Annotated in this window: 59 protein-coding genes and 1 tRNA gene (2 of these 60 cut by a window edge); 17 read left to right on the plus strand and 43 right to left on the minus strand. The window is 62.3% G+C overall.

Features of this window, described 5'->3' with window-relative positions:
* The 6 genes from ACVWVP_RS20605 to ACVWVP_RS20630 all read left to right on the plus strand — a co-directional run.
* A protein-coding gene (locus ACVWVP_RS20605; RefSeq protein WP_457407730.1) for a rhodanese-related sulfurtransferase crosses the window boundary here: on the plus strand, positions 1 to 330 show its 3' end. It extends 1,254 nt beyond the left edge of the window; the window shows 330 of its 1,584 coding nt (coding positions 1,255-1,584); its start codon lies beyond the left edge, outside the window; the stop codon is at positions 328 to 330.
* Between the two features lie 288 nt (positions 331 to 618).
* Complete coding sequence (locus tag ACVWVP_RS20610; RefSeq protein WP_259174866.1) at positions 619 to 1,593, plus strand: ABC transporter substrate-binding protein; 975 nt, start codon at positions 619 to 621, stop codon at positions 1,591 to 1,593.
* Between the two features lie 15 nt (positions 1,594 to 1,608).
* Positions 1,609 to 2,958: an LLM class flavin-dependent oxidoreductase gene (locus ACVWVP_RS20615; protein ID WP_457407731.1), complete on the plus strand. Its 1,350-nt coding sequence runs from the start codon at positions 1,609 to 1,611 to the stop codon at positions 2,956 to 2,958.
* Positions 2,955 to 3,638 (plus strand): peroxiredoxin-like family protein, encoded by a 684-nt coding sequence (locus ACVWVP_RS20620; protein WP_178922504.1) that lies wholly within the window; start codon positions 2,955 to 2,957, stop codon positions 3,636 to 3,638. Before ACVWVP_RS20615 ends, ACVWVP_RS20620 begins: the two co-directional genes overlap by 4 nt.
* A 129-nt stretch (positions 3,639 to 3,767) precedes the next feature.
* Positions 3,768 to 4,946, plus strand: a complete 1,179-nt coding sequence (locus ACVWVP_RS20625; RefSeq protein WP_259174868.1) for an acyl-CoA dehydrogenase family protein — start codon at positions 3,768 to 3,770, stop codon at positions 4,944 to 4,946.
* The gene (locus ACVWVP_RS20630) at positions 4,943 to 5,890 is read left to right on the plus strand and encodes a D-isomer specific 2-hydroxyacid dehydrogenase family protein (protein WP_457407732.1); all 948 of its coding nucleotides are present in this window, start codon (positions 4,943 to 4,945) and stop codon (positions 5,888 to 5,890) included. Before ACVWVP_RS20625 ends, ACVWVP_RS20630 begins: the two co-directional genes overlap by 4 nt.
* An 11-nt stretch (positions 5,891 to 5,901) precedes the next feature.
* Here ACVWVP_RS20630 and ACVWVP_RS20635 read toward each other — a convergent pair whose 3' ends face one another.
* The 11 genes from ACVWVP_RS20635 to ACVWVP_RS20685 all read right to left on the minus strand — a co-directional run bounded on the left by ACVWVP_RS20635 (position 5,902) and on the right by ACVWVP_RS20685 (position 16,680).
* Positions 5,902 to 6,783: a LysR family transcriptional regulator gene (locus ACVWVP_RS20635; RefSeq protein WP_457407734.1), complete on the minus strand. Its 882-nt coding sequence runs from the start codon at positions 6,781 to 6,783 to the stop codon at positions 5,902 to 5,904.
* Positions 6,784 to 6,965: 182 nt separating this feature from the next.
* Positions 6,966 to 7,580, minus strand: coding sequence for an isochorismate family cysteine hydrolase YcaC (ycaC, locus tag ACVWVP_RS20640; protein ID WP_178922512.1), 615 nt, complete (start codon positions 7,578 to 7,580; stop codon positions 6,966 to 6,968).
* Positions 7,581 to 7,611: 31 nt separating this feature from the next.
* Positions 7,612 to 9,450: an amidohydrolase gene (locus tag ACVWVP_RS20645; protein WP_457407736.1), complete on the minus strand. Its 1,839-nt coding sequence runs from the start codon at positions 9,448 to 9,450 to the stop codon at positions 7,612 to 7,614.
* Positions 9,447 to 10,037, minus strand: a complete 591-nt coding sequence (locus tag ACVWVP_RS20650) for an antibiotic biosynthesis monooxygenase (protein WP_259174873.1) — start codon at positions 10,035 to 10,037, stop codon at positions 9,447 to 9,449. The genes ACVWVP_RS20645 and ACVWVP_RS20650 overlap by 4 nt, the downstream gene beginning before the upstream one ends.
* Before the next feature lie 97 nt (positions 10,038 to 10,134).
* Positions 10,135 to 11,370, minus strand: coding sequence for a Zn-dependent hydrolase (locus ACVWVP_RS20655; protein WP_457407737.1), 1,236 nt, complete (start codon positions 11,368 to 11,370; stop codon positions 10,135 to 10,137).
* Complete coding sequence (locus ACVWVP_RS20660) at positions 11,363 to 11,845, minus strand: L-2-amino-thiazoline-4-carboxylic acid hydrolase (RefSeq protein ID WP_178922520.1); 483 nt, start codon at positions 11,843 to 11,845, stop codon at positions 11,363 to 11,365. Before ACVWVP_RS20660 ends, ACVWVP_RS20655 begins: the two co-directional genes overlap by 8 nt.
* 120 nt (positions 11,846 to 11,965) lie before the next feature.
* Entirely contained in the window at positions 11,966 to 13,105 is a 1,140-nt protein-coding gene (locus tag ACVWVP_RS20665) for a branched-chain amino acid ABC transporter substrate-binding protein (RefSeq protein WP_259174875.1), read from the minus strand.
* 66 nt (positions 13,106 to 13,171) lie between these two features.
* Positions 13,172 to 13,888, minus strand: a complete 717-nt coding sequence (locus tag ACVWVP_RS20670) for an ABC transporter ATP-binding protein (RefSeq protein WP_178922524.1) — start codon at positions 13,886 to 13,888, stop codon at positions 13,172 to 13,174.
* On the minus strand, positions 13,881 to 14,654 hold the full coding sequence (locus ACVWVP_RS20675) for an ABC transporter ATP-binding protein (protein WP_178922526.1): 774 nt from the start codon (positions 14,652 to 14,654) through the stop codon (positions 13,881 to 13,883). Before ACVWVP_RS20675 ends, ACVWVP_RS20670 begins: the two co-directional genes overlap by 8 nt.
* Complete coding sequence (locus tag ACVWVP_RS20680; protein WP_178922528.1) at positions 14,651 to 15,736, minus strand: branched-chain amino acid ABC transporter permease; 1,086 nt, start codon at positions 15,734 to 15,736, stop codon at positions 14,651 to 14,653. Before ACVWVP_RS20680 ends, ACVWVP_RS20675 begins: the two co-directional genes overlap by 4 nt.
* Positions 15,733 to 16,680 carry a branched-chain amino acid ABC transporter permease gene (locus tag ACVWVP_RS20685; protein WP_259174878.1) on the minus strand — a complete coding sequence of 316 codons (948 nt, stop codon included), beginning with the start codon at positions 16,678 to 16,680 and terminating at the stop codon, positions 15,733 to 15,735. Before ACVWVP_RS20685 ends, ACVWVP_RS20680 begins: the two co-directional genes overlap by 4 nt.
* 172 nt (positions 16,681 to 16,852) lie before the next feature.
* Between ACVWVP_RS20685 and ACVWVP_RS20690 the strand changes: the two genes are divergently transcribed.
* Positions 16,853 to 17,749 (plus strand): LysR substrate-binding domain-containing protein, encoded by an 897-nt coding sequence (locus ACVWVP_RS20690; protein WP_176995596.1) that lies wholly within the window; start codon positions 16,853 to 16,855, stop codon positions 17,747 to 17,749.
* A 140-nt stretch (positions 17,750 to 17,889) separates the two neighbouring features.
* On the opposite strand, the gene ACVWVP_RS20695 is transcribed toward ACVWVP_RS20690, so the two are convergent.
* Positions 17,890 to 18,903 carry an ABC transporter substrate-binding protein gene (locus ACVWVP_RS20695; RefSeq protein ID WP_176995595.1) on the minus strand — a complete coding sequence of 338 codons (1,014 nt, stop codon included), beginning with the start codon at positions 18,901 to 18,903 and terminating at the stop codon, positions 17,890 to 17,892.
* Positions 18,904 to 19,069: 166 nt separating this feature from the next.
* On the opposite strand from ACVWVP_RS20695, the gene ACVWVP_RS20700 reads away from it, so the two are divergent.
* Positions 19,070 to 19,498 carry a hypothetical protein gene (locus ACVWVP_RS20700; protein WP_178922536.1) on the plus strand — a complete coding sequence of 143 codons (429 nt, stop codon included), beginning with the start codon at positions 19,070 to 19,072 and terminating at the stop codon, positions 19,496 to 19,498.
* 48 nt (positions 19,499 to 19,546) lie between these two features.
* Here ACVWVP_RS20700 and ACVWVP_RS20705 read toward each other — a convergent pair whose 3' ends face one another.
* From ACVWVP_RS20705 to ACVWVP_RS20720, 4 genes are read right to left on the minus strand one after another with little or no spacing between them, the layout of a single operon-like run.
* Positions 19,547 to 20,011, minus strand: coding sequence for a nuclear transport factor 2 family protein (locus ACVWVP_RS20705; protein WP_457407738.1), 465 nt, complete (start codon positions 20,009 to 20,011; stop codon positions 19,547 to 19,549).
* A 19-nt stretch (positions 20,012 to 20,030) separates the two neighbouring features.
* A complete protein-coding gene (locus ACVWVP_RS20710) occupies positions 20,031 to 20,990 on the minus strand; it encodes a saccharopine dehydrogenase family protein (RefSeq protein ID WP_178922540.1) in 960 nt (319 codons plus the stop codon).
* On the minus strand, positions 20,987 to 21,388 hold the full coding sequence (locus ACVWVP_RS20715) for a VOC family protein (protein WP_178922541.1): 402 nt from the start codon (positions 21,386 to 21,388) through the stop codon (positions 20,987 to 20,989). Before ACVWVP_RS20715 ends, ACVWVP_RS20710 begins: the two co-directional genes overlap by 4 nt.
* 15 nt (positions 21,389 to 21,403) lie before the next feature.
* On the minus strand, positions 21,404 to 22,147 hold the full coding sequence (locus tag ACVWVP_RS20720) for an SDR family NAD(P)-dependent oxidoreductase (RefSeq protein ID WP_457407739.1): 744 nt from the start codon (positions 22,145 to 22,147) through the stop codon (positions 21,404 to 21,406).
* Between the two features lie 138 nt (positions 22,148 to 22,285).
* Here ACVWVP_RS20720 and ACVWVP_RS20725 point away from each other — a divergent pair, with 138 nt between their 5' ends.
* Positions 22,286 to 23,173, plus strand: a complete 888-nt coding sequence (locus tag ACVWVP_RS20725) for an AraC family transcriptional regulator (RefSeq protein WP_259175042.1) — start codon at positions 22,286 to 22,288, stop codon at positions 23,171 to 23,173.
* 63 nt (positions 23,174 to 23,236) lie between these two features.
* Here the strand turns inward: ACVWVP_RS20725 and ACVWVP_RS20730 are convergent, their stop codons facing one another.
* The 6 genes from ACVWVP_RS20730 to ACVWVP_RS20755 form a co-directional block, all read right to left on the minus strand.
* The gene (locus ACVWVP_RS20730; protein WP_178922545.1) at positions 23,237 to 24,979 is read right to left on the minus strand and encodes an ABC transporter substrate-binding protein; all 1,743 of its coding nucleotides are present in this window, start codon (positions 24,977 to 24,979) and stop codon (positions 23,237 to 23,239) included.
* 72 nt (positions 24,980 to 25,051) lie between these two features.
* The gene (locus ACVWVP_RS20735) at positions 25,052 to 25,324 is read right to left on the minus strand and encodes a DUF2160 domain-containing protein (protein ID WP_176995587.1); all 273 of its coding nucleotides are present in this window, start codon (positions 25,322 to 25,324) and stop codon (positions 25,052 to 25,054) included.
* Positions 25,325 to 25,334: 10 nt separating this feature from the next.
* A complete protein-coding gene (locus tag ACVWVP_RS20740; RefSeq protein ID WP_003174634.1) occupies positions 25,335 to 26,135 on the minus strand; it encodes a carbohydrate ABC transporter permease in 801 nt (266 codons plus the stop codon).
* 10 nt (positions 26,136 to 26,145) lie between these two features.
* Complete coding sequence (locus ACVWVP_RS20745; protein WP_176995586.1) at positions 26,146 to 27,012, minus strand: carbohydrate ABC transporter permease; 867 nt, start codon at positions 27,010 to 27,012, stop codon at positions 26,146 to 26,148.
* Positions 27,009 to 28,106, minus strand: a complete 1,098-nt coding sequence (locus tag ACVWVP_RS20750; RefSeq protein ID WP_457407742.1) for an ABC transporter ATP-binding protein — start codon at positions 28,104 to 28,106, stop codon at positions 27,009 to 27,011. The genes ACVWVP_RS20745 and ACVWVP_RS20750 overlap by 4 nt, the downstream gene beginning before the upstream one ends.
* Positions 28,106 to 29,200, minus strand: coding sequence for an ABC transporter ATP-binding protein (locus ACVWVP_RS20755; protein ID WP_176995584.1), 1,095 nt, complete (start codon positions 29,198 to 29,200; stop codon positions 28,106 to 28,108). Before ACVWVP_RS20755 ends, ACVWVP_RS20750 begins: the two co-directional genes overlap by 1 nt.
* Positions 29,201 to 29,490: 290 nt before the next feature.
* Here ACVWVP_RS20755 and ACVWVP_RS20760 point away from each other — a divergent pair, with 290 nt between their 5' ends.
* Positions 29,491 to 31,317, plus strand: a complete 1,827-nt coding sequence (locus ACVWVP_RS20760) for a sigma-54-dependent Fis family transcriptional regulator (RefSeq protein WP_457407744.1) — start codon at positions 29,491 to 29,493, stop codon at positions 31,315 to 31,317.
* On the opposite strand, the gene ACVWVP_RS20765 is transcribed toward ACVWVP_RS20760, so the two are convergent.
* From ACVWVP_RS20765 to ACVWVP_RS20775, 3 genes are all read right to left on the minus strand, one after another.
* Complete coding sequence (locus ACVWVP_RS20765) at positions 31,314 to 32,246, minus strand: FecR family protein (RefSeq protein WP_457407745.1); 933 nt, start codon at positions 32,244 to 32,246, stop codon at positions 31,314 to 31,316. The two genes, ACVWVP_RS20760 and ACVWVP_RS20765, sit on opposite strands and share 4 nt — an antisense overlap.
* On the minus strand, positions 32,243 to 32,785 hold the full coding sequence (locus ACVWVP_RS20770) for a sigma-70 family RNA polymerase sigma factor (protein WP_178922554.1): 543 nt from the start codon (positions 32,783 to 32,785) through the stop codon (positions 32,243 to 32,245). Before ACVWVP_RS20770 ends, ACVWVP_RS20765 begins: the two co-directional genes overlap by 4 nt.
* A 175-nt stretch (positions 32,786 to 32,960) precedes the next feature.
* Positions 32,961 to 35,078, minus strand: coding sequence for a TonB-dependent receptor family protein (locus tag ACVWVP_RS20775; RefSeq protein ID WP_457407746.1), 2,118 nt, complete (start codon positions 35,076 to 35,078; stop codon positions 32,961 to 32,963).
* Between the two features lie 223 nt (positions 35,079 to 35,301).
* Here ACVWVP_RS20775 and ACVWVP_RS20780 point away from each other — a divergent pair, with 223 nt between their 5' ends.
* Together ACVWVP_RS20780 and ACVWVP_RS20785 are read left to right on the plus strand one after the other, a co-directional pair.
* Positions 35,302 to 35,460: a hypothetical protein gene (locus tag ACVWVP_RS20780; protein WP_178922558.1), complete on the plus strand. Its 159-nt coding sequence runs from the start codon at positions 35,302 to 35,304 to the stop codon at positions 35,458 to 35,460.
* Positions 35,461 to 35,465: 5 nt separating this feature from the next.
* Positions 35,466 to 36,092 (plus strand): helix-turn-helix domain-containing protein, encoded by a 627-nt coding sequence (locus ACVWVP_RS20785; RefSeq protein WP_178922560.1) that lies wholly within the window; start codon positions 35,466 to 35,468, stop codon positions 36,090 to 36,092.
* Between the two features lie 56 nt (positions 36,093 to 36,148).
* Here the strand turns inward: ACVWVP_RS20785 and ACVWVP_RS20790 are convergent, their stop codons facing one another.
* From ACVWVP_RS20790 to ACVWVP_RS20820, 7 genes are all read right to left on the minus strand, one after another.
* The gene (locus ACVWVP_RS20790) at positions 36,149 to 36,658 is read right to left on the minus strand and encodes a hypothetical protein (RefSeq protein WP_178922562.1); all 510 of its coding nucleotides are present in this window, start codon (positions 36,656 to 36,658) and stop codon (positions 36,149 to 36,151) included.
* Positions 36,659 to 36,950: 292 nt separating this feature from the next.
* Entirely contained in the window at positions 36,951 to 37,205 is a 255-nt protein-coding gene (locus ACVWVP_RS20795) for a hypothetical protein (RefSeq protein ID WP_259174892.1), read from the minus strand.
* 146 nt (positions 37,206 to 37,351) lie between these two features.
* The gene (locus tag ACVWVP_RS20800) at positions 37,352 to 38,101 is read right to left on the minus strand and encodes a hypothetical protein (protein WP_178922566.1); all 750 of its coding nucleotides are present in this window, start codon (positions 38,099 to 38,101) and stop codon (positions 37,352 to 37,354) included.
* A gap of 152 nt (positions 38,102 to 38,253) precedes the next feature.
* A complete protein-coding gene (locus tag ACVWVP_RS20805) occupies positions 38,254 to 38,793 on the minus strand; it encodes a GNAT family N-acetyltransferase (protein ID WP_259174894.1) in 540 nt (179 codons plus the stop codon).
* 32 nt (positions 38,794 to 38,825) lie between these two features.
* Positions 38,826 to 39,032 (minus strand): hypothetical protein, encoded by a 207-nt coding sequence (locus ACVWVP_RS20810; protein WP_457407747.1) that lies wholly within the window; start codon positions 39,030 to 39,032, stop codon positions 38,826 to 38,828.
* A 64-nt stretch (positions 39,033 to 39,096) separates the two neighbouring features.
* Positions 39,097 to 39,351, minus strand: a complete 255-nt coding sequence (locus ACVWVP_RS20815) for a hypothetical protein (protein ID WP_457407749.1) — start codon at positions 39,349 to 39,351, stop codon at positions 39,097 to 39,099.
* A gap of 158 nt (positions 39,352 to 39,509) precedes the next feature.
* The gene (locus ACVWVP_RS20820) at positions 39,510 to 40,073 is read right to left on the minus strand and encodes a hypothetical protein (RefSeq protein WP_259174897.1); all 564 of its coding nucleotides are present in this window, start codon (positions 40,071 to 40,073) and stop codon (positions 39,510 to 39,512) included.
* 176 nt (positions 40,074 to 40,249) lie between these two features.
* On the opposite strand from ACVWVP_RS20820, the gene ACVWVP_RS20825 reads away from it, so the two are divergent.
* Positions 40,250 to 40,942: a YoaK family protein gene (locus tag ACVWVP_RS20825; protein ID WP_218647104.1), complete on the plus strand. Its 693-nt coding sequence runs from the start codon at positions 40,250 to 40,252 to the stop codon at positions 40,940 to 40,942.
* Between the two features lie 114 nt (positions 40,943 to 41,056).
* Here ACVWVP_RS20825 and ACVWVP_RS20830 read toward each other — a convergent pair.
* Positions 41,057 to 41,147: transfer RNA gene (locus tag ACVWVP_RS20830), tRNA-Ser, on the minus strand.
* Positions 41,148 to 41,299: 152 nt separating this feature from the next.
* Between ACVWVP_RS20830 and ACVWVP_RS20835 the strand changes: the two genes are divergently transcribed.
* The gene (locus tag ACVWVP_RS20835; RefSeq protein ID WP_003192030.1) at positions 41,300 to 41,971 is read left to right on the plus strand and encodes a Bax inhibitor-1/YccA family protein; all 672 of its coding nucleotides are present in this window, start codon (positions 41,300 to 41,302) and stop codon (positions 41,969 to 41,971) included.
* A 62-nt stretch (positions 41,972 to 42,033) separates the two neighbouring features.
* Here the strand turns inward: ACVWVP_RS20835 and murB are convergent, their stop codons facing one another.
* The 8 genes from murB to ACVWVP_RS20875 form a co-directional block, all read right to left on the minus strand.
* Positions 42,034 to 43,053 carry a UDP-N-acetylmuramate dehydrogenase gene (gene murB / locus ACVWVP_RS20840; protein ID WP_457407751.1) on the minus strand — a complete coding sequence of 340 codons (1,020 nt, stop codon included), beginning with the start codon at positions 43,051 to 43,053 and terminating at the stop codon, positions 42,034 to 42,036.
* Positions 43,050 to 43,514, minus strand: coding sequence for a low molecular weight protein-tyrosine-phosphatase (locus tag ACVWVP_RS20845; protein WP_176995518.1), 465 nt, complete (start codon positions 43,512 to 43,514; stop codon positions 43,050 to 43,052). Before ACVWVP_RS20845 ends, murB begins: the two co-directional genes overlap by 4 nt.
* Positions 43,514 to 44,278, minus strand: a complete 765-nt coding sequence (gene kdsB, locus ACVWVP_RS20850; protein WP_457407752.1) for a 3-deoxy-manno-octulosonate cytidylyltransferase — start codon at positions 44,276 to 44,278, stop codon at positions 43,514 to 43,516. Before kdsB ends, ACVWVP_RS20845 begins: the two co-directional genes overlap by 1 nt.
* Positions 44,275 to 44,460 carry a Trm112 family protein gene (locus tag ACVWVP_RS20855; RefSeq protein ID WP_003174668.1) on the minus strand — a complete coding sequence of 62 codons (186 nt, stop codon included), beginning with the start codon at positions 44,458 to 44,460 and terminating at the stop codon, positions 44,275 to 44,277. Before ACVWVP_RS20855 ends, kdsB begins: the two co-directional genes overlap by 4 nt.
* A 23-nt stretch (positions 44,461 to 44,483) precedes the next feature.
* Positions 44,484 to 45,494 carry a tetraacyldisaccharide 4'-kinase gene (lpxK, locus tag ACVWVP_RS20860; RefSeq protein WP_457407753.1) on the minus strand — a complete coding sequence of 337 codons (1,011 nt, stop codon included), beginning with the start codon at positions 45,492 to 45,494 and terminating at the stop codon, positions 44,484 to 44,486.
* Positions 45,494 to 45,922 carry an ExbD/TolR family protein gene (locus ACVWVP_RS20865; protein ID WP_178918766.1) on the minus strand — a complete coding sequence of 143 codons (429 nt, stop codon included), beginning with the start codon at positions 45,920 to 45,922 and terminating at the stop codon, positions 45,494 to 45,496. The genes lpxK and ACVWVP_RS20865 overlap by 1 nt, the downstream gene beginning before the upstream one ends.
* Complete coding sequence (locus ACVWVP_RS20870) at positions 45,919 to 46,554, minus strand: MotA/TolQ/ExbB proton channel family protein (RefSeq protein ID WP_176995514.1); 636 nt, start codon at positions 46,552 to 46,554, stop codon at positions 45,919 to 45,921. Before ACVWVP_RS20870 ends, ACVWVP_RS20865 begins: the two co-directional genes overlap by 4 nt.
* A gap of 109 nt (positions 46,555 to 46,663) precedes the next feature.
* Positions 46,664 to 48,889: a ComEC/Rec2 family competence protein gene (locus ACVWVP_RS20875; protein ID WP_457407755.1), complete on the minus strand. Its 2,226-nt coding sequence runs from the start codon at positions 48,887 to 48,889 to the stop codon at positions 46,664 to 46,666.
* A gap of 135 nt (positions 48,890 to 49,024) precedes the next feature.
* On the opposite strand from ACVWVP_RS20875, the gene ACVWVP_RS20880 reads away from it, so the two are divergent.
* On the plus strand, positions 49,025 to 49,540 hold the full coding sequence (locus tag ACVWVP_RS20880; protein ID WP_178918768.1) for a DUF2062 domain-containing protein: 516 nt from the start codon (positions 49,025 to 49,027) through the stop codon (positions 49,538 to 49,540).
* Positions 49,541 to 49,544: 4 nt separating this feature from the next.
* On the opposite strand, the gene ACVWVP_RS20885 is transcribed toward ACVWVP_RS20880, so the two are convergent.
* Both ACVWVP_RS20885 and ACVWVP_RS20890 read right to left on the minus strand, forming a co-directional pair.
* On the minus strand, positions 49,545 to 50,915 hold the full coding sequence (locus ACVWVP_RS20885) for a sensor histidine kinase (protein ID WP_178918769.1): 1,371 nt from the start codon (positions 50,913 to 50,915) through the stop codon (positions 49,545 to 49,547).
* Positions 50,902 to 51,630 carry a response regulator transcription factor gene (locus ACVWVP_RS20890; RefSeq protein WP_457407756.1) on the minus strand — a complete coding sequence of 243 codons (729 nt, stop codon included), beginning with the start codon at positions 51,628 to 51,630 and terminating at the stop codon, positions 50,902 to 50,904. The genes ACVWVP_RS20885 and ACVWVP_RS20890 overlap by 14 nt, the downstream gene beginning before the upstream one ends.
* A gap of 205 nt (positions 51,631 to 51,835) precedes the next feature.
* Between ACVWVP_RS20890 and ACVWVP_RS20895 the strand changes: the two genes are divergently transcribed.
* Together ACVWVP_RS20895 and ACVWVP_RS20900 are read left to right on the plus strand one after the other, a co-directional pair.
* A complete protein-coding gene (locus tag ACVWVP_RS20895) occupies positions 51,836 to 54,589 on the plus strand; it encodes a response regulator (protein WP_178918771.1) in 2,754 nt (917 codons plus the stop codon).
* A 156-nt stretch (positions 54,590 to 54,745) separates the two neighbouring features.
* Positions 54,746 to 54,751, plus strand: the 5' end (the start) of a protein-coding gene (locus ACVWVP_RS20900; protein ID WP_457407757.1) for a 2-hydroxyacid dehydrogenase. The gene runs 984 nt beyond the window's last position; only the first 6 of its 990 coding nucleotides appear in the window; it begins with the start codon at positions 54,746 to 54,748; its stop codon lies off the right edge, out of view.

Consider the following 54,751-nt stretch of genomic DNA (forward strand, 5'->3'; position numbering starts at 1 on the left):
ACGCAAGCCCTGGCAAAGGTGCCGCCCGCCGAGCGTTATGTGCTGACCTGCGGCAGCAGCCAACTGGCGCGCCTGGCCGTGGCAGACGTCGAAGCCCTCACCGGCAAGCCGGTGTTCCTGCTGCAAGGCGGCACCACCCAGTGGATCGCCGAAAAGCTGCCGCTGGAAGAAGGCGAGACCCGCCTGGCTTCACCGCGCATCGACCGTTACCGCCGCCCGTACGAAGGCACCGACAACCCCAAGGAAGCCATGCAGGCATACCTGGATTGGGAGTTCGGCCTGGTCGCGCAACTGGCCCGCGACGGCACCCACGGTTTCTACGTGATCTGACCGTCAACTTGTAGTGAGCGGGCTTGCCCCGCGCGGCGGTGTGTCAGGTGTGTATCAGGTGCCTGGGAGACCGCGGCGCGGGGCGAGCCCGCTCACTACAGGCCGCACTCAAAATCATGCAAAACAGGAATAATTAAATAAATCATAATCAGATATTTTAATGATTAACTTATAACCAAAAAGAACTTCACAGGGAGTTTTTATGGGCATAACGTTAAGTCCTCACCGACCCCTTCTCCAGGCGGAGGTAGCCAAACCCTTTTTCGAGCTACCTGGAGCCTGCATCCCATGGTCTTTACCACCCCCTTCAAACGCCTGCTCCTGGGCACCGCCCTGGCCCTCGGCCTGATCAGCACCGCACACGCCGCCGACCTGCAACCGCTGCGGGTGGCCAATCAGAAATCCACCATCAAGGCACTGCTGGAAGTCTCCGGCGAGACGAAAAATGTGCCTTACGACATCCAATGGTCGGAGTTCCCTTCCGCCTCGCCCTTGGGTGAAGCCCTGAATGCCGGCGCCGTAGATGTCGGCGCCCTGGGCGACGCACCCTATGTGTTCGCACTCGGCGCGGGCGCCTCGCTCAAGGTGGTCAGCATCATCCACGCCGAAGGGCGCAACACCACTGCCCTGCTGGTGCCAGAAAACTCGCCGATCAAGACCGTGGCTGACCTGAAGGGCAAGAAGATCGTCACCGGGCGCGGTTCCATCGGCCATTATCTGGCGATCAAGGCCCTGGCCAGCGCCGGCCTGACCACCAAGGACGTGCAATTCATCTTCCTGCTGCCCAGCGAGTCACGCCTGGTGCTAGACAACGGCACCGTCGACGCCTGGGCCACCTGGGACCCCTACACCACCGTCGTCACCTCCCAAAGCCACGCCCGTGTACTGATCAGCGGCAACAAGCTGTTGAGCAACCACTTGTACTTCGCGGCCACCAGCCAGGCGATTGCCGACAAGCGCGTGCAACTGGATGACTTCGTGGCGCGGGTCGACCGGGCCTATGCCTGGGCCAACGTGCACCCCGACGAGTACGCCGCCGCCCAAGCCAAGATCACCGGCCTGCCCCTGGCCGTGCACCTGGAGGTGGCCAAGGACACTCACCTGAGCCCGGTGGCGATTGACGACAGCGTGATCAGCGGCCTGCAAGCCACGGCTGACACCTACCAACAGGAAGGCCTGCTGCCCAAGCACATCGACGTGTCGCAGGGTTTCGACAAGAGCTTTAACGCCAAGCGTGTCCCACTTTCCCAAGCCTCGCGCTGAAACAAGGAGCAGAACATGAGCAAGCCACGTCAACTCAAACTCGGAGCCATGGTCCACGGCGTCGGTCACGGCTGGGGCGAATGGCGCCACCCGCAGGCCCAACCCAATGCCAGTACCAACTTCGGCTTTTACAAGCAGCAGACCGAGCTGGCCGAAAGCGCCAAGTTCGACTTCGTGTTCATCGCCGACAGCCTGCACATCCACGCCAAGTCCAGCCCGCACTACCTCAACCGTTTTGAGCCGCTGACCATCCTGTCGGCCCTGGCCGCGTTGACCACGAATATCGGCTTGGTCGCCACGGTGACCGTCAGCTACACCGAGCCCTACCAGGTGGCGCGCCAGTTCGCGTCCCTGGACCACATCAGCGGCGGCCGTGCCGGGTGGAACGTGGTCACCTCCTGGCTCAGCGGCACCGCCGACAACTTCGGCAAGGCCGAGCACCCGCCGCACGCGGTGCGCTACCGCATCGCCAAGGAACACCTGAACGTGGTCAAAGGCCTGTGGGATTCCTGGGAAGATGACGCCTTCTCCTACAATAAACACAGCGGCGAATTTTTCGCCCCCGCCAAGTTGCACGCGCTCAAACACAAGGGCGAGTTTTTCTCGGTCAAGGGCCCGCTGAATATCGCGCGCTCTCGCCAGGGCCAGCCGGTGATCTTCCAGGCGGGCACCTCCGAAGACGGGCGCAACTTTGCCGCCGAACACTCCGACGCGATCTTTGTACACGTGGAGAGCATCGAAGAAGGCCTGGCCTACACCCAAGACCTCAAGCGCCGCGCCCAGGGCTTCGGGCGTGACGCCGACAGCCTGTCGATCCTGCCGGGCATTCGCCCGATTGTCGGACGCGATGCAGTCGAGGTGGAAAGCCGTTATCAGCAGGCCGTGGATCTGGTGACCGTGGAGGATGCGATCGTCGCCCTGGGCCGCCCGTTCAATGACCACGATTTCAGCCAGTACCCGCTCGACGCGCCCTTCCCGGAACTCGGCGACCTGGGCGCCAACAGCCAGAAAGGCGGCTCCGACCGCATCAAGCAACTGGCCAAGGACGAAGGCCTGACCCTGCGCGAAGTGGCCTTGCGGTTCTCGCGGCCCAAGCGCGATTTTGTCGGCACCCCGGAGCAAGTCGCCGATGCGATCCAGACCTGGTTCGAGACCGGCGCCAGCGACGGGTTCATCATCAACTCGGTACTGCCCGATGGCTTGCAGTACTTCACCGAACTGGTGGTGCCGGTGCTGCAACAGCGCGGCCTGTTCCGTACGGAGTACAGCGGCCACACCTTGCGCGACAACCTGGGCCTGGACGTGCCGGTCAATCGCTACAGCGTTGCCAGCGAAGTGGAGACAGAGCAGGAGGCGCTGGCATGAGCGAGTCCCTGAACCGTCAGTTGGCCGACCTGCATGCCGAACGCGTGGCCACCTGGGCGCCGGCCGCCTTGCAGGTCAACATCGACCAGCGCCAGCGCCTGGTGAACGAAGCGCAGCCTGACGACTATGTGCAGGTCGGCGACGAGCTGGACCCGTTTGTGCTGCTCAACGTGGAAGGCGGTGAACTGAACCGTGAGCTGCTATTGGCCGACGGCCCGGCGGTGCTGATCTTTTTCCGCTTTGCCGGCTGCCCCGCGTGCAACCTCGCCCTGCCTTATTACGAGCGCCAACTCTATCCACGCCTGCGGGAATTGGGCGTGCCGTTGGTAGCCGTCAGCCCGCAGGTGCCGGAGCGTCTGGTGGAGATCAAGACCCGGCACACCCTGCGACTGCTGGTGGCCAGCGACCCGGACAACAACCTCGGGCGGCGGCTGGGCATTCTCTACAGCTTTGACGAGGCCTCGCGAAACGCGGCGTTGGCCAAGGGCAATCACATCGGTGACACCACCGGCACCGGGACGTGGGAATTGCCGCAACCGACCGTGGTGGTGATCGCTCGGGACGGCACCGTGGCGTTCGTGGAAGTCAGCCCGGACTGGCTGGTGCGCACGGAAGCCGAGCCGGTGTTGCAGGCGGTGGAACGCTTACTGGGCCAACAGCCCGTGCGCCTGGCCATCTGAATAACCTCGCCCTCCCCTGTGGGAGCTGGCTTGCCTGCGATAGCAATGCATCAGTAACCAATGTGCCAACTGCAAGAGCGCTATCGCAGGCAAGCCAGCTCCCACATTTTTTGACCGAGTACATTCATCATGACTTCATCGTCTCAACCGTCTCTTCGCTCCGTGGAAGTCGCCAATTTCGACGCCCTGCTCGACCGCCTCAGCGCCGAGCTGGCGAGCACCGCGCACCTGTATGACGAGAGCGGCGCCTTCCCCCACGCCAACTTCAAGTTGCTGCACGAACACGGCCTGGTCGCCCTCACCGTGCCCAAGGCCTTGGGCGGCGGCGGTGCCAGCCTGCCCCAGGCGCGCAAGGCCATCAGTGCGATTGCCAAGGGTGAACCCTCCACCGCGCTGATCCTGGTGATGCAGTACCTGCAACACACCCGCCTGCAAGACAGCAAGACCTGGCCTGCGCACCTGCGCCAGCAAGTGGCCGAGGACGCGGTGCGCAACGGCGCGCTGATCAACGCCCTGCGTGTCGAGCCCGACCTCGGCACCCCGGCCCGTGGCGGCCTGCCGGCGACCACGGCGCTACGCACGGCCGAAGGCTGGCGCATCAGTGGGCGCAAAATCTACTCCACCGGCAGCCACGGCCTGAGCTGGTTCAGCGTGTGGGCGCGCAGCGATGACCCGGACCCGCTGGTCGGCGCCTGGCTGGTGCCCAAGGACAGCCCCGGCGTAAGCATCATCGACACCTGGGATCACTTGGGCATGCGCGCCACCTGTAGCCATGAAGTGGTGCTCGACAACGTGCTGGTGCCGCTGGACCACGCCGTCGGCGTCAGCCCCTGGAGCGCACCGTCGCCGGAGCTGGATGGCGAGGGTTTCCTGTGGATGTCGGTGCTGCTGTCATCGGTGTATGACGCCGTGGCCCAGGCCGCGCGCGACTGGCTGGTGAATTGGCTGGAAGAACGCAAGCCATCCAACCTCGGTGCAGCCCTGTCGACCCTGCCGCGCTTCCAGGAGACCGTCGGCCATATCGACACCCTGCTGTTTGCCAACCGCAGCCTGCTCGACGCCGCTGCCGAAGGCCACACCCCGGCCGCCAACGCGGCGCAGTTGAAGTACCTGGTGACCCATAACGCCATCCGTGCCGTGGAACTGGCCATCGAGGCCTCGGGCAACCCCGGCCTGTCGCGCCATAGCCCGCTGCAACGGCATTACCGCGACGTGCTGTGCAGCCGCGTACACACCCCGCAGAACGACGCCGTGTTGCAAGGTGTCGGCAAAGCGGTGTTCGCCCAACGTGAGAAGGAACGCCCATGACCCAGGTGATTATTGCCAGCCAGCTGGACGAGGATTACAACGACGTGATCCGCCAGCGCCTCGCCGCGCACCACCCCCAGGCCCAGGTGATCGGTGTACCCGTGGGCGTGCCGAGCGACCTGCCGCCCCAGGCCAACATCCTCTTGCTGCGCCCGATCAACGTGCGCGGCTACACCGCCCCGGACACCCCGCCACCGGGCTGGCCGTATGGCGCGCAATGGGTGCACCTGGTGTCGTCGGGTATCGACTTCTACCCGCAGTGGCTGTTCAACGGCCCGCCGGTGACCACCTCACGCGGCAGCGCCGCCGACAACCTCGCTGAGTTCGCCTTGGCGGCGATCTTTGCGGCGTCCAAGCATTTGCCGGACATCTGGGTGAAGAATGCACAGTGGAGTTTCACCCCGCTGCGTCCGCTCAAAGGCACCACGCTGGGCATCCTCGGCTTTGGTGCGATTGGCGAACGCCTGGCGCACAAGGCGCTGGCCTTGGGCATCAACGTCGTGGCGTTGCGTCAGAGCGCAGCGCCGTTTGGCGTCGACGGTGTGCAGGCCGCCAAGGACATCCACGACCTGTTCGCCCGTGCCGATCACCTGGTGTTGGCGGCGCCGCTGACCGAGGCGACGCGGCATATCGTCGACCGTGATGTGCTCGGCAGCGCGAAGCCAGGGCTGCACCTGATCAACATCGCACGCGGCGGTCTGGTGGATCAGGAAGCATTGGTGGAGGCGCTGGACAATGGGCAGATCGGCCTGGCGTCGCTGGACGTGACCGAGCCGGAACCCTTGCCGGATGGGCATCCGTTGTACACGCACCCGAGGGTGCGGTTGTCGCCCCACACATCAGCGATTTCGACCCACAGCCGCCATGAGATTGCCGATGCGTTTTTGGCGAATCTGGAGCGGTATGTCGCGGGCCTCGAATTGGCCAACCTCGCCAACGGCTGACGCGGGCTCCTTCAGCAGCCCTGCGCCAGTTGTTCGCGCAAAAACTCCACCAACGCCTGCACCGGCCGTGAACTCTGCCGGTGCTGGGGGTACACCGCCGACAGGGTCAGGGCTTCGGGGGCGAAGTCGTCCAGGACCGTGACCAGGCGGCCATCCTTCAACGCGTCGCCGACGATAAAGGTGGGCAAGTACGTCACCCCCAGGCCAGCGATGGCCGTGTCGCGCAGCAAATCGCCGTTGTTCACGCGCATGCGCCCACTCACGTTCAACGCCTGCACCTTGCCCTTGAAACGCCACTGAACCTGACGGCCATGGCCGTAAGGCAGGCAGTCGTGTTCACTGAGGTCTTCGGGTTTCTGCGGCGTGCCGCGCAGGGTCAGGTACGCGGGGCTGGCGCAGTACACCCGCGGGATGCTGGCGATGCGGCGGGCGATCAGGGTGGAGTCTTCCAGGGTGCCGATGCGCAGCACCAGGTCATAGCCTTCGCCGATCAGGTCGACGGGACGGTCGCTGAGATCGACTTCTACCGACACCTGGGGATGGCGTTGCAGGAACAGCGGCAACAGGCAGCCCAAATGGGCCATGGCAAATGACAGCGGCGCACTCAGGCGCAGGGTGCCGCGCGGCTCGCTGTTCTGGCCAGCGATGCCCTGCTCCACTTGCTCGACTTCACCGAGCAGGCGCAAGGCGGATTCGTAGTAACTCTGGCCCAGTGGCGTGACGTCCAGGCGGCGGGTGGAACGGTTGAGCAGGCGCACGCCGAGGCGGTCTTCCAGCTGGATCAGGCGGCGGCTGACAAATTGCTTGGACAGGCCCAGTTGCTCGGCGGCGGCGGTGAAACTGCCGGATTCCATGACCTGGCAGAACAGGCGCATGTCTTCGAAGGGGTTCATTGTCGCTTCTCGGTGGACATTTAGCGGCTTTATAGCCTGACAGTGGCCACACCACAAAACAAAATGTGGGAACTGGCTTGCCTGCGATGGCGGTGTGTCAGGAGACATTGTTGTCGACTGACACTCCGCCATCGCGGGCAAGCCCGGCTCCCACAGGGTTCAGCAGAGTTCTTTAGAAACGGTTACTTGGTAAACGCCGAGTAGCTGTTCATCAGGTTACGGTAGTTCGGGATGCGCTGGGACAACAGGTTGGCCAGGCCTTCCATGTCGTTGCGCCAGTCGATCTGCAGCTCGCAGGCCACCGAGAACCAGTTCACCAGTTGCGCGCCGGCCGCACTCATGCGCGCCCAGGCGGCTTGCTGCACGGTTTCGTTGAAGGTGCCGGACGCGTCGGTGACCACGAACACCTCAAAGCCTTCAGCCAGCGCGCACAGGGTCGGGAACGCTACGCAGACATCTGTCACCACGCCCGCGATGATGATCTGCTTGCGCCCGGTCGCCTTGACGGCCTTGACGAAGTCTTCGTTGTCCCACGCGTTGATCTGGCCAGGGCGCGGAATGTACGGCGCGTCCGGGAACATGTCCTTGAGTTCCGGCACCAGCGGGCCATTGGGGCCGCTTTCAAAGCTGGTGGTGAGGATGGTCGGCAAGTTGAAGAACTTGGCCAGGTCCGCCAGGGCCAGCACGTTGTTCTTGAACTCGTTGGGCGAGAAGTCCTGCACCAGGGAGATCAAGCCAGTCTGGTGATCGACCAGCAGGACGACGGCGTCATCTTTGTTCAAACGGTTGTAAGCCATGGGGGTTATCTCCTAACGGGGGGTTGGGTAATCAGAAGGCAAAACACGAGCAGCCGAACGCACCCCAGAAGCCCTGGAAGTCGCTGACCGGCACGCTGGAAAGACGCGCTTTTTCATGGCTGTGCACGTGCACGCCACACGGGCCGCTGCACTGGTGGACCTGCGCCTGCAACGCCGAACTCGGGCGCCAGTGCCCGGGCACCTTGACCACCGGCGACCAGTCCGGCAGCACCGGCACACGTGGCGGTGCGTACTCTTCGAAGTCGCCGGCGCCGTAGACCACCTTGCCGCCGACCACGGTGAGCACCGACTCGATCCATTTGATGGCCTCTTCATCGACGCTGAAGAAGTCCGCCGACAGCGCGGCCACGTCCGCCAATTGGCCGACCTTGATCTGGCCTTTCTTGCCTTGCTCGGACGAGAACCAGGCACTGCCGTGGGTGAACAGTTCCAGCGCGGTGAGGCGCGGCAAGCCCTCGGCGTGCAGCGCCAGGCCGCCTACCGTGCGGCCGCTGACCATCCAGTACAGCGAGGTCCACGGGTTGTAGCTCGACACCCGCGTGGCATCGGTGCCCGCCCCTACCGGCACGCCTTCGGCGAGCATGCGCTGGATCGGTGGCGTGGCTTCGGCGGCCTTGGCGCCGTAGCGCTCAACGAAGTATTCACCCTGAAACGCCATGCGGTCCTGGATCGCAATCCCGCCGCCGAGGGCACGCACGCGCTCGATGTTTTTCGGGGTGATGGTTTCGGCGTGGTCGAAGAACCACGGCAGGCCGTTGAACGGGATGTCGCGGTTGACCTTCTCGAACACGTCGAGCATGCGCGAGATGGACTCGTCATAGGTGGCGTGCAGCCGGAACGGCCAGCGCTGTTCCACCAAGTGACGCACCACCGGCTCCAGTTCCTGCTCCATGGTCAGTGGCAGGTCCGGGCGGGGTTCGAGGAAGTCTTCGAAGTCGGCGGCCGAGAACACCAGCATTTCGCCGGCACCGTTGTGACGCAGGTAGTCATCGCCCTGGTGCAGGGTGACGCTGCCGGTCCAGTTCTTGAAGTCGCTGAGTTCTTCCTTGGGCTTTTGGGTGAACAGGTTGTAGGCGATGCGCACCGTCAACTGTTCGTCCTTGGCCAACTGCTCGATCACCGCGTAGTCGTCAGGGTAGTTCTGGAAACCGCCACCGGCGTCGATCGCACTGGTGAGGCCCAGGCGGTTGAGTTCACGCATGAACTGACGGGTCGAGTTGACCTGGTATTCCAGCGGCAATTTCGGGCCCTTGGCCAGGGTCGCATACAGGATCATCGCGTTGGGCCGCGCCACCAGCATGCCGGTGGGGTTGCCATTGCTGTCGCGCACGATCTCGCCGCCCGGTGGGTTGGGCGTGTCCTTGGTGTAGCCGGCCACGCGCAGGGCCGCGCGGTTGAGCAAGGCGCGGTCGTATAGGTGCAGCACGAACACCGGGGTGTCGGGCGCGGCCTGGTTCAGTTCATCGAGGGTGGGCATGCGCTTTTCGGCGAACTGGAATTCGTTCCAGCCGCCTACCACGCGCACCCATTGCGGGGTCGGCGTGCGATCCGCCTGGTCCTTGAGCATGCGCAGCGCATCGGCCAGGGATGGCACGCCTTCCCAGCGCAGTTCGAGGTTGTAGTTCAGCCCGCCACGGATCAGGTGCAGGTGGGAGTCGTTGAGGCCGGGGATCACGGTGCGGCCCTTGAGGTCGATGACCTGGGTGCCGCTGCCGCGCAGGGCCATGGCCTCGCCGTCGGTGCCCACGGCGACGAAACGCCCACCGCTGATGGCGACGGCGGTGGCGCGCGGGTTTTCACGGTCCACGGTGTGGAACTGGCCATTGAACAGAATCAGATCGGCGTTCATAGGGTTTCCTTTACAGAGGCTTCGAGCCAGGGAGCGAACAGGCGGGTAGCCGCCGGCATCAGCAGGTAGACCACTAGCAACACGATGGTCAGGGTCACCAGGAAGGTGGCGACCACGTAGTTGGAGAGAAAGGGATGCAGGCGCAGGACCGGGCCCCACACCAGCGGCACCAGCAGGGTCAGCGGCAGGATCACGAACAGGGTGACCACCGCCTGCTTCCAGCGTGGCGGCTTGGCGGCGCTGTCGGCCAGGGGCGAGAACCAGAACTCGTTGACGCCGCCGACTTCGGTCTTGTCGCCGTCGGCCAGCATGGGTGCGGCTTCGGCGATCAGGTCGTTGCGTTCGGGGGAGTCGAGCCAGCGCTCCAGCGCGTCGGTGGAGCGGTAGCGCAATACACAGGTGAACAGCGCCAGGCCGTTCTGTTGACTGCGCACCACGTCCACGCCGAGGTGGCCGGGGCGCTCACCGGCGATGCGCACGATGCGCCGCAGCCAGGCTTCGTAGTCGGCCTCGCGGCCTTGCTTGATGAGGTGTTTGACGACCAGGGTGACGACTTCGTCGGGCCCTGTCTCTGGTGCTGGGTCCATGGTGCTCCCCTCTGCCTTGAAAGATCAGCGATGAGGGGAGTGTGCCGTGGGTGGGGGTGATGAAAATTGGATGTACGTGCTGTTTGATCGGCGCTCGTCAGCGCTGGGATTTGGCCAGGATCGCCTGCAACAGCACATCGGCGCCGGCTGTCGACCATTCGGGAGAGATGGCCTCGGCCTCGTTATGGCTCAACCCGTCCACACAGGGCACAAAGATCATCGCGGTGGGCGCGACCTGGTTGAGATAGCAGGCGTCATGCCCGGCACCGGAGATCATCGGCCGATGGCTGTAGCCGAGCTTTTGCGCCGAGGCACGCACCACCTCTACACAGTCGCCGTCGAAGGCAATCGGCGCGTACTGGAAGATCTGCTTCACGCTGTGCTGCAAGCCGATGCCCTCGGCGATGCGGGCCACGGCGTCGCGCAGTTGGACGTCCTGGCGCGCCAGTACCGCTTCGTCCGGGTGACGGAATTCCACGCTGAAAAACACCCGGCCCGGCACCACGTTGCGTGAGTTGGGGAAGATGTTCGCCATGCCCACCGTGGCGCGCCCTTCGGCGCCTTGTTCCAGCCCCAGGCCGTTCACTGCCTCGACGACACGGGCAAAGCCGAGCAAGGCATCCAGGCGATGGTCCATGGGCGTGGTGCCGGCGTGGGCGCTGCGCCCGCTCAGTTCCACTTCATACCAGCGCTGGCCCTGGGCGCCGGTGACGACGCCGATGGTGACGCCTTGGGCTTCGAGGATCGGGCCCTGCTCGATATGCAGCTCGAATGCGGCATGTATCGCTTGGCCGCCCACCGGATGCGCGCCGGCATAGCCGATTTCTTTCAGCGCCTCGCCAATGGTCACCCCCGATTTGTCCTCGCGGGACAACCCGTATTCCAAGTCAAAGACACCGGCGTAGACGCCCGACGAAATCATCGCCGGGGCGAAGCGTGAGCCTTCTTCGTTGGTCCAGTTGACCACTTCGATGGGTCGGTCGGTTTCAATGCCCAGGTCGTTCAAGGTGCGCAGCACTTCCAGCCCGGCGAGCACGCCGTAGATGCCGTCGTACTTGCCGCCGAAGGGTTGGGAGTCGCCATGGGAACCGGTCAGCACCGGGGCCAGGTGGTCGTGGCGACCGGCGCGGCGCGCGAAGATATTGCCCATCGCGTCCACGCGAATGCTGCACCCGGCCGCCATGCACCATTGCACAAACAGGTCGCGGCCACGGCGGTCTTCATCGGTGAGGGCCAGGCGCGAGACGCCGCCCTTTTCGGTGGCGCCGATCGTTGCCATGTCCATCAGCGAGTCCCACAGGCGCTCGCCGTTTACCCGCGCGTGATCAGTCATGAGGCTTGGCCCGGTAGCGGAAGTCACAGTGGTGGGCGCCGCCCATGATGGTCTGGGTGCGGGTCAGTTCGATGTCGGGGTTGTAGCCAACGATAAACAGCTCGTCGCGGTTGCACGACAGCAGGTGACCGATCTCGCCCAGGCCCATCTCGTGGTACATCTCGGCGTAGCGACACCGCTTGACGTCATAGTCGTAGTGCTCGGCATCGCTGGCGATGATCTCGACCTTGAGGGCGTCGTCCTTCTCCCACAGCACTTGCAGCTCGACAAAGCTCTTGAGGTCGGCGCCCTGCTCTTCCAGCGCGGCAAAATGCTTGCCGGCCTGGATCGCCGCGTTGCCCACGGCTTCGCCAATCACGGCCGCGGCAAACGCCTGGCCCTGCTCGCGCTTGAGAATCTCGTAGATCGGCTTGATGATTTCGGCCTCGATCCGCCGACGGGCAAGAATGCCCAGTTCACCTTCCAGCTTGCTCATTTCATCTCTCCTCCAAACCAATGTGGGAGCTGGCTTGCCTGCGATAGCCGTGTGCCAGCCTGTACATCCTTGGCTGATATACCGCCATCGCCGGCAAGCCGGCGCCTACAGCCGGGTTGTTTATTGACCGCCGGCCACGCTCACCGGCTGCCATTGGTTGGCTTTGACCTGGTAAACGGTGAACGACGGTTTCTTCAAGTTGCCTTCGGCATCAAACGCAATGGTGCCGGTTACGCCGGGGTAGCTGATGGCGCGCAAGACCGGCAGGTACTTCTGCGGGTCCACCGAGTCGGCCTTTTCAATCGCCGCCACCAGCACGCCGACACCGTCGTAGGCGAACGGTGCATGCAGCTCGATGTTGGCTTTGTAGCGTTCCTTGTAAGCCTGCTCGAACGCCTTGCCGCCCGGCATCTGCGCAACCGCCAGGCCCGGCTCCAAGGCGATCACGCCCTCGCCTTCGTTCTGCGCCAGTTGCAGGAAGGTCTGGCTGACAAACCCGCCCGCGCCCATCAGCGGTGCCTTGATGCCCAGTTGCTTGATGCGACGGGCCAGCGGTGCGGCCTGGGAATCCACGCCGCCGAAGAAGATCAGGTCCGGGTTCTGGCTGCGGATATTGGTGAGCACGGCACTGAAGTCGATGGTCTTGTCGTCCACGTATTCGCGGCTCACCACGGTTGCACCACCCGCCTCGATGGCCTTGACGAACTGGTCGGCCAGGCCCTGGCCGAACGCGGTGCGGTCATCGATCACGGCGATACGCTTGGCTTTCAGGGTATTCAACGCATAGTCGCCGGCCACGCGGCCGCCATCGTCGTCATGGCCCATGATGCGAAAGCTGGTGTCGAAGCCCTGCTGGGTATAGGCGTGGCCGGTGGCAACCGGGGCGACCTGGGCAATACCAGCGTCGTGGTACACCCGTGCGGCCGGGATGCTGGTGCCGGTGTTCCAGTGGCCGACTACGCCGACCACGCCCTCATCCACCAGTCGCTGGGCCACGGTCACGGCGGTGCGCGGGTCAGACTGGTCGTCTTCGGAGACCAACTTGAACGTCACGGCTTCACCGTTGATTTTTGGATGCTTGGCGTTGGCCTGGTCGATGGCCAATTGCGCGCCGTTTTCCAGGTCCTTGCCGATCCGTGCCGATGGGCCGGTGAGTGGGCCAGCCAAGCCGATCAGCACAGTCTGGTCGGCCTGGGCCACGGCGCTGGCGAGGCTGCTGAGGGCCAGGCCGATCAGTGCGGTTTTCTTCAATGTGTTCATCTGGGGTTCCTGCTGGTTTTCAGGCGGGTCGGAACACGCCGGGCGTCCGGTAGCGTCATGGGTTATCTATTCGCCGAGGTACGCGCTGCGCACCTCGGGGTGTTCAAGCAAATCCTGGGACGGCCCCGTTAGGCTGATACGCCCGGTGTCCATCACATAAGCACGGTCGGTGACGTGCAGCGCCAGCCGCGCGTTCTGCTCCACCAGCAACAGGGTCATGCCTTGGCGGCACACGTCGTCGATCACCTGGAAAATCTTCTCCACCATGATCGGCGCCAAGCCCATGGACGGCTCATCCAGGATCAGCAAGCGCGGGCGCGACAACAGCGCGCGAGCCAGCGCGAGCATCTGCTGTTCGCCGCCCGACAGCAGGCCGGCCGACTGGTGCAGGCGTTCCTGCAGGCGCGGGAAGTGGTCGAACAACTGGCGCATTTCGCGCTGCACCTGCGCGTGGTCACGGCGCAGGAAGGCACCGGCTTGCAGGTTTTCCAGCACACTCATGCGCGCAAAGATCCCGCGTCCTTCCGGAACCATGGCAATGCCTTGGCGCAGCAGTTGGTCGGGCGCTGCGCCGCGGATCGAACGCCCGGCAAAACGGATCTCGCCCTTGGCCGCCGGCAGCAGCCCGGTCAGGGCCTTGAGGCTGGAGGTCTTGCCGGCGCCATTGGCACCGATCAGCGTGACGCGCTCGCCTTCGTGGACATGCAAGTCCAGGGATTTGACGGCTTCGATGGCGCCGTAGCGCACTTGCAAACCGTCCACACTCAACAGGGCTTCAGACATGGGCACTGGCTCCCAGGTAGGCCTGGATCACGGCCGGGTGCTGGCGCACATCGGCGGGCGGGCCCACAGCGATAACCTGGCCGTAATCGAGCACGCTGATGCGGTCGCACACGCCCATCACCAGCTTCACGTCGTGCTCGATCAGCAGCAGCGTGTGGCCGTCGTCGCGGATCTTTTCCAGCAGGCCGCGTAGCTGCACTTTTTCGCTGGCGTTCATGCCGGCTGCCGGTTCATCCAGCGCCAGCAAGCGCGGTTCGGTGGCCAGGGCGCGGGCGATTTCCAGACGGCGCTGATGGCCGTAGCTGAGGCTGTCGGCGCGGTAATGGGCAAACCCGGCCAGGCCCACATACGCCAGCAAACGATGGGCATGGGCGCGGGTTTGCGCTTCTTCCTCACGCGCCCGGCGATGCTGACTCAGCGCCGCCCAGAGGCCATTGCGGGTGCGCACATGGCGCCCGACCATGACGTTTTCCAGGGCGCTCATGGCGTTGAACAGGCGGATATTCTGGAAGGTTCGGGCAATGCCGGCTTCGGCCACCTGGTGCACGCCGGTGGGCTTGTAATCTCGGCCATCGAGCTGGAAACGCCCGGAGTCCGGGGTGTAGAGGCCGGTCATCACGTTGAAGAAGGTCGTCTTGCCCGCGCCATTGGGGCCAATCAACCCGTAGATCTCGCCGGGCTGGATACTCAGGCTCACGTCGGTCAGCGCCGCAACGCCGCCGAAGTGTTTGTTGACCTTGTCGATCTGCAACAACGGTGCGTTCATCGTGCCACTCCTTTGGGCCACAGCCCGGCCGGTCGGTAGAGCATCGCCAGGATCAGCGCCAGGCCGTAGAACAGTTGACGGATGATTTCCGGGTCCACCAGCACCTGGCCGAACAGCGACTGCTGCAGCGGGCCCATGCTGGCGCGCAGGGCTTCGGGCAAGGCCGCCAGCAACACGCAACCCAGGATCACCCCGGGGATATGGCCCATGCCGCCCAACACCACCATCGCCAGCACCGCAATGGACTCGTTGAGGGTGAAGGATTCCGGCGAGACAAACCCCTGGAACGACGCGAACAGCACCCCGCTCACGCCGCCGAACGCCGCGCCAATGGCAAACGCCAGCAGCTTGAGGCGCACGGTGTTGATGCCCATGGCTTGCGCCGCGTCTTCGTCTTCGCGGATGGCCACCCACGCACGGCCGATGCGCGAATGCTCCAGGCGGATGCAGGCGAACAGGATCAGCACCACCAGCGCGGCGAACAGGTAGTAATAGAGGTAAACCGACGGCAGGCGCAGGCCGAACAGGTCCTGGGTGCGGCCCAGGTTCACGCCGAGCAGGTTCACCGGGTCGACCTGGGAGATGCCTTTGGGGCCGTTGGTGATGTTCACCGGGCGGTCGAGGTTGCGCAGCAGGATGCGGATGATCTCGCCAAAGCCCAAGGTCACGATGGCCAGGTAGTCGCCGCGCAGGCGCAGGGTCGGCGCGCCCAGCACGACACCACAGCCGGCCGCCAGCAAGGCGCCGAGTGGCAGGATCAGCCAGATCGAGGTGTGCAGGCCCGCCGGCAACAACGCCGCCAGCGCGGGGAACTGTTGCAGCAAATGCGGCGACGAGAGCAACGCCGCGAGATAAGCGCCCACCGCATAGAACGCGATAAAGCCCATGTCCAGCAGCCCCGCATAGCCGACCACGATGTTCAAGCCGAGGGCGAGCATGATGTACAGCAGGGCAAAGTCCAGGGTGCGCACCCAGGTGTTGCCACCGGCGTGGCCGACGATCCACGGCGCCAGCACCAGGGCCACGGCGAGCAGCAGCAAGCCCAGGCTCGCACGTTTGTTGGGAGTCAGGGACTGGATCATGCGCGGGTCGCCAAACGTTCGCCCAACAACCCCGAAGGCCGGAACACCAGCACCGCAATCAACACGATAAAGGCGAACACATCCTGGTAATTGCTGCCGAACACGCCGTTGGTAGCCGAGCCCAAATAGCCAGTGCCCAGGGCTTCGATCAGCCCCAGCAACAGGCCGCCGAGCATGGCGCCTTTGAGGTTGCCGATACCGCCCAGCACCGCTGCGGTGAAGGCCTTGATGCCGGGCAAAAAGCCCATGTAGAAATGCGCGCTGCCGTAGTTGCTGGCCATCATGATCCCCGCCAACGCGGCAAGCGCGCCGCCAATGGCAAAGGTGATGACGATGATGCGGTTGGGGTTGATGCCCATCAGGCTGGCGACCTGAGGGTTTTCTGCCACGGCGCGCATGGCCCGGCCGAAGCGCGTGCGCTCCACCAACACCAGCAGCGCGACCATCACCGAGACGGCGATGGCGATGGTGGTGAGGGCCGTCACGTTGGTGATCGCCGGGTGCGCGGAGGCGCCGGCCAGCACTTCAATTGGCGCCAGGGGCAGCAATTGCGGGAACATTTGCGGGTTGCGGGTCCACACCAGCATGGCGAGGGTTTGCAGTAGCAGCGACACACCGATGCCACTGATCAACGGCGCCAGGCGCGGGGCATGGCGCAGGCGGCGATAGGCAACACGCTCGATCACTACCGCCAGCACCGCGCAGAAGGCCATGGCGACGACGGTGGCGCAGAGCAACACCAGCACTGGCGGCAAGGCGGGCCAGGTCGCCTGCAACAGGCGGATCACCGACAAGCCCACCAGTGCACCGATCATCAACACGTCGCCATGGGCGAAGTTGATGATGCGCAAAATGCCGTAGACCATGGTGTAACCCAAGGCGACCAGCGCGTAGAGACTGCCCGTCATCAAACCGTTGAGCAGTTGTTGGATAAACCCATCCATCAGGACCATCGACCTCAGTGCGTACAGGGGCGGCACACTAAGCATCTATTCTATTTTTATCAAATATCAGAAAGTCATATCGTTATACCCAACAATAAACACGCTATTTATGCCGCAAATACGGCGTTTATGGCTCTTTATTCAGCGATAAAGTTGGTATTTAATTCAACACATGAATAAATCAGAACAGTTAGCCAACGACCCTCCTCTGCGCGCCGTGCGCACCTTCGAAGCCTTTGCGCGCCATGGCGGGGTGAACGCCGCCGCCCGCGAGCTGGACGTCTCCGCCTCGGCCATCAGCCATCAGTTGCATCTGCTGGAGGATTTTTTGCAGCAGCCGCTGACCTTGCGTCAGGGCCGCAACCTGGTGCTCACCGACGAAGGTCGCGAGTACTACCGGGCGATTCGCTCAGCCTTTGCGGTACTGCGCAGCGCCACCGAACACGTGCGCGAAAAGAGCGCGACGCGCCAGGTCACGATCAGCCTGATCCCGCTGTTTGGCATCAACCTGTTTATCCCGCGCCTGGCGAATTTCCTGAAGGACCACCCGGCGCTGGACATCAACGTGACCTACGCCAACCACCGCAGCTACCCCAGCGATGCGGCTGACCTGTCGATCCGTTTTGGCACCGGGCATTGGCCGGGGTACCACAGCGAGCCGTTGATCTCTGGCGCGGTGACGCCCTATTGCAGCCGCGCGTTCCTGGCGCAGCACGGGCCCATCGACACGCCCCAGGCGCTGAGTGAACTGCCGTTGCTGCACGACGAAGAACGCGGCACCTGGGGCCAATGGTTCGAGGCCGCCGAAGTCGACACCACGGCGCTCAATGGCTTGCTGTTGGAAGACGGCCAGTTGGCACTCACCGCCACCCTCACCGGCCTCGGTTGCGCGCTGCTGCGCGAGCCGCTGGTGGCGCCCCATGTGGCCAGTGGTGAGCTGGTTAAGCTGTTTGATCTGCAGGTCAATGATGGCCGCCAGTACTACCTGTGCCGGCGCGCCAACAGTGAGTTGTCGAGCGAGGGGAATGACTTGTATGACTGGATCAAGCGCAGTTTGATTGCGCAATAGACCGCAGTTCAAAAGGTGGGAGCTGGCTTGCCTGCGATTGCGGTGTATCTGCAATCAATTCTCTAGCAGGCCCACCGCTATCGCAGGCAAGCCAGCTCCCACATTTTTAACCGCGTTGGGTATCAAGACCTTGTTGCGGATCAGCTACCGTTGCCGCCGTGCGCCTCTTCGAAGAAGTAGTCCTTCCAGCTGGCGGCCTTGTTTTTCAGCACACCCAGCTCCTGCAGTTTCTCGGCATAGATGAAGGTGCGCTGCGGCACGATGGTGAAGTCGATCTCGGGGTCCTGGACGATTTTCTCCACCAGGTCCAACGGCAGCTTCGACTGCTCTACGCGGATGTAGGCCTTGGCGGCCGCTGGCTTGTCGGCCTTGATGATTTTTTCAGCCTCGGCCAGCGCGTCATAGAACGCCTTGTAGGTCTTGGGGTTTTCGTCGTGGAATTTCTGCGTGGTGTACAGCACGTTGAACGTCGCCTGCCCACCCAGGATGTCGTAGGAACTGAGCACCTTGTGCACGTTGGGGTTGAGCAGCTCCTGGTACTGGAACGGCGGGCTGGAGAAGTGCGCATTGATCTCCGAACCACCGGCAATCAGCGCCGCCGTGGCGTCGGGGTGAGCCAGACTGATGGAGATGTCGTCGAATTTCTTGTATTGGTCATTGCCGAACTGCTTGGCGGTCTCGATCTGCAAGGTGCGCGACTGGAAGCCCACGCCAGCGGCGGGCACGGCAATGCGGTCTTTCTCGCTGAAGTCCTTGAGGGTTTTCACGTTCGGGTTGTTGGTGAGCAGGTAGTTGGGCATCGAGCCCAGCGAGGCGATGGCCTTGACGTTCTGCTTGCCCTTGGTGCGATCCCACAGCGTGAGCATTGGCGGTACGCCGGCCGAAACCACGTCCAGGGCGCCGGCCAGCAGCGATTCGTTCATCGCGGTGGCGCCGGAAATGCTGTTCCAGTCCACCTTGATGTCCAAGCCCTGCTCCTTGCCGTGCTTTTCAATCAGGTTCTGGTCGCGCACCACGTCGAGGATCAGGTAGCCGATGCCGAATTGCTGGGCGATGCTGATCTTGCCTTCGGCCTGGGCACCGGGGCTGAGCAAGGCCGTTGCGGCGGCCAACGAGGCCGCCAGGAGGGTCAGGGAGGAACGCTTGAAGGTCATGGGGGAGTCTGCCGCGCTTTTGAGAAGGTGAGCGAGGGTAGCCACGATTTTTAAGACAGGAAAAGAATATCGGGATCTATTGTTATGCAAAATGGCCCACAAACCTGCCCGTGGCTGCTATTGTGCCGCGCTTTGAAAAACCGTCGAACCTGCGAGGAAATGGACGTTGAACACTGACGAAAAAATGACCGGGGACCTGTTCGAAGTCGATAAGCGCCTGTCACTCAAGCCCGTGGTGGACTTCAACGCCTACCTGCGCAGCGCCTTCGGCGACGGCCCGTGCACCTGCGTGCGCTGCACCGCCAGCGGAGGCGATGAAACCGGCTACGCGTTCCAGCACACCTTTACTTTCGACGGCAAACCCACCCACCGCCGCTTCGCCTCCACGGCGGGCAGTGATGTGTTGATGGCGCTGAAGAAGGCGTGGTTGTCCTACACCAAGGCCGAGTTGCCGTTGAGCGGCGTGCTGGTGCTGGACACGGTGAAGGAATTTGTCGAGCCACAACTGCACAAGCGCCTGGCGCCGCTGTTTCTGGCCAGTGGGTTGGTCAAGGACGTGGACGGCGCGCTGCAGATCCAACCCCAAGCCGCCTGATAACCTGTAGGCGCCGGCTTGCCGGCTCCTGCAGTACGTTTGGTGTTCTTAAACTCCCGCCAACACCGCCGGGTCCCCTGAGCGCCAGACGTTATCCACGGTCACGCGCTGGATCAGCCATACGCCCTCTTCCCGCACCAACGCCACGTCATACCGGTTCTTCATCAGGTAATGCCGTGAAGGATCGTTTTTGGGCACGTGCTGCGCTTCCACCAATGCATCCAGCCGCGCACTGTTGCCCTCAAGGGTTACCCGCGCGTTACTCACAGAATGAGTGGTGTCGAGTTGGCTGAGGGCGCCGGACAGTGCGGTGACGATGGTGTCGCGCCCTTCCAGCACCGGGTATTCAAAACCTGCCTTGGCAGCGGCCGGGCCAAAATCCGATACGGCGTTGACGGTGAACGCCGAAGCGAGCAAAGCCGGATCTTGCAGATCAATGCCTGCTGCGAAGCGATGCAGGGTGTCGATCACCGCGAACTTATCAGCAGCGGTGTGTAGCTCGAGGGTGGTCATGGGGGTAATTCCTGTGGGATTAGTAATCGGTGATATGCGTTCCGGCAATGGTCTGGGCAAAGCCCACGCCAAACAGCCTTGCGGGGGTTTCAAAACCGGGGCGGCGTTCGCCGTCGAGCACGCGGCGCGCAGTCTCCACGGCGGCCAGTGGGGTGTAGCTGTAGCCGTTGATGGTCTCAATCACCGAGCGCGCCACCGAGCCGTCGATGCCGGTGACTTCGGCCACGGCACGGGCACGATGGGCGTCGCGCTGGCCTTGAGAGGGGCCGTCGGGCAGCAGTGACAGGTCGCCCTCAGGGAACGCTTCGCCAGTGATGTGAACGAACATGGCGATATTCGGGATGGCGCTGGAATGCCACGCAGTGACCAGGTCGCCAAAGGACAACGGGGCACACAGCACTGGGCCGTCGCCAAAATCCAGGTATTGGGGTTGCGCGCCCGGCGTGGCGACCAACTGACCGTCGAGCCGTGCCATCACGCCGGCACCGAGGATCTCGCTGACACTCATGGCCGAACCACGGGACATCGCGCCGGGCACATGCAGGGCGATTTTTATCGACTGCGGCCGCTGCACACGGCTGGCGACGTGCATGGCCAGGCAGTCGGTGGGCACCACGTCCCAGCCCACGCCGGGCAGCAACATCACTTGCGACTCAGCGCCGAGCCGCTCGGCCAGGCGGTACACGTTGATTTCGGCGGTGATGTCCAGGTAGTCGGTACCGTTGGCGATACAGGCGCGCATCAAGGCTTCGGCGGTTTGGGCGAAGGGGCCGGCGAAATTGAGCAGGACGTCGATCCCGTCCAACTGGGCGGCATCCGGGGTGAATACCCGGTAAGGCGTGCCCAACTCAGCGGCCAGGGACGCCAGGCGTTCGGCGTTGCGACCGGCCAGCACCAGATTCAGGCCAAGTTGTTTTGCGTGTTGCGCTGCCATGCGTCCGGTGTAGCCGGTGGCGCCATAGATCATCAGGGTCTTCATGAGGTGTGCTGCCAGTTCTTGTAGACGAATTCGAGGCTGTAGCCGTCCGGGTCCAGCACATTGGCGGCGTAGTAGTTGGGGTCATAATGCAGGCGAGCGCCCGGTGCGCCGTTGTCGGTGGCACCGTTGGCCAGCGCTGCCGCGTAGGCCTTTTCCACTTCGGCGCGGTTATTGGCGACAAAGCCCACATGCACCGCTCGCCCTTCCACGGTGCCTTCGCGCAGCCAGAAAAACATGCGCCCGTTGGCGCCAAAGCCTTTCAAGTCCGGATGACCGGGCGGGCCGTCCTTGCCGTCGTAGTCCAGGCGCGCGGTGATGCCAAGGGGTTGGAGGGTGGCTTCATAGAAACGAATGGAGCGTTGGATATCGCTGACTGAGAGAAACAGGTGATCAAGCATGGTGCGGCCTCCAATTCAGATGATGTAGCCGCCTGCAACTTCGATCGTCTGGGCATTGATCCAACGACCTTCTTGCGACAGCAGCATGGCAATAACCCGTGCGACGTCTTCCGGCTCGCCGACACGACCGAGGGCGGTTTGCCCGGCCAGCAGGGCTTCGAACTCATCGTTCAAGCCGCCGCCCAACTCCGTGCGAATGGCGCCTGGAGACACCGCATTGGCGCGGATACGCCGTTCGCCGAATTCCTTGGCCATGTAGCGGGTCAGCACATCCAGGCCGCCCTTGAAGGCAGCGTAAGGCGCGACGCCTGCTGTAGCGACGCGGGTGGTGGCGCTGGTGAGGTTGACGATGCCGGCGTGCTCTTCCAGCAGCGGCAACAAGGCCTGGGTGAGAAAGAACGGGCCTTTGAGGTGCACGTTGAACAGGCCGTCGAACTGCGCCTCGGTCACCGATTCCAGCGGGTTGAACAGGCCGTAGCCGCCGTTGTTGACCAGGCCGTTCAGGGTGTTAACGCCCCAATTAGCCCGCAGGGCCTGCGCCACGGCTTCGCCGAATGCGGCGAACGTACTGACATTCGCGACATCCAGCTCCAGGGCAACGGCCTTGCCGCCTTGGGCTTCAATACGCTGCACCACGGTTTGCGCTGCGTCGCCGTTGCGGTTGTAGGTAAGGATCACCCCATGCCCCTGGCGAGCACACAGTTCGGCCGTACTGGCGCCTATTCCACGGCTGCCTCCGGTAATCACGATGACGCTCATGGTCTGCTCCGCTGCTGAAAAGTTGAGTGCCCACAGTAGTCATCGCCCTACCCCGTCACTCAGCCGTTCCTACTCCAATCCTGCCTGTTTCTGCTTTTTGCTTGCGCAAGCTCTGCAGGAAGGAACAGCATGACCCGCATGAATACTCAATTGATCGAACTGCGTGCCTTGGCCGCAAGGGCCGAAAACCGCCGCACCGAGACCGGCATCCCACGGGTGGCGATGGTCCAGGGGGCGATTCCTGAGCACCTGCTCGCGGCCGTGTATGACCCGATGATCAACCTGATCCTGCAAGGCAGTAAGTGCATGACCGTGGGCGACCGCACGTTGCATTACGACCCGGCGACGTATTTTGTGATGTCCATCGAGTTGCCCGCCGTGGGCGTGGTGAACCCGGCGAGCAGCGGCGAGCCTTACCTGGCGGTCAGCCTGACCTTGGATCCGACCGTGCTGACCACGCTGCTCAATGATCTGCCGGCGCCCACCGGGCGATGTGAACAGGAAGCCGGGTTCTCGGTGGCAGCGGTAACCCCAGCCCTGATGGACGCCTGGGTACGCATGCTGCGCCTGATGGGTGACCCGGTGGCGATCGCCGCGCTGGCCCCTGCGTATGAGCGGGAGATCCTCTACCACGTACTGCAAGGCCCTCACGGCTGGATGCTGCGCGAGATTGCTGCGCCAGACACGGCGATGGCACGGGTCAGCCAGGCGATCCAGTGGATTCGTCGCGATTATGCCGAACCGATCCGCGTGGAGGCCTTGGCCCAGAAGGCCGCGATGAGTGTTTCGGCGTTTCATCGGCACTTCAAGGCGGTGACCAATTTGAGCCCGTTGCAGTATCAGAAACGCGTGCGGTTGCTGCAGGCGCGGACGTTGATGGTCGCCAGCGCGAGCAGCGTGACCCGTGCGGCGTTTGAGGTAGGGTATGAAAGCGCGACCCAGTTCAGCCGCGATTATGCGCGGGTGTTCGGGTTGCCGCCGGCGCGGGATACCGCGCGGATTCTGGCTGATAGCCGAGGGCATTAGTGTAGGCGCCGGCTTGCCGGCTCCTACAGGGGTGGGTGCCAGCGTGGACCATTGGCGTAAGGATTACTTACGCGCAGCCTCCCACTGCTTGAGCAGGTCGCCGTAGGCCACGGTTTCGCCTTTTGGCTTCTCGTTGGCCAGTTTCGGTTTTGGTGCGCCCGGCTGGTCGAACCAGTATTGCGCGTCACGTTCTTCGTTCATTTTCGGGCCACACACCGGTTGCACCTTGGAGCGTTCCAGGCGCGTCATGATGGCGTCCTGCTCCTTGGCCAGGTTGTCCAGTGCTTGCTGCGGGGTTTTCTCGCCGCTGGCCGCTGCGGCGATGTTGCTCCACCACAGTTGCGCCAGGCGCGGGTAGTCCGGCACGTTGGTACCGGTCGGTGTCCATTCGACACGGGCCGGGCTGCGGTAGAACTCCACCAGGCCACCGAGTTTCGGCGCCAGGTCAGTCATGGCCTGGGAGTTGATGTCCGACTCACGAATCGGCGTCAGGCCGACGATGGTTTTCTTCAGCGAGACGGTTTTCGAGGTCACGAACTGCGCGTAGAGCCAGGCCGCGAGCTTCTGCTTCTCGGGCGTCGATTTGAGGAAGGTCCAGGAGCCTACGTCCTGATAGCCCTTCTTCATGCCTTTTTCCCAGTAAGGTCCGACCGGCGACGGCGCCATGCGCCATTTCGGCGTGCCGTCGGCGTTCACCACCGGCAGGCCGGGCTTGGTCATGTCGGCGGTAAACGCGGTGTACCAGAAGATCTGCTGGGCGATGTTGCCCTGGGACGGCACCGGGCCGGATTCGGAGAAGGTCATGCCCGCCGCTTCCGGTGGCGCGTAGGCTTTCATCCAGTCCACGTATTTCTGCGTGGCAAACACAGCCGCCGGGCCGTTGGTGTCGCCGCCACGGGTGACGCTGGAGCCGACCGGGTGGCAGTCCTCCACGCGAATGCCCCACTCGTCCACCGGCAGGCCGTTGGGCAAGCCTTTGTCGCCGCCACCGGCCATGGAGAACCAGGCATCGGTGAAGCGCCAGCCCAGGGACGGGTCTTTCTTGCCGTAGTCCATGTGCCCGTAGATGCGCTTGCCGTCGATTTCCTTGACGTCTTCGCTGAAGAATTTGGCGATGTCTTCATAGGCCGACCAGTTCACTGGCACGCCCAGCTCATAGCCGTACTTTTCCTTGAACTTGGCTTTCAGGTCGGCGCGCTCGAACCAGTCGGCGCGGAACCAGTAGAGGTTGGCGAACTGCTGGTCGGGCAGTTGGTAGACCTTGCCGTCCGGCGCGGTGGTGAAGGAAATGCCGATGAAGTCCTTGATGTCCAGGGTCGGCGAGGTGAAGTTCTTGCCTTCATTGGCCATCAGGTCGGTGATGGATTCGGTCTTGCCGTAGCGAAAGTGCGTACCGATCAAGTCGGAATCGTTGACCCAGCCGTCATAGATGTTCTTGTCGGACTGCATCTGGGTTTGCAGCTTCTCCACCACGTCGCCTTCCTGCAGCAGGTCGTGGGTCAGCTTGATGCCGGTGATTTCGGTAAAGGCCTTGGCCAGTACCTTGGATTCGTACTCGTGGGTGGTGAGGGTTTCCGACACCACGTTGATCTTCATCCCACGGAACGGCTCCGCCGCCTTGATAAACCACTTCAGCTCTTCGAGCTGTTGCTCGGCGGTCAGCGTGGACGGTTTGAATTCACTGCCGATCCATTTTTTCGCGGCATCTTCATACGCATCGGCCCAGGCCGTGGCGCTCAAACCACTGAGGGCCAGTACGGCGGCCAATGAAATGCTATGTCGCAGCTTATTGTTGTTATCGAACATAGAGACCTCCTGGTTAATTTCAAACGGGACTTCAGACGCCGACCTCCTACAGGTGGGTGATCGCCGCCCGCATCAGCCCCAACGCATCACACACAACAGCCACACCAGGGACAGCGCGGACGCCACCCAGATGCTCCAGCCGGTTACGCCGATCACCAGCAGGTGCAGGTAGGCGCTGCCGAGAAGACCGATAAACAAGCGATCACCACGGGTGGTGCTGATCGGTAAAAAACCGCGCCGGGGGATGCTCGGCGAGCGCAGCTCCCACGTGGTCATGCCCACCAGCAACAGGGCAATGGCCGCGAAGAACAACGCGGTGGGGGTGGTCCAGGCCATCCATTCCATCATCGACTCCTCAGACCCGGCCCAGGGCAAAGCCCTTGGCCACGTGGTTGCGAACAAACCAGATCACCAGCATGCCGGGCAGGATGGTCAACACCCCCGCCGCTGCCAGCACGCCCCAATCGATACCCGAGGCCGAAACCGTACGCGTCATCACCGCCGCGATCGGCTTGGCGTTGACCGAGGTCAGGGTGCGCGCCAGCAGCAGTTCGACCCAGGAAAACATGAAGCAGAAAAACGCGGTCACACCGATGCCGGAGCCAATCAGCGGGATAAAGATCTTCACGAAAAACTTGGGAAACGAATAACCGTCGATGTAGGCGGTTTCGTCGATTTCCTTCGGCACGCCAGACATGAACCCTTCCAGGATCCACACCGCCAACGGCACGTTGAACAAGCAGTGCGCCAGGGCCACGGCGATGTGGGTATCGAACAGGCCAATCGACGAATACAGCTGGAAGAACGGCAGCAAGAACACGGCTGGCGGCGCCATGCGGTTGGTCAGCAGCCAGAAGAACAGGTGCTTGTCGCCGAGGAAGCGGTAGCGCGAGAACGCATAGGCGGCCGGCAGCGCCACGCTCAGGGAGATCACCGTGTTCAGGCTCACGTAGTACAGCGAGTTGAGGTAACCGGTGTACCAGCTGGGGTCGGTGAAGATCACCTTGTAGTTGGCCAGGGTGAAGTCCTGCGGAAACAGGGTCAGCCCGCCGAGGATTTCGGTGTTGCTCTTGAAGGACATGTTCAACAGCCAGTAGATCGGCACCAGCAGGAACAGGATGTAGATCAGCAGCGGAATAACCTTGCGCTTGCTCATGGCTGCGGCCTCAGCGGTTGGCGTCGGAGTGGGTCATGGCGGTGTAGAACAGCCAGGACACCAACAGGATGATCAGGAAATACACCAGGGAAAACGCCGCCGCCGGGCCCAGGTCGAATTGGCCTACGGCCATCTGGGTCAAGGTCTGACTCAGGAAGGTAGTGGCGTTACCCGGCCCGCCGCCTGTGAGGACGAAGGGTTCGGTGTAGATCATGAAGCTGTCCATGAAGCGCAACATCACCGCGATCAGCAGCACGCTTTTCATCTTCGGCAGTTGGATATGTCGGAACACCGCCCAAGGCGATGCCCGATCAATCCGCGCGGCCTGGTAGTACACATCCGGGATAGCGCGCAGGCCCGAATAACACAGCAGCGCGACCAGCGAGGTCCAGTGCCACACGTCCATGATCAGCACGGTGACCCAGGCGTCCATGGTGTTGGCCGCGTAGTTGTAGCTGATGCCCAAGGCATTGAGGCTGTAACCCAGCAAGCCGATATCGGCGCGGCCGAAGATCTGCCAGATGGTGCCCACCACGTTCCACGGGATCAGCAATGGAATGGCGAGGATGATCAGCACCAGCGACGACCAGCGCCCTTTGGTCGGCATGGTCAGGGCGATGGCAATACCCAGGGGGATTTCGATCAGCAGCACGCAGGCTGAGTAGATGAACTGGCGCAGCAGCGAGTCGTGCAAGCGCGGGTCGAGCAGCACCTGTTTGTACCAGTCGGCGCCGACAAAGTAGCGGCTGGACTGGTCGAAGATATCCTGCACCGAGTAGTTGACCACGGTCATCATCGGGATCACCGCACTGAACGCCACCAGCAGGAACACCGGCAACACCAGCCACCAGGCCTTGTTGTTCTGCACCTTGTTCATGGCTGCACCTCCAGCAGGTAGTCATCGGCGTAGAGCATCAGCCATTGCGCAGGGAAACTGATGGAGGCTTGCCCTTCGGGGACCGGCTTGTCTTCGGCCAGGCGCACTTTCAGCGGCGCGCCATCGAGGTTGAGGGTCATGATCTTGTAGGTGCCAAGGTCTTCGACGTGTATGACGTCGGCTTGCAGGGCGTCGGCGTTGTACTCGTCCCACACGTGGATGAACTCCGGGCGGATGCCCACCTGCAGTTTCTGGTACTCCGTGCTGGCAATGCGTTGCTGCAGCGCTTCGGACAGCGGCAAGTGGGTGCCGGCGAAACGCACCCCGCCCGCCTCGGCCTGCACGTCGATCAGATTCATCCCCGGGCTGCCGATGAAATAGCCGACAAAGGTATGGCTGGGCCGTTCGAACAGCTCACGCGGCGTGCCGAATTGCACGATCTGCCCGCCGTACATCACCGCGATCTTGTCGGCGAAGGTCGACGCCTCCAACTGGTCGTGGGTGACGTAGACCATGGTGATGTTGAACTGCTCGTGGATCTGCTTGAGCTTGCGCCGCAGTTTCCACTTGAGGTGCGGGTCGATCACCGTCAGTGGTTCATCGAACAGGATCGCCGACACGTCGTCGCGCACCAGGCCACGGCCCATGGAGACTTTCTGTTTTTCGTCGGCGGTGAGGTTGCGGGCTTTTTTGGTCAGCAGGTTTTGCAGGTCGAGGACTTCGGCGATTTCCTGCACCTTGCTGTGGATTTTCGCTTCGGCCAGGCCCTGGTTGCGCAGCGGGAACGCCAGGTTGTCGAACACGGTCATGGTGTCGTACACCACCGGGAACTGGAACACCTGGGCGATGTTGCGCTTCTCTGGGGTGAGGTCGTTGACCACGGTGGTGTCGAACAGCACCTGGCCTTCGGACGGGCTGAGCAGGCCGGAGATGATATTGAGCAAGGTCGACTTGCCACAGCCCGAAGGCCCGAGCAAGGCATAGGCCCCGCCCTGCTCCCACACGTGGTTCATTTCCCGAATGGCGTAGTCTTCCGGCCCGTTCGGTGCAGGGCTGTAGCTATGGGCGAGGTTTCGCAAATGGATCTCGGCCATCAGGCAACCCTCGCGACACGGCGCCCGGGGGCCTGGACCAACCGGCCCTGGCCATCGAACACAAACAGTTTATGGGTGGGGATATACACGCGGATCGGCGCGTCGACGTCGTACTCGTGCACCCCCGGCAGGTGCAACACCAGTAGGAAATGTTCGCTGCGCACGTGCAGGAAGGTTTCCGAGCCGCTGATCTCGGCGACTTCCACGGTCACCGCCAGCTCCAGGTCGTCATCGTTGCTCGGCACCAGGCTGATATGGCTGGGACGCACGCCAAAGCGGAATTCGCCTTCGCCGATGGGGCGCAAATCGACGTTCAGCGGGAAATGCACGAAGTTGGCGAAACTCACTTCGTTGCCGCTGATACGCCCCGGCATCAGGTTGATCGGCGGTTCGGAAAACAGCTCGGCGGCCAGCACGGTTTGTGGCTGGTGATAGACCTCGGCGGCCTTGCCGCTCTGGATCACCCGGCCCTCGTGGAGGATGGTGGTGGTGCCACCCAGGGCCAGGGCTTCATTCGGCTCGGTGGTGGCGTAGATGGCGATGGTGTGGCGCGCCTTGAACAGTTCACGCATTTCCTGACGCAGCTCTTCGCGCAGTTTGTAGTCCAGGTTCACCAATGGCTCATCGAACAGGATCAGCTCGGCATCCTTGACCAGTGCGCGGGCCATGGCGGTGCGTTGCTGCTGGCCACCGGACAACTCCAGCGGGTGGCGCTGCAGGAACTTCTCGATGCGCAGCATTCTTGCGGTTTCGAGCACCTTGCTCTGGATCACCTCGTTAGACACACCGGCCTGGCGCAACGGCGAGGCGATGTTTTCGAACACGGTCATGGTCGGGTAGTTGATGAATTGCTGGTACACCATCGACACGTTGCGCAGGCGTACGGGCTTTTGCGTGACGTCCACGCCGTTCATCAGGATGCGGCCGCTGTCGGGCTTGTCCAGGCCGGCCATCAGGCGCATCAGGCTGGTCTTGCCGGACAGGGTACGGCCGAGCAATACGTTGAAGGAACCGGCTTCGAAACGCAGGTTGGCGTCGTCGATCCAGGTTTGCCCTTCAACGACGCGGGAGACATGTTCCAGGGTCAATGACATGACACGACCTTTTTTATTATTGGAATGAATCTGGCCAGTCGTCAGAGCGAGTTTCGTGCCAAAACGGCAAGTGGTTGATGTGTAAAGAAATGGGTTAAAGCGGATGTTCGGGAGTGAACACTTCGGGTGAACAACTGAACAGTGCTGGGGTTGACAATGAACAGTTCTGAACAACACTCTCATGCCTAACACAGACTAAATGTGGGAGCTGGCTTGCCTGCTCCCACAGTTTGATCCGGTTTCAACCGCTGAATAGTGCAAGACCCCATAACAATAAAAAGAAGGTCAACATGGCCGAACCCTTGGCTCACGACACTCTCATCCAGGAATCCTGGCGCCGCTGCCGTGCCTTTGGCCTGGACCACCAGAGCACGCCCAGCTTTGATCAACTGCCCGCCGAGGGCATCAGTCAATTGCTGGAAAGCCAGCATTCTTTGGTGCAGACCACCCATCAGGAGGTCCTGCCCTACTACGAAAACATCCTGAGCAATTCCAACTGCCTGATCATGCTGGCCGACAATCAGGGCCAGGTCCTGACCTCGTGGGGCACCCAGCGCTTTATCGAGCCCACGTTGGCCCGTGGTTTCAGCGCCGGCGCCAGCTGGCAGGAGCGCTCCAGCGGCACCAATGCCATCGGCACTGCGCTGGCGTGTGCCCAGGCGGTGCACATCGAGCACGACGAACACTTCCTGAAGGCCAACCGCTTTATGACGGGCTCGGCGGCGCCGATCTTCGATGCCCAGCGCGAAATCATCGCGGTGCTGGATGTATCCAGCGACAGCTACCTGCCGCCCTCCCACACCCTGGGCATGGTCAAGATGATGAGCCAGACCGTGGAGAACCGGCTGATCCTCAACCTGTTTCGCGGCGAGCATTTCCAGCTGACCTTCAACACCGGCCTGAACAACCTCGACAGCCAATGGGCCGGCCTGCTGATTTTTGATGAGAGCGGCCAGGTGCTGTCGGCCAACCGCCGCGCCGATAACCTGCTGGGCATCAGCTTGTCGCGGGTGATGGTCGACAGTTTGTTCAAGGTGTCGCTGCTGGAGCTGCTCAACCAACCGGAAGGCCTGCCGTTTTCGCTGCAGGCGGCGGGACGCAATCGGTTCCAGTGTTTATTGAAGCGGCCGAAGCAGATGCCGGTGCAGGCGCGGGTATTCAGTGCGCCCAAGGCCAGCGAACCGCTGCCGGCGAAGCCCGCCGCGATTGGCCTCAAGACCTTGCACTTCGGCGATGTTCGGGTGGAAAAAGCTGTACGCCAGGCGGAGCGCTTGCTGGAGAAGGATATTCCGCTGCTGATCCACGGTGAGACCGGCGTGGGCAAAGAGGTGTTTGTCAAAGCCCTGCACCAGGCCAGTTCGCGCAGCCGGCAGGCGTTTATCGCGGTGAACTGTGCGGCGATTCCCGCCGAGCTGGTGGAATCGGAGCTGTTCGGCTATGAAAAAGGCGCCTTCACCGGCGCCAATCAGAAAGGCAGCATCGGCCTGATCCGCAAGGCCGACAAAGGCACGCTGTTTCTCGATGAGATCGGTGATATGCCGCTGCCGACCCAGGCGCGTTTGCTGCGGGTGTTGCAGGAACGTTGCGTGCAACCGGTGGGCAGCAGCGAGCTGTTCCCGGTGGACCTGCGCATCATTTCTGCCACCAACCGCGCGCTGCGCGAGTGGGTGCAGGCCGGGCGTTTTCGCGAAGATTTGTATTACCGCATTGGCGGGCTGACCCTGGAGCTGCCGCCCCTGCGCGAGCGCACCGACAAGCAGGCGCTGTTCCAGCAGCTGTGGCAGCAGCACCGCGAACCGACCCAATGGGCCGGGCTGAGTGCCGAGGTGCTGGCGTTGTTCGACCAACACCCGTGGCCTGGGAACCTGCGCCAGGTCAGCAGCGTGTTGCAGGTGGCGCTGGCCATGGCCGAGGATCAACCGATACGCGCCGAGCATCTGCCGGATGACTTTTTTGTCGACTTGAACCAGGCGCCGTCGCTGCCCACCCAGGACGCGTTGGATGACAGCCTGGACCTGTCACAGCGCTTGAAAGCGGCCGGCGGGAACATTTCCCACCTGGCGCGGGAGCTGGGTGTGAGCCGCAACACCCTGTACAAGCGCCTGCGCCAACCCTAGCGCGGCTTGACCACCACCAGCAGGTCGGTGAAGTACTCCACCTGGATCGGCAGGTTGTCGGCCAGGGTCGCCAACGCAGCGGCCGTGTCATCGAGCTTGAACACGCCAGACACCCGCAGGTTCTGCAGGGCTTGCGGGTCGAAACGCACCAGGCCATGACGGTAGCTGGCCAGGGTTTGCAGCACCTCGCTCAAGGGCTGGTCGTTGACTTTGAGCAGGCCGCGGGTCCACGCATCCGGGTCGTTGCTGCCGGTGGCGCGTGGCGGCTGCGGCTGGCCGTGATCGAGCACCGAGCGTTGGCCGGCCGTGACCTTGACGCCCTCGCCCGTGTCGCCCTTGACCGCCACGGTGGACTCGATCACCGTCACCACCGTGGTGCCATCCGCCGCGCGCTTGACCAGATAGCGCGTACCCAGTGCCGTCGCCGTGCCCTGGTCGGTGCGCACCACGAACGGCCGCTGGGCGTCCTTGGCCACCTCCACCCACAGTTCGCCTTGCAGCAGTTCGATCACGCGCTGGTGGCCGTCGAATCTGACGTCCACGGCCGAATTGCTGTTGAGCTGCAACTGGCTGCCATCTTCCAGGGCGATCTGGCGCCGCTCGCCGACGCCGGTGCGTTGGTCGGCCATCCAGATTGGCGCCTGTTGCAGGCCCAGCCAGGCGCACAGCGCGACACCGAGCAACCCCGCCATCTGGGCACCCCGGGAGCGCCGAGGGGCGAATGCACGGTTCAACGCCAGGCGCGCGGGCTTGGCAGGCACAGTATCGAGGCTGCCCCACAGCGAGCGCATGCGCTCGATGGCCACTGCGTGGCGAGGGTCGGCCTGGCACCAGGCGTGGAAGGCGTGGCGGTCGGCGTCGCTGACGTCTTCGTCGTGCAGGCGTGTCAGCCAATTCGCAGCTTGTTGGATGATCTGTTCAGTACTCACGACAACGGGTCCGCCGCGTGCAGGCTGTGATAACAGTGCACCAGGGCGCTGGAGATGTAGTTTTTGACCGTGCTGGAGGACACCTCCAGGCGCGTGGCGATCTCGCTGTAGGTCAGCCCGTCGAGGCGACTGAGCAGGAACGCCTCGCGGGCTTTGGCGGGCAGGCCGGCGAGCAGTTCGGCGATGCGTTCCAGGGCCTGCAGCGCCACATGAATCGCGGCCGGGTCGGGCATGCCGGCGTCTTCGCATTGGATCACCAGCGCTTCCATGTAGGCTTTTTCGATACGCCGACGCCGCGCGCCGTCGATCAGCAGGCGCCCTGCCGTGGTGGCGAGAAAGGCGCGAGGTTCCTTGATGGTGTGGGGCTCGGCCAGCATCAATACGCGAATGAAGGCATCGTGAGCCAGGTCGGCCGCGTGCTGGGAGCAACCGAGTTTTTTGCGCAGCCAGCCGTGCAGCCAGCCGTGGTGGTCGACGTACATTGCCGCGAGGGTTTGCTGACGCGTGGGCGTGCCCAGCGCGGCCGGAATGTCATGCATGCGCAAAAATTTCTCAAATAGGAAATATTACCAATTGCGCGAACAATGCCAGTAAACCGACGATGTATCAAGAACCTTTCAGACAACCTAAATTCCTGTAGGAGCCGGCTTGCCGGCGATCGCGTAGGGTCAACCGCTATCGCCGGGAAGCCGGCTCCTACAGTGAAATGGGGTGTTAGCGCCAGCTCCAGGAGACGCCGGTGTAGATGCCCCGGCCATCGGCGGGGGTCGACCGGGCAGCGTCCAGCCCTTTGTCGTCGTAACCCGGCGTGACGGTATTGGCGTAGCGCCGGTTGGTGAGGTTGCGCAGGTCGACCCAGGCTTGCCAGTCCTGTTTCGGCGCGTCGTAGCCGAAGGTCGCACCGAGTGTGGTGTAAGCCGCTGCGTAGTAGGAATTGGCGTAGTCCACCGCCACCCGCGAGGCATGCTCGGTATTGAGGCTGGTGTAGAAACCGGTCGGGTGGCTGTAGCGCAACTGCGCCTGATAGTAGTGTTTGGGAATGCCGGGCAAGGTGTTGTCGCCGAAGCGGTCGTCGTCGCGGTAGTGGAAATCGCTGTAGGTATAGGCTTGGCGCAAGGCCAGCTGGCCGTTGCGGCCGCCATTCCAAAGCGGGCTGAGCAGGCTCAGCTCAACGCCTTGGTGCACGGTGGGGCTGGCGTTGGATTCGGCGACGATGGCGCTGCTGGTCTGGGTTTGGGCCTGGGTTTCGACAGTGAGCAGTTCATGGCGCACTTCGGAGCGATACAGCGCCAGGTCCCACTGGCCAAAACCGTGCTCGCCACGGGCGCCGACCTCAAGGGTGGTTGCGGTCTGGTTGCGCAGGTTCACACCCTCACGTTGCAAACCCGTGGCCGGGCCGCTGCCGGGGCCAAAGTATTTATTGGAACCCCAGATCATCGACCACGCATGCGGCGGCTCTACCGAGCGGCTGAGGTTGCCGTACACCTGCAGTTGCGGATTGAAGTCGTAACGCAGGCCGATGCGTGGCGCGTAGTCCCAGTTCTGCTGGCGTGTCGGCGTATGGGTATCGGGATAAGTGACTTCGGTTTCGCGACGGGTGTAGATCGCCGCCAGGCCAGTGGTGAGCCACAGGTCCGGGACCAGCTCCAGGTCGTTGCCGATGTGCAGCACGGTGTCGGAGCCCAGGTAGCTGTAGTCGCGGGTCTTGGTGCCGGGGGCATAAATTGCGGTATTGCCGGCCGGTGTGCGCACGTACTCCGAGGCACCGTTGTTGGGCATCGCCTGGGTGGTGCGCAGGCCGATCGTGGTTGTGCTGGCGTGGCCGAACAGTGTGTCCTGGCGGATGTAGTTGAGGGTGCTGCTGATGTCGGTGTAGGCGACTTTCAGGCGGTTGGTGCCTTCGCGCAGGTCCATCGGGTAGTCGTGGTACGCCAGCCCGACTTCGACGCGGGAGCTGTCGTCCAGCTGCAAGGTGGTCTTGTTGGCGATCCAGGTGGAGCCCGGTTGCAGGCGCTTGGAATCACGTGCGGCGTTGAGGCTGTTGGCGGCCGTGGGGTCATGGCTGATCTGGTAGCGCGTCAGCTTGCCAGGGCTGTCGTTGGTGGTTTCGCGGTAGCGGAAGTAGAAGCGTGTTTCCAGGTCCGGGTTGAAGCGATAGCCGAAGTTGGCCGCGATACCTTTGCCCGTGCCGGCGCTCTGGTGCTGGTAGCCGTCGGACTGCGAGTCGGTGAGGCTGATGTAGTAATCGGCCTCGCCCAGCACCTGGCCCGAGCTGATTTCGCGCTGGGCATACCCACGGCTGCCCGCTTCATAGCGCACTTGCAGCTTGGGTGCATCGTAGCCAGTGCGGGTAACGTAGTTGACCGAGCCGCCCAACGCCAGCGCACCCTGATCGAACCCGTTGGCGCCGCGCAGCACTTCGACGCGGCTTTGCCACAGCGGGTCCTTGAGTTCGTAAGGGGTGCCGCCTGGGCCGGTCAGCGGCAGGCCATCGAACATTTCATACAAGCCCGACGCATGAGCGCCCGGGCTGCGATTGAGGCCCGAGCCGCGAATCGATAGCTTCACGCCTTCGTTGTTCGCCGCCTTGGCGTACACCCCAGCCTGGTACTTGAACACCTCTTCGTTGGTGCTCACCCGGCCCTGCTGCACGCTGCTCATGTCGATGAAGTTAGTGCCGCCGGGCACGCTCCTGAGCTGTGCCTGGGCCACCTCGCCAGCACTGGCTTCGCTGCTGGTGACTTCGACCGGAGCCAATTGCAGGTCTTCGGCGCGTACCAGCGAGCTGAATGTCAGGGCGGTCAACAGGGGCAAAGGGTGGCGCAACAGCATCAGGCAGGTCCTTGGGATTCGGGGGCAATGAGGTGGGATGGCAGGCACGCCCGCCAGGTCACGCTTAATTAACGGACCAGAGCCTTCCCACAACAGCGTCGGACCTGATTTATTTTCTAAGTCCAAAATCGAATTAACACATGCAAACTCAGTATTTAAAGAAATAACCCGTACGCATTACTGTGACCCCATCGAGTCACCCACGCCCCATGAGAACGCCCCCATGCAAACATCGGCCACCGTCATCGACTTCACGCTCCACCGTAAACGCCGCCAGGCGCGTGCTGCAGCCGAGTTGATGTGGGCGATGTACGCCGCGCGTGCCGGGCTGGCGGTGTTCACCACCCAGGCAGCGCCCTCCAGCGATACTCGCCGGGCGTAAGGCCGATGAATTTCCTGCACGTGCTGCCCGAACCACCCGAGCCCCTGCCCAAACCGAATACCGACGACGATGTGATCAGCCTGTGCGTGGCGCACAACCTGCAACGCCTGCGGGGCAAGCGCCATTTGTCACTGGATGGTTTGGCGCGGGCCTGCGGGGTGAGCCGCGCGATGCTGGCGCAAATCGAATCGGGCCGCAGCGTGCCGTCGATCAAGGTGCTGTGCAAGATTGCCAAAGGCTTGAAGGTGTCGGTGGCAGCGTTCCTGGAAGACCGCGCGTTTGAAGGCGTTGAGGTCTTGCCGGCCCAACAGAGCAAGCGCCTGGTGAGTGCCGATGGCGCGTTTACCAGCCGTGCATTGTTCCCCTACGATACGGCGCGCCAGTCGGAGTTCTACGAGATCCGCTTGCGCGCGCTGGGCGAGGAAGTGTCCGAAGGGCATGGCCCAGGCATCCAGGAAAACCTGGTGGTGGCCCAGGGCGTGCTGGAAGTCAGCGTCAACGACGAGCGCTATCTGCTCTCCACCGGCGACTCGATCCTGTTCTACGCCGACCAGCCCCACCGCTACCGCAACCCGGCCGACAGTGAAGCCGTGGCGTTCCTGGTGATCACTTATCCAGAGCGATTGGACTGACCCTGAATGCAAAAACGCCCCGAATAATCGGGGCGTTTTTTATTGCGCGGGACCTGTCAGCAGGTGCAGCACATCATCGGCATGCCGTTGCAGCTCATCATCATGGGCATGGCGCAATCGTTCATCATTTTGTTCATGAGCATGCAGCAGTTTTTCATCATGTCCATGCTCATGCCGGGCATCGGCATCATTTTGCACATCATGCTGTCGGACATCATGGTGCACTCCATCATGCACGTCATCATCGGCATCGACATGCCCATGGACATCATCGGCATCATCGGCATGTTCATGCCGGTCATCATTTTCATGGCGTCGGCCGACATGCCCATCATCGACATATTGGCGCACTGCATCATCATCGGCATGCCGCAGTTCATCATCATCGCCATCATTTCAGCGTTGGTCTTGAACTGAGCCATGTCCATACCGGCTGCTGGCTTCATGGTGCACATCATGGCGTCAGCGGCCATCTCGCACTTCATGGTGGCCATCATCATCGGCATGCCCATCATCGGCATCATTGGCATGGCGGTGTTCATCGGCATCTGCATTGCATTCATCATGTTCGAAACTCCGTAATCGACAGGAAATGGCTAAGTTCTGGCGCCGATTCTAGAGCCGCCGGGCAGCGGCGCAAGACGACGGCAGAGCAGCGGCAAAGGCTGTTCGCAGGAGAGCTTAGTTGACCCGAACAGCCATGCCAGGCGCGATAACAGCAGTTCTGACGTGATCGCGGCGCTTATGTCCATTGACGATGCGCATTCGACGCTTCAGATATTCGATCAAGGAATGGCATCCAATCACAAGGAAATAAACGTTCTAACTGCGGTGCAAAAAAACCATTTCTGCCATGGATCAGAGCGTCTGCATCAACTCATCCGCCTCGGAACCGGCGGGAAACCTGAAACCATACATCTCGTCACACCCGAGGATCTCGACCAGGGCTTCGCGCAGCTGCGCCTCTGTTTGTCGATCACGCAGCAACTTGTGCGCCGGCAACAACACCTCGGCGGGCACGCCCTGGGCGCTCGCAGCATCGATCACGGCAAACAGGATAAATCGCAGGCGGATTTCGCGATCAGTGGGCCAAACGGTTTTTTGCTTACCCAACGCAGGCACTCTTTTTTTAAGAAAAGTCCGAGGCTATTGCCCACCGAGAGGTGTTTCAAGCCGAGGGCAACAAGATAGGCCACCTCCTACAAGTTAAAGGGAAACGGCGTACTCGATGTCACCGAAGTAAACGCCCAAACCCGTCACTACTGCACCGGCAGGAAATTCATCAGCAACAGGCTTTGCGCGTAGTTGAGGCCGATGCGTCGGTAGCGTTCATCGAGCATCTGGGTCAGCAGGTCGAGGCGTGCGACGATCTTGCCGAACTCCACGGCAAAGCTGAGGTTGCTGCCCTCCTCCGAGATCTCGTTGGAGAACAACAACAGCGCACCATTGGCATCCTGGCGCTGGCTGAGCAACCAGGTGGCTTTCTCGATATTGCGCGCGGCGTTGCTGACAAATTGCGGGTTGATCGAATCGGTCATGTAGAACTCGGTCCGCCCGCCGTGCGCGGTCACCAGCATGCTGCCGATCGCGTAGATAAACGCGCCGACCCGGTCGCCACGAAACTCGGGGCTCAGGGAATAGCTCAATGCCGCCAAGTCGCGGCGGTCGCCCAGTGCGGGCAATGGTCGACGATTCTCGATGGCCAGGCGAATCTCCCGCGCCGCGCTCACCGCATCCGGGTAACCCGACTGCCGCCACTGGCTGGGGTTGCGCAGGTAGAGCTTGTTCATCAGCAGGTAGAGGCTTTGCAGGTTGTCACGCATGCCCAGGGTGGCCATGCGGTCGACGCTGGTCTGGAAGAACTCATCGGGCTTGCCATTGCTGAATTGCTTGGCGATATCGCGGCCTTGTTGCTGGGTACAGCCGCTGCCGCACAACATGAGCACACTGGCCACTAACAGCGGCCAGTGCATCCGTCGACGTGTGAAAGGTATTAATGTTCGATCCATCGGCACCCGATCTGATTCTTCTCGCCACACAAGGAATTAGCGTGGCCGGGACAGAGATAGAGCCGAAGAATGTCAAAAAGTGCGATGGTGGAGGACGATTGCTGAAGATTCACACAGCGGGCTGGAGGGCCGCGAGTGTGCAAACTGCCTCTTTATGAACGCTCGCTCTCAAAGTCGGCTCGCTCGACCTTGTAGAAGAAGTTCTCTTGCATACCGTTTGCCAGCTGTTTGGTGGAGGTGTGCGAGAACCGCCCGCCGATTTTCTCCATGGCGCGCTGTGAGCGGATGTTCTGCGCCGCCACATGAAACCAGACCCTGTCGACCCACTGGAACGCGTGCCTGAGCATCAAGCGCTTGAGCTCGCCGTTGGCGCCACCGCCCCATTTCTCCCGCGCCAGGAAGGTGTAGCCAATAGCGACCTCGCGCTGCTCTTCGTTGAATTCGTAGTAACGGGAGCTTCCCACCACCTGTTTGCTCGCACGGTCGAGAACCACCAGTACGCTTTCAGACGTTAGCGCGTCGGCAAACCACTCACGAAAGACCGGCTCTTGGTAGCGCGTGGGGCTGGGGTGTTGGGCCCAGATCAAGGGGTCGCGCGCGATGGTGTACAGGGCGTCGAAATCGGTGGCTTCGAGCGGGCGCAATTCAAGGGTTTCGCCCGTGAGTGATGGAAAAAGAGGCAGTGAGTGCATGGGGTTCATCCTGAAAGATGAATGAGGCAGCGTTATTTATTGGGCTCGAACTTCACAAACATCATTGCGAAAAAAAAGCCTCCAACTGCGGCCAAGTAGGTTGACTGATAACCGGGGACGTAGTGATCGAGCCCAAAGTTGGCGGCGGTGATGACAGCGAACGCCAGGAAAAACTGTTTGCGAGAAAAACGGCTCAGGTAACGATTTGCTGCCGCGTTAATGGTCTTGAATCTGTTCATTGTGCTTCGTCCTTGAGAAAACAGGGCAATCCTAAACTGGCCGCACTTGTGCCCGTCGGGCACGTCAACGCTTATCGTGAACTTCGGGTGGCCAGGCATTGAAGAAAAATATAATCCCGGGAATCATCACGCAGACCCAGTAGGTGCTGGGATAGGAAATCAGTCCGATCATCCAAATGATCATCAAACTTGCCCCTGCCCGCCGCCGACGCTTGGGGGTAAGCCACTCCCTGAACGCTTCAAGCTTTTTACTCGTCATCGATAAATTCCCGGTCAGATAACGGACAAAGCCTATCACCGCCTGAAACAGGTCGCGCAAGGCAAAGGTCCGCATTTCTGGCTATGTAAAAACAAAGCCCGCGCCGATTAAAAGCAAATGCCCCGACTAGTCGGGGCATTTGCTTGTGTGGCCTTGTATCAATCAAAGCGATTTTTCAGCGTTGTGCATGAACACCGCCCTGCTGAACAAGCGCGTCATTATCGGGCTTGGCGAAGCACCAGTTCCGAAAGACGGGTCTTGACTCGGAAGCAGAACTCACGAATTTGGAATTGATAAGCGGGCATCACCATGTAGTTCAGGTCGGCACCGATGGAATCTTTGATTTCCATGTATTTAGCCGTCTTGGCAGCAATGGCCTGGTATTGCGCCTCGTACTTGTCGTAAGACGCTTTGCTGTAAATCTTCAAGACATCCAGCTCTTTGCGGCATTGCTCAGCGCGACTCTGGTTCAGGCTGGTGTCTGATTCGTCCTGAGCGGCCTGCGAAGAGGCTGGGGCCTCGGAGCTGACAGTGAGGGGCGCAGGTGCGGCTTCATAGCGCACAGTGTAATCGTGGGGTGTCGACGGTGCGGCTTCAGGCGGCGCTGCCTGGACGACGGCAGGTGGTGGAGCCACTTTAGGTTGTTCTGGAGTTTTCGTAGCGCAACCCGAGAGGGCAAGTCCGACCACTACTGCGATGCCACACATTTTATCCATCGGTTCCACCAAAAAGTAATTACGGTTGGCTGAGTCGTTAGGTTCTAGGTAAAAGTAGTCGCTCACTCAATGATCGAGTGTAATTTTTCTACCAGCCTCAAGGCGCTCAGCCTCTCTTCCTTGAGCGCATAGATGACGGATAATAGTAAAAAAACAAGGAGATGACGAGTAAAAGCTCATCAGAAAAGTCACAAGTTTAGTAGGACATTTAACCTGAGTCCGGCAGATGCAAGGAGTGAAAATTGCTTCCTGAACTGAACCTCTACACGGTGCGCGCTAAACGCATCGCTAAGATACGCGCAAAAGTAGGCCTCTACTTCGTTGCGGCGCTATCCTTTCTCGCCGGCATGACAGACGCCATCGGCTTCACGGCCACGGGTGATTTTGTTTCTTTCATGAGCGGGAATACCACACGACTCGCCGTTTCAATCGGGGCTCATGATGACTCCACAGTGCTCGGCATCACGGTTTTGATCCTGACTTTCATCCTCGGCAACGCACTGGGCGCAATCGTCGCCCGCATCGTCGGCCGGCGTTCCTGGCCATTGCTGTTTTGCGTTGGCGCCCTGCTCTGCCTGGCCACGGTCATGCCGACGGCATTTCTCGCACTTGTGTGCGCGGTGCTGTCCATGGGCATGATCAATGCCGTGGTCGAGGAGATAAATGGGCTTCCAATCGGGCTGACCTACGTCACCGGCGCGCTATCACGCTTTGGGCGCGGCCTTGGACGTTGGTTGCTGGGTGAGCGCAGGCATGGCTGGAGAGTTCAGCTTATCCCATGGGCCGGCATGCTGATGGGGGCTGTGGCAGGTGCGTTGCTGGAGCGTGAACTGGGCCTGTTTGCGTTTACAGTCGATGGTGCGTTGGCGATTGGCCTTGCGTGTGCTTCGGTCATGATCCCACCACGCTGGCAGAGGGCTTATATGCCGGGGTAGCGCTGTCAGGCGTTTGAACGAGAGGCGGCTGATCGCGAGACCGACCTGCTGCCATTGAGGTCAAACCCCAGAAACACAAAAGCCCCGGCATTCGCGGGGCTTTCGTTTGAATCTTGGCGGGAAACCAGGGATTCGAACCCTGGAGACGCTATTAACGTCCGCCGGTTTTCAAGACCGGTGCATTCAACCACTCTGCCAATTTCCCTTGTGCATCACAGGATTATAGTAGCCTATCCCGTCTCAGCGGGCGCCATAATACCCGAATGAAACACACTGTCAAACTCTCGCCATAGCTTGTTACAGAGCGTCTGTTATGATCTTTGCGACTGAACGTTTCAAAACTGAAGGAGTGTCGCCATGCGCGAACAGAATTACGCAGTGAATGGTAACGCGCAGGCTGAGCAGCTTGAAGTCAGCCGCGTGTTGCGCAATACGTACGGCTTGCTCGCCCTTACCCTCGCATTCAGCGGCGTGATGGCGTATGTGGCGCAACAGATGCGCGTCGGCTACCCGAATATCTTTGTCGTGCTGATCGGTTTCTACGGCCTGTTCTTCCTCACCAACAAACTGCGTGACTCGGCCTGGGGCCTGGTGTCGGCGTTTGCCCTGACCGGCTTCATGGGCTTCATCCTCGGCCCGATCCTCAACCGCTACCTCGGCATGGCCGGCGGCGCGGAAGTGGTCAGCTCGGCATTCGCCATGACCGCCCTGGTGTTTGGTGGTCTGTCGGCCTACGTGCTGATCAGCCGCAAGGACATGAGCTTCCTGGGCGGCTTCATCACCGCGGGCTTCTTCGTGTTGCTGGCGGCCGTCGTAGCCAGCATGTTCTTCCAGATCAGTGGCCTGCAGTTGGCGATCAGCGCCGGTTTCGTGCTGTTCTCCTCCGTGTGCATCCTGTTCCAGACCAGCGCCATCATCCACGGCGGTGAACGTAACTACATCATGGCAACCATCAGCCTGTATGTATCGATCTACAACCTGTTCATCAGCCTGTTGCAGATCTTCGGCATCATGAGCCGTGATGACTGATTGCTAGCGACATAAAAAAAGCCCCGCATCGAGAGATGCGGGGCTTTTTTATTGCCCAGGGATCAGTACTGGTTGGGCTCCATCTCCAGCTCGACCTTGAAGCGTTCAGCAATATCCCGCTGAATACGCTGGGCCAGGTTGGCGATGTCATGCCCGGTGGCCGTGCCGTAGTTGACCAGCACCAGTGCTTGCATCTTATGCACGCCGGCATCACCGTCACGAAAGCCCTTCCAGCCGGCCTTGTCGATCAGCCAGCCGGCCGCAAGCTTCATCTGCCCATCCGCCTGGGGGTACGCCACCAGGTCGGGGTACAGGCTTTGCAGCTCGGCGGCCAGCACCTGGGACACCAGCGGGTTCTTGAAGAAGCTCCCCGCATTGCCCAGCTCGGCAGGGTCCGGCAGTTTTTCGCGGCGGATGCTGCAGATGGCCCGACTGACATCACTGGGTGTCGCGTCCGTAATGCCCTGCCCGGCCAAGCGCTGCTGCACTGGGCCGTAATCGAGCTTGAGGTGGCTGGCGCGACTCAAGGCAAAGCGCACCCGCAGGATCAACCAGCGCCCGGTCTCGTGCTTGAACAGGCTGTCGCGGTAGGCAAACTGGCACTCTTGCAGGCTGAAGTCGCGCAACTCGCCCGTCTGGCGATCCAACGCGGTCAGGCCGGCGAATACGTCCTTGATCTCCACACCGTAGGCGCCGATGTTCTGCATCGGTGCAGCGCCCACCGTGCCGGGGATCAGGCTGAGGTTTTCCAGGCCGCAGAAACCGTGTTCCAGGGTCCACAGCACAAACGGATGCCAGGCCTCGCCCGCTTCCGCCTCGACGACCACCTGGAGGCCATCGTCGTGCAGCACCCTGATTCCCTGGGTGGCCATGCGCAGCACCAACGCCGGGATATCCTGGGTGAGCAGCAGGTTGCTGCCGCCGCCGATCACCAGCAGCGGCAACGCGTGGGCAGCGGCGTACGCCAAGGCTTCACGCACATCGGCGTCGCTGTGGGCTTCGGCAAACAACTGCGCGCGCACATCAATGCCAAAGCTGTTGAACGGCTTGAGCGACACTTGCGCCCGCACCTGCAAGGTCATAACCGCCCCTTCAATTCGATGACCAATGAATCACAGGCCTGCTCGATCAGGTCCAGGACCCGCTCAAACCCTTGCTCACCTTCGTAGTAAGGGTCTGGCACTTCATCCACTTCGCCTTCATAGCGACGCAGGAACAGATCCAGCTCGGCCTTGCCCTGCCCCGGCTGCAATGCCTTGAGGTTGCGCAAGTTGCTGTTATCCATCGCCAGGATCAGGTCATAACGCGCAAAGTCGGCGCGAGAAACCTGCTGTGCACGTTGAGCCGACAAGTCATAACCGCGCACCAGCGCCGCACGTTGGCTGCGCTGGTCCGGTGGGTTGCCCACGTGCCAGTCACCTGTACCGGCCGACGCGACGTCGACCTGCCCCGCCAAACCCGCTTCGCGCAATTTGTGGCGCAACACACCCTCGGCAGTCGGCGAGCGACAGATGTTGCCCAGGCAGACAAACAAAACCTCCATCAGGCCCCCAGCAGGCGACGGACGCGCTCTAGGTCTTCCGGGGTGTCGACACCGGCCGGCGGCGCTTCCAACGCGTCGCCCACATGGATACGCACGCCATGCCACAGGGCCCGCAACTGCTCCAGGGACTCGGTATTTTCCAGCCAGCACGGGCCCCAGCTGACGAAGTCATGCAGGAAACCGGCGCGATAGGCGTAGATCCCGATGTGGCGACGATAGGGCACGCCCTCGGGCAGTACGTCGCGGCTCTTGGCGAACGCGTCCCGCGCCCACGGCAGCGTCGAGCGGCTGAACGTCAGCGCCAGGCCGTTGATGTCGCTGACCACTTTCACCACGTTCGGGTTGAACAGGGTATCGATGTCTTCAATGGGTTCGGCCAGGGTCGCCATGCGCGCTTCGCCATGGGCGGCCAGGTTGGCGGCCACCTGGTCGATCACGCTCGGCGGGATCAACGGCTCATCACCTTGCACATTGACCACGATTGCGTCCGGCGCCAGGCCCAATTGTGTCGCCACTTCGGCCAGGCGGTCAGTGCCCGAGTTATGGTCTTCACGGGTCAGCACGGCTTCAGCACCAAAGCTTTTGCAGGCCTCGATGATGCGCGGGTCATCGGTGGCCACCACCACCCGCTCGGCGCTGCTTTTGCAGGCCTGTTCCCACACCAGCTGGATCATCGGCTTGCTGCCGATCAACTGCAGCGGCTTGCCCGGCAAACGGGTGGAGGCATAGCGGGATGGAATGACAACGGTAAAGGCGGTGGTCATTTATCCAGACGCTCATCGGTGGTCAGAGTACGGGCTTCGCTTTCCAGCATGACCGGAATGCCATCACGGATCGGGTACGCCAGGCCGGCGCCTTTACTGATCAGCTCGGTTTTATCGGCGCTGAGCTTGAGCGGGCCTTTGCAGATCGGGCAAGCGAGGATGTCGAGCAGTTTGGTGTCCATGAGTGTTTCCTGGAAAGAAGCGTTTAAGGCAAAAGACGGGCAGGCAGCAGGCGCATCAGCTGCGTGTCGAACCAGGCGACAAACGCCGGCGACGGCAGCGCATCCACTGCAAGGTACCACCAGTCGGGCCTGGCAAAGGCGCGGCACTTCACCGCGTCCTTTTCGGTCATGACCAGCGGCAATGACGGTGAAAAATTCAAGACCTCGGCGCTAAACGCCGCGTGGTCGGCGAACGCGTGGGGTATCGGCCGCCAGTGTAGCGTTTCAAGGGTATTGAAGAAACGTTGCGGGTTGCCGATGCCCGCCACCGCGTGCACCTGCTGGCCGGCAGGAAAATGGTCGACTGGCTGGCGCTCGCCGGTCTTGACGTTGATCAGCGCCGTGGGCAGCAGGCGAAAGGCAAAACCATCGTCACGGTCGGCGCCGGCGCCGTTGTAGAGCAGCGCATCGACGCTTTGCAAGCGCTCCACCGGTTCGCGCAGCGGCCCGGCCGGCAGGCAGCGGCGGTTGCCGAGGCCACGGGCGGCGTCGATCAGCACCAGTTCAAGGTCGCGAGCCAGACAGTAGTGCTGCAGGCCATCGTCGGAGAGGATCAGGTCCAGGGGTTCACTGGCCAGCAGCGCACGGACGGCGCGGCTGCGGTCGGGGTCAATCATCAGCGGCACGCCGCTGCGCTGCACGATCAACAACGGCTCGTCGCCAGCCACCTCGGCGCTGTGGCTGGCCTCGACCCGCCACGGCAAGTGCGGCGGCGTGGCGCCATAACCCCGGCTAACCACGCCGACACGCAGGCCGCTGCGCTGGCAGTGTTCGATCAACCACAGGATCAGCGGCGTTTTGCCGGTGCCGCCCACGGTGATATTGCCCACCACCACTACCGGCACCGGTGACTGGTAGATCGACCCCTCGCCGGCCAGGAAGCGTGCACGCTTGCGTTGCACCACGTGGCGATACAGGGATTCCAGCGGCCGCAGCAGCGTGAGCGCCGGATGGCCTTCGTACCAGGCCTTGAGCAAACGATCGGACATGGCCATCAGGGTTGGCTCGCCGCCTCGACGGTGGTCATGCGCAAATGGCTGAAACCGAGCTTGCCGGCCGCGTCCATTGCCGTGATCACCGCTTGATGCTGGGTCTTGCCGTCGGCACTGATCGACAGCGGCATCTTGGTATCGCCGCCGGATTCTTTCTGCAAGGCGTCCATCAGGCTGGTGAGGTCGTTTTTCTCCAGCAGGTGGTTATTCACCGAATACACACCGTCGGCGCTGATGGCGATGTCCAGTTGCTTGACCTCCTGGTCCTCGGCGGGCGAGCCACTCACCGCTTCCGGCAGGTCGACCCGCAGTTCGGTTTGCCGGGTAAAGGTGGTGGTAACGACAAAGAACAGCAGCAGGATAAACACCACGTCGATCAGCGACGCGAGGTTGATATCAACGTTTTCCCGTTGCTTGCGGCGAAATTTCACGCTTTGCCCTCGACCAGGTCCACATCACGGTCGCCCTGCACCACCTCAACCAGCTTGATGGCTTCTTGCTCCATGCCCACCACCAGCTCATCGATGCGCCGTTGCAGGAAGCGGTGGAAGAACACCGACGGAATACCCACCATCAGGCCCGCAGCCGTGGTGATCAGCGCCTTGGAGATACCACCGGCAAGCACCGCCGCGTTGGTGGTCATGCCCGAGCCCATGAACGAACTGAAGATGTCGATCATGCCCAGCACCGTGCCAAGCAACCCCAGCAGCGGCGCCATGGCGGCGATGGTGCCAAGGGCGTTGATGTAGCGCTCCAGCTCATGGATGACCCGGGCGGCGGCCTCTTCGATGCACTCCTTCATGATCTCGCGACCGTGCTTGGAGTTGGCCAGGCCCGCGGCGAGGATTTCCCCCAGGGGTGAATTGGCGCGCAGTTCCTTGAGTTTGTCCTTGTCCAACTGTTTGTTCTTGATCCAGGCCCAGACCTGCCCCAGCAAATGCTCGGGCGTGACGCGGCTGGCGCGCAGGGTCCACAGGCGTTCGGCAACGATGCCGAGTGCGGCGATGGAGCTCAAGATGATCGGCAACATCATCCAGCCGCCGGATTTGACCAATTCCCACACAGTGAATGTCCCCTCGAAAAAGTGCGCCACTTTACCATATAGGTTCGCTGGCTGGGTTTGTCGGCCATAGGCCCGCCCGTCGCAGTACGTGGCCTTGGGCAATGCACCGCTAGGGTAAGGGTTCGCGCCAGAAGCGACGTTGACTGCGCGCAACAACCGGTGGCTGGAAAGCGCCCAACTGCAGGCGCACCGCGCCCTGTTCCGCACTGTCATAGAGCTGGCTGCCCAACGCCCGGTAACGTTCGATGACCTGGGCGTGGGGATGGCCGAACGCATTGCCACGGCCCCGTGAAATCAGCACTGACTTGGGCGCGAGCCGCTGCACGAAAGGCCAGGAGGAAGAGCTGTGGCTACCATGGTGCGGCGCCTGCAGCCAATCGACAGGCGCCGCCAAGGGTGAGCGCAGGAAGATGCGCTCGGCAGCACGGTCGATATCCCCCGTGAGCAACAGGCGCTCTCCACTGGCCTCGATCAACAATACGCAGGACTTGGCATTACCAGAAATAGCATCGGGCCACTGCCATAATTCGAACGACACTCCATCCCATGTCCATTGCTCACCGCTGATACAGGGTTGCGTGCCGAGAAACGCCGGTAAACCTGTGGTCTCCCCGCCCACCACTCGCTGGACGGGCAGCCCTCGCGCAACCGCCGCCGCACCACCGGCGTGATCGGCATCGGCATGGCTAATCAGCATCAGGTCCAACTGCCTTACTCCGAATTTTTTCAGCGAAGGCAGCACGACACGGGCGCCCAGATCGGAATCTCCCACCCGGGGGCCCGCGTCGTAAATCAGGGTGTGATGGCGCGTACGCAAGATCAACGCCTGCCCCTGTCCGACATCCAGTTGCACCACGTCCACTTGACCGTGGGGCACCAGTGTCCTCGGTGGAAATACTGCCAGCATCAGCATCGGCCATCCCAGCAGCCGAAACGGAACGCCCTTGGGCAACAACAGCAACACAGCACCTGCCACGCTGACCAGCCAATAGCCCAAAGGCACTTCGGCCGGTACCCAGGCTGGCAAGTGCCCGGCGAGCAATGCCAGCCCCCGGAACAGCCCATCCAGCGCCCCACCCGCCAACCACAGCAGCCCTTCTCCCACCCACGGCACCACCAACAATGCGGTGCCCAAAAGAGCCAGGGGCAACACCACCAGACTGATCCACGGCACGGCAAATAAATTGGCCACTGGAGCACTGAGACTGATCGGCAGCCCAAGTACGAGCAGCAGGGGGAACAGGCCGATGGCAATCAACCATTGCGGGCGGGTCCACAGTTGCCAGACGCTCCAACGCCCCAAACGCCCGCCGAAGCTCAGGGCCAACACCGCGACTGCTGCAAACGACAACCAGAACCCCGGCTGCAAGCTCGCCAGCGGTTCAAGCAGCAGCACGCCGTTGAATGCCAGCAATAACGGCCACCCGATCCCCAGATGCCGGAAGCGCAAACGCCACAGCAAGACCAGGCCCACCATCACGCACGCGCGCTGTACCGGCACGCCGAACCCCGCGAGCAAGCCATAACCCAGCGCCGCGGCAAACGCCAAGCCACAGGCCCACGGCAGCCACGGCACCGTTCGCGGCCAGGCGCCATAACGCGCCAGGCCGGCCACCAGGCCATAGATCAGCCCCGCCAACAAGCCGATATGCTGACCGGAAATCACCAACAGATGCACCGTGCCGGTGTCTTGCAGCACGCGCCAGTCTTCGGCCTCAAGCCCGGAACCGTCCCCCAGTACCAGCGCCGCCAGGCCCGCTTCACGACCTTGGGCGTCCACCGCCATCAGCCGTTGGCGCAGAGCGTCGCGCCAGGCATTACGCGCCGGCGCCAGGCGTTCGCCATCCTTGACCGAGCCGGTGGCACCCATGCGCTGGGCCAGCAACCAGGCCTCGTAATCAAAACCATGAAAGTTGAGCAACCCCGAGGGACGCTTGAGCGTAATTGCCAAGCGCCAGCGTTCGCCGCTTTTGACCGGCGGGCCGCCCCGCCAGGACACTCGGATACGCTTGGGCAATCGGGCGTTGCGCGACCGACTGTCGGCCAACTCGAAGCGCACGCCGTTACCGCTCTGTTGCGGCAACCCGACCACACGCCCCTCCACCCAGCGCGTCTGCCCGTCCAACACGGGCTTGAGGCGGTCATCCAATGCCCACTGCGCGCTGATGCACGCCCAGCTCAACCCCAGCAGAAAGAACGCCAGCGGGTAGGTGCGAAACGGCAGCAGCATCAACGCCAGCACCGGCATCACCAGCAACCCTGCGGTCGGGGGCAGTGCCGGTAGAAATCGCAAGGCCAGCAAGCCTAGCGCGAGGGCGAACATCCCGGTTCTCATGGAGCTTCCTTTTCAAAAGTTCCAATCAGTCTTAGCCGGACCCTCAGGGCGACCTATGATGTTTTGTCACAAAGTCTGAATTTTCTGTTTATAGAATGCGGGCATACTTGCCCCTCGAACTGACCTGGACCCCTTATGCCCCGGCGCTTATTCAAACGGTACATGCCCGATCCCAGCAGTATCAGGGAACACAAGTCATTACAGTTTCTCGGCACATTGCTGCATGACCCCAACCTCTGGCACCTGAATCGCCATTCCGTCGCGCGGGCCATGGCCGTGGGCCTGTTCGCAGCGTTCATCCCGATTCCCTTGCAGATGCTGCTGGCGGCCGTGCTGTCGATTGTCGTACGGGCCAACATGCCGATTGCCGTCAGCCTGGTCTGGCTGACCAACCCGATCACCATGCCGGTGGTGTTTATCTGCACCTACCTGACCGGTGCCTGGCTGATGAATGTGCCGCCACGCAGCCTGCCCGACAACCTCACCTGGGAGTGGATCAGCAGCCAGCTGAGTACACTCTGGCAGCCTTTCCTGCTGGGTTCCGTGGTATTGGGGTTAGTGCTGGGAGCGCTGGCCTATTGCCTGACCATGATTTATTGGCGCTGGTGGGTGGCCCACCAGTGGAAAAAGCGCAAACAGCGTCGCGCCTGAGACCTCAACGGGCCAGCAAGCGCAGGTGTACCCGCAGGCCCGTTCCGGTATTTTCCGCCCATAAGCGACCACCCTGGCGTTGCACGGCGTTGCGGGCAATGCTCAGGCCCAGGCCGAACCCACCGTCACCGGGCCGTGACCCTTCCAGGCGGGTAAAGGGCGCAAAAATCCGCTCCAGGTCCTGCTCTGCGATGCCTGCGCCCTGATCCTCCAGCCACAGGTGCCAGTAGTCACCCTCACGGCACCCATCCAGTTTCACCAGACCGTGGGCGGGAGAATGGCGGATGGCATTGCGCAACACGTTCTCCAGGGCCTGGGCCAGTGCATTGAGGTTGCCGCGCACCCAGCACTCGGCCGGTAGCAGGCAAGGCATGCGCGACGCCGGCCAGTCACTCTCGAAACAGGCGTTTTCCCGCAGCATGTCCCACAGGGCCTGGACCTGGATATCCTCGTTGGGCAGCGGCGCCCTGTCACTGTCCAGCCACGCCAGTTGCAGGCTGTCTTCCACCAGGCGCTGCATGGCGTCCACTTCACGTGCCAGCCGCTCGCGCAACTGCGTCAGGTCCTGCTCACTGTCACAGGCCACCCTCAGGCGGCTCAAGGGTGTGCGCAATTCATGGGACATGTCCCGCAGCAGCTGCTGTTGCAGCACCACCGTGCCCTGCAGGCGCTCGGACATGTGGTCAAACGCCCGGCCCAGCTCGCCCAGTTCGTCCTGGCGGCTGGTGGCTTCGCGGGACATTCGGGTGTTGAGTTGATCGGCACGCCAGGCGTTGGCCTGCTCGCGCAACTGATTGAGGGGCATGATCAAGAGGCGGTAGAGGCCAATGCACAGCAGCAAGGTAAACAGGCCGGGGATCACGCCATTGGTGACCACTCGCCAGAACAGCTGGTAGCGCCCCGGCATAAACCGTTTTGGCAACTCGATGACCAGCGAGCCCGCGCCCGGGTCCATCGGGAACGGGATTTTCACCCAGGGCAGCCCCTTGACGTGCCGGCTCACCGGCCACTCCAACCCCCGCAGGAAGGTCAGCCGCTGGCTTTCCTTGTCGCTCAAGGGGGCGCTGCTGAGGGATTGCAGGTCATTGCCAATCACGCCGATCCACGTGGACTCGCGCTGGGACATGAGATAGAGCCAGGCATCCACACCCGCACTGCCCTGGGTGTTCCACGCCAGCTCGGCACCGGCGGCATAGCCCTTGAGGATCTCCCGTGATTCATCGGCCAGATAGGCGTTCTGCTCCTCCATGTAGCGGCCCCAGGACCAACTGAGCCAGATCATCAGCAAGCAGAAGGCAATCAACAGGCACGCCAGCTTCCAGAATAAGGAATGCTTGCCGGGCAGTCGTTTCAGCGCGCGCTCAAAGGCCTTCATCGTGACCGCTCAGCACATAGCCCTTACCCCACACCGTGCGCACTTCGCGCTCGCTGTAACCGATGGCCTTGAGCTTGCGGCGGATCTGGCTGATGTGCATGTCGAGGCTGCGGTCGTGGGGGGCGTAACCGCGTTGCAACACGTGCTGGTACAGGAAGGCTTTGCTGAGCACTTCGTCGGCATTGCGGTGCAGCGTTTCCAGCAGGCGGTATTCGCTGCGGGTCAAGCCGGCCCAATGGTCCTGGTAAAAGATGTCGCACAGTTCGTCGTCAAAACGCAGGGAACGCGCGTCGTCACGTGGCGCCAGGGCGATCGACAGCGGGCGACGGTCAAGGGCCACGCGGCGCAGGATGGCTTCGATGCGCACCCGCAACTCGATCATGCTGAACGGCTTGGGCAGGTAGTCATCCGCCCCCAGGCGAAAACCGCTGATGCGATCGGCTTCAGCGCCCAGTGCCGACATCAGGATCACCGGGATCGCATGGCTCTGGCGCAAGTGGGTGAGGATCGACAACCCATCCAGCCCCGGCAGCAGGATATCCATCAACACCACATCGAAGGCCTGGTCGCGGGCCATCTGCAGACCTTGCTGGCCATTCTGGCACCAGGTCACCTGAAAGCCACAGCGCCCCAAGTGCTCGTGGACATAGGCGCCCAGCACAGGGTCATCTTCGATGGTCAGGATACTGGGTAGGCCAACAGCTGCGGGATTCATTAGCGTCTGCAATTCATTCTCAATAGCCGATTATTCAAGATTAAACCGTCACAGGCAATCGCCACCGGGCACCGAATGGCCCGAAGATTGCCGCCCGTCAATAATTTGCGAGATTCCAGCCCGCGCAAATGGCTACACTGCGCAGGTGGTGCGGGCCGGATGCCTGCGCGGATAATCGAAAACACTGTGGTAGCAGGAGAGTGGCGTGCTTAGAAGAATGGGGATAAAAGGCCGCGTACTGTTGCTGACCTTATTACCGACCAGCCTGATGGCCCTGTTGTTGGGGGGCTATTTCACCTGGATGCAGCTCTCGGAGTTGCAGACCCAGCTGCTGCAGCGCGGTGAAATGATCGCCGAGCAACTGGCGCCGCTGGTGGCGCCGGCCTTGAGCGCCCGCAATACCGACCTGCTGGAGCGCATCGCCACCCAATCCCTGGAACAGCCGGACGTGCGCGCGGTGTCGTTCCTCAGCCCGGACCGTTCGCCCCTGGCCCACGCGGGCCCGACCATGCTCAACCAGCCGCCCGTCGGCAACAGTTCGCACCTGTTGCAGCGCACCGGCAACGACGCCACGCGCTACCTGCTGCCGGTATTTGGCCGCCACCGCAACCTGGCGGGAGAGCTGATCCCTGACGAATCCGACCGCCTGCTGGGCTGGGTCGAGGTTGAACTGTCCCACAATGGCATGCTGTTGCGCGGTTATCGCAGCCTGTTCGCCAGCCTGCTGTTGATCGCCATCGGGCTGGTCTGCACCGCAGCCCTGGCGCTGCGCATCAGCCGCACCATCAATTCGCCGATTGGCCAGATCAAGCAAGCCGTGGCCCAACTCAAGGACGGCAACCTGGAAACCCGCCTGCCACCGCTGGGCAGCCAGGAACTGGACCAACTGGCCTCGGGCATCAACCGCATGGCCGAAACCCTGCAAAATGCCCAGGAAGAACTGCAGCACAGCATCGACCAGGCCACCGAAGACGTACGCCAGAACCTGGAAACCATCGAGATCCAGAACATCGAGCTGGACCTGGCGCGCAAGGAGGCCCTGGAGGCCAGCCGCATCAAGTCGGAGTTCCTGGCCAACATGAGCCATGAAATCCGCACCCCGCTCAATGGCATCCTCGGCTTTACCCACCTGCTGCAAAAAAGCGAACTGTCGCCGCGCCAGCTCGATTACCTGGGCACCATCGAAAAGTCCGCCGACAACCTGCTGGGCATCATCAATGAAATCCTCGATTTCTCGAAGATCGAAGCCGGCAAACTGGTGCTCGACAGTGTGCCGTTCAACCTGCGGGATCTGCTGCAAGACACCCTGACCATCCTCGCTCCCGCTGCCCATGCCAAGCAGCTCGAACTGGTCAGCCTGGTGTACCGCGACACGCCGCTGGCGCTGGTGGGCGACCCGTTGCGACTCAAGCAGATCCTCACCAACCTGATCAGCAACGCGATCAAGTTCACCCGCGAAGGCACCATCGTTGCCCGGGCGATGATCGAAGACGAACAGGAAGACAGCGTACAACTGCGCATCAGCGTGCAGGACACCGGCATCGGCCTGTCCAACCAGGACGTGCGCGCGCTGTTCCAGGCGTTCAGCCAGGCCGACAACTCGCTGTCGCGCCAACCGGGTGGCACGGGCCTGGGGCTAGTCATTTCCAAGCGATTGATCGAGCAGATGGGCGGTGAAATCGGCGTGGACAGCACACCGGGCGAAGGCTCGGAATTCTGGATCAGCCTGAGCCTGCCCAAGACCCGCGACGACGTTGACGACCTGCCCTCCCCGCCGCTGCTCGGCCGGCGCGTGGCGGTGCTGGAAAACCACGAACTGGCGCGCCAGGCCTTGCAGCACCAACTGGAAGACTGCGGCCTGGAAGTCACCCCGTTCAACACCCTGGAAAGCCTGACCAACGGCATCACCAGCGCCCATCAGACCGAGCAGGCCATCGACTTGGCCGTGCTCGGCGTGACCGCCAATGACATCCCGCCCGAGCGCCTCAACCAGCACTTGTGGGACCTCGAACACCTGGGCTGCAAGGTGCTGGTGCTGTGCCCGACCACCGAGCAGATGCTGTTCAACCAGTCGGTGCCCAACCCCAACAGCCAATTGCAGGCCAAGCCGGCCTGCACACGAAAACTGCGCCGTGCCCTGGCCGATCTGATCAGCCCGCGCCCCCCACGCAGCGAGCCGGGCGAACCGCTGTCGAGCCGCGCACCGCGGGTGCTGTGCGTGGACGACAACCCGGCCAACCTGCTGCTGGTGCAAACCCTGCTCGAAGACATGGGGGCCAAGGTGCATGCCGTGGAAAGCGGATACGCGGCCATCGACGCGGTCAAACAGGAAACCTTCGACCTGGTGCTGATGGACGTGCAGATGCCCGGCATGGACGGCCGCCAGAGCACCGAGGCGATTCGCCAGTGGGAAAGCGAGCGCCACGGCACGCCGCTGCCCGTGGTGGCCCTTACCGCCCACGCCATGGCCAACGAAAAACGCGCCCTGCTGCAAAGCGGCATGGATGACTACCTGACCAAGCCCATCAGTGAGCGGCAATTGGCCCAGGTGGTACTGAAGTGGACCGGCCTGGCCCTGCGCAACCAAGGGCCGGAACGCTCGAACGACGGCTTGGGCCCCGGCCTGCAATTGCTGGTGCTCGACCACGAAGAAGGCCTGCGCCTGGCCGCCAACAAGTCCGACCTGGCCGCCGACATGCTTGCCATGCTGCTAGCCTCCCTGGAAGCCGACCGCGCGGCCATCACCGTTGCACGCGAGGCCAACGACAACAACGCGCTGATCGAACGTGTCCACCGCCTGCACGGCGCCACCCGTTACTGCGGCGTGCCGCAATTGCGCGCCGCCTGCCAGCGGGCCGAAACCCTGCTCAAGCAGGATGACGCCAAGGCCATGGCGGCGCTGGACGAGTTGGACATGGCGATTGCCCGGCTGGCCAGTGAGGCGCGGGTCAGCGCCTGACCCAGTTTTATGGCATGCGGGCTTGTGTGGGAGCGGGCTTGCTCGCGAATGCGGTCTTTCGGTCATGGATGTGTTGCCTGACCCACCGCTTTCGCGAGCAAGCCCGCTCCCACAGGTGGCAGGTGTCCACTTTTAATTTTGCAGGGAGCCCTTGTTATGCGC

This window comes from Pseudomonas sp. TE24901 (assembly GCF_054058375.1).

Coding starts and splice junctions, on each gene's coding strand:
- ACVWVP_RS20610 (WP_259174866.1), top strand. CDS start 619: ATGGTCTTTACCACCCCCTTCAAACGCCTGCTCCTGGGCACCGCCCTG.
- ACVWVP_RS20615 (WP_457407731.1), top strand. CDS start 1,609: ATGAGCAAGCCACGTCAACTCAAACTCGGAGCCATGGTCCACGGCGTC.
- ACVWVP_RS20620 (WP_178922504.1), top strand. CDS start 2,955: ATGAGCGAGTCCCTGAACCGTCAGTTGGCCGACCTGCATGCCGAACGC.
- ACVWVP_RS20625 (WP_259174868.1), top strand. CDS start 3,768: ATGACTTCATCGTCTCAACCGTCTCTTCGCTCCGTGGAAGTCGCCAAT.
- ACVWVP_RS20630 (WP_457407732.1), top strand. CDS start 4,943: ATGACCCAGGTGATTATTGCCAGCCAGCTGGACGAGGATTACAACGAC.
- ACVWVP_RS20635 (WP_457407734.1), bottom strand. CDS start 6,783: ATGAACCCCTTCGAAGACATGCGCCTGTTCTGCCAGGTCATGGAATCC.
- ycaC (WP_178922512.1), bottom strand. CDS start 7,580: ATGGCTTACAACCGTTTGAACAAAGATGACGCCGTCGTCCTGCTGGTC.
- ACVWVP_RS20645 (WP_457407736.1), bottom strand. CDS start 9,450: ATGAACGCCGATCTGATTCTGTTCAATGGCCAGTTCCACACCGTGGAC.
- ACVWVP_RS20650 (WP_259174873.1), bottom strand. CDS start 10,037: ATGGACCCAGCACCAGAGACAGGGCCCGACGAAGTCGTCACCCTGGTC.
- ACVWVP_RS20655 (WP_457407737.1), bottom strand. CDS start 11,370: ATGACTGATCACGCGCGGGTAAACGGCGAGCGCCTGTGGGACTCGCTG.
- ACVWVP_RS20660 (WP_178922520.1), bottom strand. CDS start 11,845: ATGAGCAAGCTGGAAGGTGAACTGGGCATTCTTGCCCGTCGGCGGATC.
- ACVWVP_RS20665 (WP_259174875.1), bottom strand. CDS start 13,105: ATGAACACATTGAAGAAAACCGCACTGATCGGCCTGGCCCTCAGCAGC.
- ACVWVP_RS20670 (WP_178922524.1), bottom strand. CDS start 13,888: ATGTCTGAAGCCCTGTTGAGTGTGGACGGTTTGCAAGTGCGCTACGGC.
- ACVWVP_RS20675 (WP_178922526.1), bottom strand. CDS start 14,654: ATGAACGCACCGTTGTTGCAGATCGACAAGGTCAACAAACACTTCGGC.
- ACVWVP_RS20680 (WP_178922528.1), bottom strand. CDS start 15,736: ATGATCCAGTCCCTGACTCCCAACAAACGTGCGAGCCTGGGCTTGCTG.
- ACVWVP_RS20685 (WP_259174878.1), bottom strand. CDS start 16,680: ATGGATGGGTTTATCCAACAACTGCTCAACGGTTTGATGACGGGCAGT.
- ACVWVP_RS20690 (WP_176995596.1), top strand. CDS start 16,853: ATGAATAAATCAGAACAGTTAGCCAACGACCCTCCTCTGCGCGCCGTG.
- ACVWVP_RS20695 (WP_176995595.1), bottom strand. CDS start 18,903: ATGACCTTCAAGCGTTCCTCCCTGACCCTCCTGGCGGCCTCGTTGGCC.
- ACVWVP_RS20705 (WP_457407738.1), bottom strand. CDS start 20,011: ATGACCACCCTCGAGCTACACACCGCTGCTGATAAGTTCGCGGTGATC.
- ACVWVP_RS20710 (WP_178922540.1), bottom strand. CDS start 20,990: ATGAAGACCCTGATGATCTATGGCGCCACCGGCTACACCGGACGCATG.
- ACVWVP_RS20715 (WP_178922541.1), bottom strand. CDS start 21,388: ATGCTTGATCACCTGTTTCTCTCAGTCAGCGATATCCAACGCTCCATT.
- ACVWVP_RS20720 (WP_457407739.1), bottom strand. CDS start 22,147: ATGAGCGTCATCGTGATTACCGGAGGCAGCCGTGGAATAGGCGCCAGT.
- ACVWVP_RS20725 (WP_259175042.1), top strand. CDS start 22,286: ATGAATACTCAATTGATCGAACTGCGTGCCTTGGCCGCAAGGGCCGAA.
- ACVWVP_RS20730 (WP_178922545.1), bottom strand. CDS start 24,979: ATGTTCGATAACAACAATAAGCTGCGACATAGCATTTCATTGGCCGCC.
- ACVWVP_RS20735 (WP_176995587.1), bottom strand. CDS start 25,324: ATGGAATGGATGGCCTGGACCACCCCCACCGCGTTGTTCTTCGCGGCC.
- ACVWVP_RS20740 (WP_003174634.1), bottom strand. CDS start 26,135: ATGAGCAAGCGCAAGGTTATTCCGCTGCTGATCTACATCCTGTTCCTG.
- ACVWVP_RS20745 (WP_176995586.1), bottom strand. CDS start 27,012: ATGAACAAGGTGCAGAACAACAAGGCCTGGTGGCTGGTGTTGCCGGTG.
- ACVWVP_RS20750 (WP_457407742.1), bottom strand. CDS start 28,106: ATGGCCGAGATCCATTTGCGAAACCTCGCCCATAGCTACAGCCCTGCA.
- ACVWVP_RS20755 (WP_176995584.1), bottom strand. CDS start 29,200: ATGTCATTGACCCTGGAACATGTCTCCCGCGTCGTTGAAGGGCAAACC.
- ACVWVP_RS20760 (WP_457407744.1), top strand. CDS start 29,491: ATGGCCGAACCCTTGGCTCACGACACTCTCATCCAGGAATCCTGGCGC.
- ACVWVP_RS20770 (WP_178922554.1), bottom strand. CDS start 32,785: ATGCATGACATTCCGGCCGCGCTGGGCACGCCCACGCGTCAGCAAACC.
- ACVWVP_RS20775 (WP_457407746.1), bottom strand. CDS start 35,078: ATGCTGTTGCGCCACCCTTTGCCCCTGTTGACCGCCCTGACATTCAGC.
- ACVWVP_RS20780 (WP_178922558.1), top strand. CDS start 35,302: ATGCAAACATCGGCCACCGTCATCGACTTCACGCTCCACCGTAAACGC.
- ACVWVP_RS20785 (WP_178922560.1), top strand. CDS start 35,466: ATGAATTTCCTGCACGTGCTGCCCGAACCACCCGAGCCCCTGCCCAAA.
- ACVWVP_RS20790 (WP_178922562.1), bottom strand. CDS start 36,658: ATGATGAATGCAATGCAGATGCCGATGAACACCGCCATGCCAATGATG.
- ACVWVP_RS20800 (WP_178922566.1), bottom strand. CDS start 38,101: ATGGATCGAACATTAATACCTTTCACACGTCGACGGATGCACTGGCCG.
- ACVWVP_RS20805 (WP_259174894.1), bottom strand. CDS start 38,793: ATGCACTCACTGCCTCTTTTTCCATCACTCACGGGCGAAACCCTTGAA.
- ACVWVP_RS20810 (WP_457407747.1), bottom strand. CDS start 39,032: ATGAACAGATTCAAGACCATTAACGCGGCAGCAAATCGTTACCTGAGC.
- ACVWVP_RS20835 (WP_003192030.1), top strand. CDS start 41,300: ATGCGCGAACAGAATTACGCAGTGAATGGTAACGCGCAGGCTGAGCAG.
- murB (WP_457407751.1), bottom strand. CDS start 43,053: ATGACCTTGCAGGTGCGGGCGCAAGTGTCGCTCAAGCCGTTCAACAGC.
- ACVWVP_RS20845 (WP_176995518.1), bottom strand. CDS start 43,514: ATGGAGGTTTTGTTTGTCTGCCTGGGCAACATCTGTCGCTCGCCGACT.
- kdsB (WP_457407752.1), bottom strand. CDS start 44,278: ATGACCACCGCCTTTACCGTTGTCATTCCATCCCGCTATGCCTCCACC.
- ACVWVP_RS20855 (WP_003174668.1), bottom strand. CDS start 44,460: ATGGACACCAAACTGCTCGACATCCTCGCTTGCCCGATCTGCAAAGGC.
- lpxK (WP_457407753.1), bottom strand. CDS start 45,494: ATGGCCATGTCCGATCGTTTGCTCAAGGCCTGGTACGAAGGCCATCCG.
- ACVWVP_RS20875 (WP_457407755.1), bottom strand. CDS start 48,889: ATGAGAACCGGGATGTTCGCCCTCGCGCTAGGCTTGCTGGCCTTGCGA.
- ACVWVP_RS20880 (WP_178918768.1), top strand. CDS start 49,025: ATGCCCCGGCGCTTATTCAAACGGTACATGCCCGATCCCAGCAGTATC.
- ACVWVP_RS20885 (WP_178918769.1), bottom strand. CDS start 50,915: ATGAAGGCCTTTGAGCGCGCGCTGAAACGACTGCCCGGCAAGCATTCC.
- ACVWVP_RS20890 (WP_457407756.1), bottom strand. CDS start 51,630: ATGAATCCCGCAGCTGTTGGCCTACCCAGTATCCTGACCATCGAAGAT.